General features: G+C 37.1%; 50 protein-coding genes, 2 pseudogenes and 1 other annotated feature (1 of these 53 running past the window's edge). Of the genes and pseudogenes, 2 read left to right on the forward strand and 50 right to left on the reverse strand.

Annotation, left to right across the window (positions count from 1 at the left end; genetic code table 11):
* Positions 1-78 precede the first annotated feature (78 nt).
* Both G5W_RS0111140 and G5W_RS0111145 read right to left on the reverse strand, forming a co-directional pair.
* Complete coding sequence (locus G5W_RS0111140) at positions 79-1737, reverse strand: DAK2 domain-containing protein (protein WP_010096712.1); 1659 nt, start codon at positions 1735-1737, stop codon at positions 79-81.
* Positions 1738-1771: 34 nt separating this feature from the next.
* Positions 1772-2134 carry an Asp23/Gls24 family envelope stress response protein gene (locus G5W_RS0111145; RefSeq protein ID WP_010096713.1) on the reverse strand — a complete coding sequence of 121 codons (363 nt, stop codon included), beginning with the start codon at positions 2132-2134 and terminating at the stop codon, positions 1772-1774.
* Positions 2135-2421: 287 nt separating this feature from the next.
* On the opposite strand from G5W_RS0111145, the gene rpmB reads away from it, so the two are divergent.
* A complete protein-coding gene (gene rpmB / locus G5W_RS0111150) occupies positions 2422-2610 on the forward strand; it encodes a 50S ribosomal protein L28 (protein WP_010096715.1) in 189 nt (62 codons plus the stop codon).
* Positions 2611-2793: 183 nt separating this feature from the next.
* Here rpmB and spoVM read toward each other — a convergent pair whose 3' ends face one another.
* The 15 genes from spoVM to G5W_RS0111225 form a co-directional block, all read right to left on the reverse strand.
* A complete protein-coding gene (spoVM, locus tag G5W_RS20975) occupies positions 2794-2913 on the reverse strand; it encodes a stage V sporulation protein SpoVM (protein ID WP_337445665.1) in 120 nt (39 codons plus the stop codon).
* A 10-nt stretch (positions 2914-2923) separates the two neighbouring features.
* Positions 2924-3568 (reverse strand): thiamine diphosphokinase, encoded by a 645-nt coding sequence (locus tag G5W_RS0111160; RefSeq protein WP_010096718.1) that lies wholly within the window; start codon positions 3566-3568, stop codon positions 2924-2926.
* Positions 3569-3575: 7 nt separating this feature from the next.
* Positions 3576-4232, reverse strand: a complete 657-nt coding sequence (gene rpe / locus G5W_RS0111165) for a ribulose-phosphate 3-epimerase (RefSeq protein ID WP_010096719.1) — start codon at positions 4230-4232, stop codon at positions 3576-3578.
* 1 nt (position 4233) lies between these two features.
* Positions 4234-5115 carry a ribosome small subunit-dependent GTPase A gene (rsgA, locus tag G5W_RS0111170; protein ID WP_010096720.1) on the reverse strand — a complete coding sequence of 294 codons (882 nt, stop codon included), beginning with the start codon at positions 5113-5115 and terminating at the stop codon, positions 4234-4236.
* Positions 5116-7158 (reverse strand): Stk1 family PASTA domain-containing Ser/Thr kinase, encoded by a 2043-nt coding sequence (pknB, locus tag G5W_RS0111175; protein ID WP_010096721.1) that lies wholly within the window; start codon positions 7156-7158, stop codon positions 5116-5118. It lies immediately after the preceding gene.
* Entirely contained in the window at positions 7152-7913 is a 762-nt protein-coding gene (locus G5W_RS0111180) for a Stp1/IreP family PP2C-type Ser/Thr phosphatase (protein ID WP_010096722.1), read from the reverse strand. Before G5W_RS0111180 ends, pknB begins: the two co-directional genes overlap by 7 nt.
* A gap of 175 nt (positions 7914-8088) precedes the next feature.
* Positions 8089-9435, reverse strand: coding sequence for a 16S rRNA (cytosine(967)-C(5))-methyltransferase RsmB (rsmB, locus tag G5W_RS0111185; protein ID WP_010096723.1), 1347 nt, complete (start codon positions 9433-9435; stop codon positions 8089-8091).
* Positions 9436-9437: 2 nt separating this feature from the next.
* A complete protein-coding gene (fmt, locus tag G5W_RS0111190) occupies positions 9438-10379 on the reverse strand; it encodes a methionyl-tRNA formyltransferase (protein WP_010096725.1) in 942 nt (313 codons plus the stop codon).
* 15 nt (positions 10380-10394) lie between these two features.
* Positions 10395-12803, reverse strand: a complete 2409-nt coding sequence (gene priA, locus G5W_RS0111195) for a primosomal protein N' (RefSeq protein ID WP_010096727.1) — start codon at positions 12801-12803, stop codon at positions 10395-10397.
* The gene (gene coaBC, locus G5W_RS0111200; RefSeq protein WP_029191098.1) at positions 12800-14008 is read right to left on the reverse strand and encodes a bifunctional phosphopantothenoylcysteine decarboxylase/phosphopantothenate--cysteine ligase CoaBC; all 1209 of its coding nucleotides are present in this window, start codon (positions 14006-14008) and stop codon (positions 12800-12802) included. The genes priA and coaBC overlap by 4 nt, the downstream gene beginning before the upstream one ends.
* Positions 14009-14214: 206 nt before the next feature.
* Positions 14215-14415: a DNA-directed RNA polymerase subunit omega gene (gene rpoZ, locus G5W_RS0111205; RefSeq protein WP_010096731.1), complete on the reverse strand. Its 201-nt coding sequence runs from the start codon at positions 14413-14415 to the stop codon at positions 14215-14217.
* Positions 14412-15032, reverse strand: a complete 621-nt coding sequence (gene gmk / locus G5W_RS0111210) for a guanylate kinase (RefSeq protein WP_010096733.1) — start codon at positions 15030-15032, stop codon at positions 14412-14414. Before gmk ends, rpoZ begins: the two co-directional genes overlap by 4 nt.
* Positions 15033-15059: 27 nt before the next feature.
* Positions 15060-15320 (reverse strand): extracellular matrix/biofilm regulator RemA, encoded by a 261-nt coding sequence (gene remA, locus G5W_RS0111215; protein ID WP_010096736.1) that lies wholly within the window; start codon positions 15318-15320, stop codon positions 15060-15062.
* Between the two features lie 75 nt (positions 15321-15395).
* Entirely contained in the window at positions 15396-16277 is an 882-nt protein-coding gene (locus G5W_RS0111220; RefSeq protein ID WP_010096738.1) for a YicC/YloC family endoribonuclease, read from the reverse strand.
* A gap of 224 nt (positions 16278-16501) precedes the next feature.
* On the reverse strand, positions 16502-19159 hold the full coding sequence (locus tag G5W_RS0111225; protein ID WP_010096739.1) for a calcium-translocating P-type ATPase, SERCA-type: 2658 nt from the start codon (positions 19157-19159) through the stop codon (positions 16502-16504).
* Between the two features lie 113 nt (positions 19160-19272).
* Between G5W_RS0111225 and G5W_RS0111230 the strand changes: the two genes are divergently transcribed.
* The gene (locus G5W_RS0111230) at positions 19273-20976 is read left to right on the forward strand and encodes an Rqc2 family fibronectin-binding protein (protein WP_010096740.1); all 1704 of its coding nucleotides are present in this window, start codon (positions 19273-19275) and stop codon (positions 20974-20976) included.
* Positions 20977-21030: 54 nt separating this feature from the next.
* Here the strand turns inward: G5W_RS0111230 and G5W_RS0111235 are convergent, their stop codons facing one another.
* The 33 genes and pseudogenes from G5W_RS0111235 to G5W_RS0111395 all read right to left on the reverse strand — a co-directional run.
* Positions 21031-21891, reverse strand: a complete 861-nt coding sequence (locus G5W_RS0111235) for a LysR family transcriptional regulator (protein ID WP_010096741.1) — start codon at positions 21889-21891, stop codon at positions 21031-21033.
* Positions 21892-21971: 80 nt separating this feature from the next.
* Entirely contained in the window at positions 21972-22586 is a 615-nt protein-coding gene (gene pyrE, locus G5W_RS0111240; protein WP_010096742.1) for an orotate phosphoribosyltransferase, read from the reverse strand.
* Positions 22583-23290, reverse strand: coding sequence for an orotidine-5'-phosphate decarboxylase (gene pyrF / locus G5W_RS0111245; protein ID WP_010096743.1), 708 nt, complete (start codon positions 23288-23290; stop codon positions 22583-22585). The genes pyrE and pyrF overlap by 4 nt, the downstream gene beginning before the upstream one ends.
* Positions 23287-24198 (reverse strand): dihydroorotate dehydrogenase, encoded by a 912-nt coding sequence (locus G5W_RS0111250; protein ID WP_029191100.1) that lies wholly within the window; start codon positions 24196-24198, stop codon positions 23287-23289. Before G5W_RS0111250 ends, pyrF begins: the two co-directional genes overlap by 4 nt.
* On the reverse strand, positions 24198-24953 hold the full coding sequence (locus tag G5W_RS0111255) for a dihydroorotate dehydrogenase electron transfer subunit (RefSeq protein WP_010096747.1): 756 nt from the start codon (positions 24951-24953) through the stop codon (positions 24198-24200). The genes G5W_RS0111250 and G5W_RS0111255 overlap by 1 nt, the downstream gene beginning before the upstream one ends.
* Positions 24950-28150 carry a carbamoyl-phosphate synthase large subunit gene (gene carB / locus G5W_RS0111260; protein ID WP_010096749.1) on the reverse strand — a complete coding sequence of 1067 codons (3201 nt, stop codon included), beginning with the start codon at positions 28148-28150 and terminating at the stop codon, positions 24950-24952. The genes G5W_RS0111255 and carB overlap by 4 nt, the downstream gene beginning before the upstream one ends.
* A complete protein-coding gene (carA, locus tag G5W_RS0111265; RefSeq protein ID WP_010096750.1) occupies positions 28143-29243 on the reverse strand; it encodes a glutamine-hydrolyzing carbamoyl-phosphate synthase small subunit in 1101 nt (366 codons plus the stop codon). The genes carB and carA overlap by 8 nt, the downstream gene beginning before the upstream one ends.
* Before the next feature lies 1 nt (position 29244).
* Positions 29245-30524, reverse strand: a pseudogene (locus G5W_RS22185) (dihydroorotase).
* A complete protein-coding gene (locus G5W_RS0111275) occupies positions 30496-31401 on the reverse strand; it encodes an aspartate carbamoyltransferase catalytic subunit (protein WP_010096753.1) in 906 nt (301 codons plus the stop codon). The pseudogene G5W_RS22185 and the gene G5W_RS0111275 overlap by 29 nt, the downstream one beginning before the upstream one ends.
* A 152-nt stretch (positions 31402-31553) precedes the next feature.
* On the reverse strand, positions 31554-32096 hold the full coding sequence (gene pyrR, locus G5W_RS0111280; RefSeq protein WP_010096754.1) for a bifunctional pyr operon transcriptional regulator/uracil phosphoribosyltransferase PyrR: 543 nt from the start codon (positions 32094-32096) through the stop codon (positions 31554-31556).
* Between the two features lie 226 nt (positions 32097-32322).
* Positions 32323-33222: an RluA family pseudouridine synthase gene (locus G5W_RS0111285; RefSeq protein WP_010096756.1), complete on the reverse strand. Its 900-nt coding sequence runs from the start codon at positions 33220-33222 to the stop codon at positions 32323-32325.
* A complete protein-coding gene (gene lspA, locus G5W_RS0111290; RefSeq protein ID WP_010096757.1) occupies positions 33219-33689 on the reverse strand; it encodes a signal peptidase II in 471 nt (156 codons plus the stop codon). Before lspA ends, G5W_RS0111285 begins: the two co-directional genes overlap by 4 nt.
* 159 nt (positions 33690-33848) lie before the next feature.
* Positions 33849-36605 (reverse strand): isoleucine--tRNA ligase, encoded by a 2757-nt coding sequence (gene ileS, locus G5W_RS0111295; protein ID WP_010096758.1) that lies wholly within the window; start codon positions 36603-36605, stop codon positions 33849-33851.
* 151 nt (positions 36606-36756) lie between these two features.
* Positions 36757-36984: a binding site (T-box leader), on the reverse strand.
* A gap of 59 nt (positions 36985-37043) precedes the next feature.
* The gene (locus G5W_RS0111300; protein WP_010096759.1) at positions 37044-37547 is read right to left on the reverse strand and encodes a DivIVA domain-containing protein; all 504 of its coding nucleotides are present in this window, start codon (positions 37545-37547) and stop codon (positions 37044-37046) included.
* Positions 37548-37862: 315 nt separating this feature from the next.
* Positions 37863-38612 carry a YlmH/Sll1252 family protein gene (locus tag G5W_RS22190; RefSeq protein ID WP_010096760.1) on the reverse strand — a complete coding sequence of 250 codons (750 nt, stop codon included), beginning with the start codon at positions 38610-38612 and terminating at the stop codon, positions 37863-37865.
* Between the two features lie 16 nt (positions 38613-38628).
* Positions 38629-38910: a YggT family protein gene (locus tag G5W_RS0111310; protein ID WP_010096761.1), complete on the reverse strand. Its 282-nt coding sequence runs from the start codon at positions 38908-38910 to the stop codon at positions 38629-38631.
* 5 nt (positions 38911-38915) lie between these two features.
* Positions 38916-39338 carry a cell division protein SepF gene (locus tag G5W_RS0111315; RefSeq protein WP_010096763.1) on the reverse strand — a complete coding sequence of 141 codons (423 nt, stop codon included), beginning with the start codon at positions 39336-39338 and terminating at the stop codon, positions 38916-38918.
* Between the two features lie 10 nt (positions 39339-39348).
* On the reverse strand, positions 39349-40020 hold the full coding sequence (locus tag G5W_RS0111320) for a YggS family pyridoxal phosphate-dependent enzyme (RefSeq protein ID WP_010096765.1): 672 nt from the start codon (positions 40018-40020) through the stop codon (positions 39349-39351).
* A gap of 25 nt (positions 40021-40045) precedes the next feature.
* Positions 40046-40849, reverse strand: a complete 804-nt coding sequence (pgeF, locus tag G5W_RS0111325) for a peptidoglycan editing factor PgeF (RefSeq protein ID WP_237706216.1) — start codon at positions 40847-40849, stop codon at positions 40046-40048.
* Between the two features lie 37 nt (positions 40850-40886).
* Complete coding sequence (locus tag G5W_RS0111330; protein WP_010096768.1) at positions 40887-41144, reverse strand: YlmC/YmxH family sporulation protein; 258 nt, start codon at positions 41142-41144, stop codon at positions 40887-40889.
* Positions 41145-41259: 115 nt separating this feature from the next.
* The gene (gene sigG / locus G5W_RS0111335; RefSeq protein WP_010096770.1) at positions 41260-42039 is read right to left on the reverse strand and encodes an RNA polymerase sporulation sigma factor SigG; all 780 of its coding nucleotides are present in this window, start codon (positions 42037-42039) and stop codon (positions 41260-41262) included.
* 122 nt (positions 42040-42161) lie between these two features.
* A pseudogene (sigE, locus tag G5W_RS22195) lies at positions 42162-42880 on the reverse strand (RNA polymerase sporulation sigma factor SigE).
* A gap of 19 nt (positions 42881-42899) precedes the next feature.
* Entirely contained in the window at positions 42900-43820 is a 921-nt protein-coding gene (gene spoIIGA / locus G5W_RS0111345) for a sigma-E processing peptidase SpoIIGA (RefSeq protein ID WP_010096772.1), read from the reverse strand.
* Positions 43821-44194: 374 nt separating this feature from the next.
* The gene (gene ftsZ, locus G5W_RS0111350; RefSeq protein ID WP_010096774.1) at positions 44195-45328 is read right to left on the reverse strand and encodes a cell division protein FtsZ; all 1134 of its coding nucleotides are present in this window, start codon (positions 45326-45328) and stop codon (positions 44195-44197) included.
* Positions 45329-45395: 67 nt separating this feature from the next.
* Positions 45396-46679 (reverse strand): cell division protein FtsA, encoded by a 1284-nt coding sequence (gene ftsA / locus G5W_RS0111355; protein WP_010096776.1) that lies wholly within the window; start codon positions 46677-46679, stop codon positions 45396-45398.
* Positions 46680-46900: 221 nt separating this feature from the next.
* On the reverse strand, positions 46901-47692 hold the full coding sequence (locus G5W_RS0111360) for a cell division protein FtsQ/DivIB (RefSeq protein WP_010096778.1): 792 nt from the start codon (positions 47690-47692) through the stop codon (positions 46901-46903).
* A gap of 151 nt (positions 47693-47843) precedes the next feature.
* Positions 47844-48956: a stage V sporulation protein E gene (gene spoVE, locus G5W_RS0111365; protein WP_029191101.1), complete on the reverse strand. Its 1113-nt coding sequence runs from the start codon at positions 48954-48956 to the stop codon at positions 47844-47846.
* Positions 48957-49027: 71 nt separating this feature from the next.
* A complete protein-coding gene (murD, locus tag G5W_RS0111370; protein WP_010096782.1) occupies positions 49028-50377 on the reverse strand; it encodes a UDP-N-acetylmuramoyl-L-alanine--D-glutamate ligase in 1350 nt (449 codons plus the stop codon).
* A complete protein-coding gene (mraY, locus tag G5W_RS0111375) occupies positions 50374-51360 on the reverse strand; it encodes a phospho-N-acetylmuramoyl-pentapeptide-transferase (protein WP_010096784.1) in 987 nt (328 codons plus the stop codon). The genes murD and mraY overlap by 4 nt, the downstream gene beginning before the upstream one ends.
* A gap of 48 nt (positions 51361-51408) precedes the next feature.
* A complete protein-coding gene (locus G5W_RS0111380; RefSeq protein ID WP_010096785.1) occupies positions 51409-52767 on the reverse strand; it encodes a UDP-N-acetylmuramoyl-tripeptide--D-alanyl-D-alanine ligase in 1359 nt (452 codons plus the stop codon).
* An 86-nt stretch (positions 52768-52853) separates the two neighbouring features.
* On the reverse strand, positions 52854-54323 hold the full coding sequence (locus G5W_RS0111385) for a UDP-N-acetylmuramoyl-L-alanyl-D-glutamate--2,6-diaminopimelate ligase (protein ID WP_010096786.1): 1470 nt from the start codon (positions 54321-54323) through the stop codon (positions 52854-52856).
* Between the two features lie 169 nt (positions 54324-54492).
* Positions 54493-56445: a stage V sporulation protein D gene (locus tag G5W_RS0111390; protein ID WP_010096787.1), complete on the reverse strand. Its 1953-nt coding sequence runs from the start codon at positions 56443-56445 to the stop codon at positions 54493-54495.
* A gap of 87 nt (positions 56446-56532) precedes the next feature.
* Positions 56533-57671, reverse strand: partial view of a penicillin-binding protein gene (locus tag G5W_RS0111395; RefSeq protein WP_010096788.1) — the 3' portion only. 1111 nt of this gene lie beyond the right edge of the window; only the last 1139 of its 2250 coding nucleotides appear in the window; its start codon lies off the right edge, out of view; the stop codon is at positions 56533-56535.

Consider the following 57671-nt stretch of genomic DNA (forward strand, 5'->3'; position numbering starts at 1 on the left):
GAGTAAACAATGGTCCAAGCTTCCCTTTGGAAGCGATACTTGGGCCATCTTCATAAGGAATGCTACGGTATGTCCAGATTACTCTACCGAGAAGATATAAGAATAAATCGGTTGATTACCATTATGAACTTCCACTTCTACATCCTCATAGTTTTCTTCAATAAAATTGACCAACTCTTTAACTTCCTCTTCTGACACATCTTCACCAGATAGAATCGTTAAAATCTCATCATCTTCAGTAATTAGCTCTTGGAATAATTGTTTTACAGCTTCAAAGCGTTCTTTATGAGTTGTAACAATCTTTCCATCTGCAATACCCATAAAATTACCATTTTCAATTGAGATACCGTCGATTTGTGTATCTCTTACTGCATAGGTGATTTGTCCTGTCTTGACATGAGAACTTGCTTCTAACATGTTATTTTTATTAACTTCTAAATCCTCATCAGGATGGAATGCTAACAATGCACTAATACCCTGCGGAATTGTTTTTGTAGTCACTACAGCAACATTATCTTCAGCAAGCTCTGCAGCCTGTTCCGCAGCCATAACAATATTCTTATTATTCGGCAGAACAATTACATTCTTAGCATTAGCTTGCTTAATAGCGTCTGTAATATCTTGCGTACTTGGATTCATAGTCTGTCCACCTTCTATAACGACAGTAGCCCCCAAGCTTTCAAAGAGATTCTTTAGACCAGAGCCCATTGCAACAGTAACGATACCAAAATCAGCTTTTTCTTTTGCTACCTTTTGATCTTTTTTATCTCCAACGATTGCAGTATGCTGCTCTCTCATGTTTTCAATCTTCATATTGATTAAACTACCATGACGTTGCCCAATTGTTAACACATTTCCCGGATATTCTGTGTGAACATGAACCTTTACAACCTCTTCATCTGATACAACTAGTAGTGAGTCACCGTGCTGACTTAATTCATTACGGAATGCTGTCTCATCAAATGGATTATCATGTAATTTTTCCTCTTCAAACTTAACCATGAACTCCGTACAATAACCAAACTCAATATCGGAAGTATCCATGAAGTCCTGTGCTTTATGATGTTCAGCGTTTACCATATCTTCCATTTCAACGGTGTCAACACCCTCAGGCAATTCTTCACCTTTTAATGCGGCTAGGAACCCTTCGTAAACCGTTACAAGCCCTTGACCACCAGAATCCACTACACCAACTTCTTTTAATACTGGCAAAAGATCCGGAGTACGTTTTAAAGAAGCTTTAGCTTCCTGTAGTACTTTCTCCATCATGATAATAATATCATCTTCTTCTCCCGCAATCTCTACAGCTTTCTTTGCTGCATCTTTTGCAACAGTTAAGATTGTACCTTCTACAGGCTTCATAACAGCTTTATAAGCTGTTTGAACTCCAGCGTCAAAAGCAATAGCTAAATCATCTGTAGTCAGTGATGATTTATTTTCCATCCCTTTCGCGAACCCTCTAAAGATTTGTGATAGAATTACACCCGAGTTCCCTCTCGCTCCCATTAATAAACCTTTTGAGAACGCTTGAGCAACCACAGAAATATTTTCAGATTTGGTTTTTTTCACTTCATTTGCGCCAGAAGTCATCGATAAGTTCATATTTGTTCCAGTATCACCATCTGGCACTGGAAAAACGTTAAGCGCATCAATTTTTTTGGCATTATTAGTTAAATGGTGAGCTCCTGTCAATACCATTTGCGAAAAAGTAATGCCGTCTAGCTTTTGTACTGCCACAATAGTTCCTCCCTCTAAATCAGGTGAGCAAAAATTAATCTTTTGCTACACGTACTCCTTGTATGAAGATATTTACGGAATCAATGTCGAGTCCTAATGTTTTACTTAAAGTATATTTGACTTGTGATTGCACATTATGAGCCACCTCTGAGATCTTCGTGCCGTAGCTAACAATAATATACATATCAATATGTAGGGAATTATCTTCTTGTCTAACGATGATTCCACGAGAATAATTTTCTTTTCGAAGTATCTCTGCTATACCGTCTTTGATTTGACTTTTTGAAGCCATTCCAACAATACCATAGCACTCAACAGCAGCACCACCAGCGATTGTTGCAATTACTTCATTCGTAATGGTTACATGACCATCTTTAGTATTCAATTCAATGGACATAATAATCCTCCTTCTGAGCTTCTTTAATCTTAAGGATATTTTACTACAGAATATACGCTTTTGCACTTCAAGGTTCTCTACGTAATAATAATAAATAAGTCCAGTTCTCAAGTGTACAATCCAATTATGTAGCGAGCTTAGATAAGCTTTTCGCCTCTTATAACAATGAACGATTCCCATCAATCTGTCAAGTGATAATTCTTTGCATAACCATTGCATTCTTTTCTCACTTATGGTAAATTGTATAAGTATTAAATTGACTTTTGTTAAGAGTAGGAGGGATTACCATGGCAAGAAAATGTGTTGTTACTGGTCGTAAAACTAGTAGTGGAAACCAACGCTCACACGCTATGAATTCCAATAGACGTAAATGGAAAGCTAATGTGCAAAAAGTTCGTATTATGGTTGACGGAAAACCACAACGTGTTTATGTTTCTGCACGCGCACTTAAATCAGGTAAAGTGGAACGCGTATAATTTATATACCTATTCATTTTACACCGATACATTAGTTATTAGCCAAAAGCACCCAAAGTAAACTGGGTGCTTTTTACATTTTATCATAATGGTGTATTTTACGTTTCATGATCTGGTGTGGAAGATAACTAATCCACAAAAAAAGAGAGCTTCTGCCAATCATTGACAAAAGCATGCGAAGCACTATTTCTCCTTTTTAAAAATCCCAATCATTACCCTTACAAATCCACCAAGTACTCTAGGGAGCTTAATCGTATAAAATTTCATAAGTTCGCCCTCCTCCAATTTACAAACACGATACATGAATCGTTTTTTATCCACGACTCCTTACAACTAATACTATGCCTTTCATAAAAGAAAAAGTACCAGAATTTGCGATAAGCTTGTTTGAAATTGATAAGGTTGAGCCCATTATTATTGTTGCTTCTGTTAGGGGATAGTAAAATCCTTTTAAAGTTAACCCCTTAACCTCTGTTGTTAGTGGTACAAACGAAATAGTTGGATAGGTAGCATCCCTTTCAACCATATGTGTACCTGGATGAAACTGCTCGATTCGATTATACTGGTCAACTATAATACCATGAATATTTTCTTCCTTAAGTTGATTTAGTAGTTGAATGTTGATAAGGGTGTGATCCATACGCCCTCCGGTTACACCCATTAAATAGACAGTACTAGGCGACAACGATAGTGCCTTCTGTAAAGCCAATTCTAAATCTGTCTTGTCCTTTTCAACTGGATATAGCTCTATATGTTTTGCATAATTCTTGATGGTAAGTAATTCTGTTTCGTCAACAGAGTCAAAATCTCCAATAGCATGGGCTAGCTTCAGATGATTCTGTATTGCCACTAAAGCTCCTCTATCAGCCCCTATCCATATATCGATTTCTTCTCGATACTTGGATAAATCTGGAATCAATTCAGCGGGTCCACTACCAATGATTGCCACACTCAACATAAGTCTTTTATCCTTTTGCTGCGTGACGAATATCTTCTATTGCTTTTTTTCGGTTTGATTGATCATAAATTGCACTTCCTGCAACTAATACATCAACTCCTACTTCCACACATGTTCTTGCTGTTGTAACATTCACTCCACCATCTACTTCTATCTCAAAAGATAGACCATATTCCTCACGCCACTTAGCTATCTGTCTGATTTTATCCAATGTTAATGAAATGAAGGATTGACCACCAAAACCTGGGTTCACTGTCATAACTAGTACAAGGTCAACTTCCTGTAGTATTTCTCTTATCATTTCCGCAGGGGTAGCAGGATTAATAGCAACTCCCGCTTTGATACCATGTGATTTAATTAACTGAATGGTTCTATGTAAATGTACAGTTGCCTCTTGATGTACCGTAATAATGGAAGCACCAGCCTTCGCAAAAGAAGGAATATAGTGATCTGGATTTTCAATCATTAGATGGACATCTAGTGGCAATTTAGTTATTGGCTTTATCGCTTCAACTACCAGCGGTCCAATTGTTATATTCGGCACAAAATGACCATCCATAACATCCACATGGATATAGTCTGCTCCCCCAATTTCTACATCTTTAATTTCTTCACCTAATTTAGCAAAGTCTGCTGATAATATTGATGGTGCTATTTTTGTCATACTAATACCTCGGCTTTCGTGATTGTATTTCTTCTAAAAAACTAATGTAATGTTCATATCGGTACATGGGAATTTCTCCTTGTTCCACGGCGTCTTTTACAGCACATTTAGGTTCTTTGGCGTGAAGACACCCTCTAAACTTGCAATTCTCCAATCGTTCTCTCATTTCCGGAAAACAACTAGAAAGTTCATCTGCTTCAATTTCACTAAAGTCTAAAGCGCTAAATCCAGGGGTATCTGCTACTAATCCATTGTTTATTTCTATCAATTCAACATGTCTAGTAGTGTGCTTACCCCTTCCTAAACTCTTAGAAATATCTGCAGTTTTCAGTAATGATTCTGGACTCAAAGCATTAATTAAGGAAGATTTACCGACTCCAGACTGTCCAGCGATTACTGTCACTTGGTCCTTTAAGTAATCCTTTATACGAACCATTTCTTTTGGATCTTTAGCTGAAAACATCTCAACCTTATAACCTATTCCCTCGTAATCCGCTTGATATTCTTTTAAATCAACGATCTGTTCATCTGTTAGTAAATCCGTTTTCGTAATAAAGATGATTGGCGTAATTCCTTTCGCCTCGATTAAGACTAGGAATCGATCCAATAATGTCGTGCTAAAATCAGGCATCGTCGCAGAGCTTACAATAATTGCTTGCGTTATATTCGCAATAGGAGGACGAATTAATTCATTCGTCCTAACCTTTACCTCTGTTATATAACCTTCATTTTCTTCTCGATGATCAAAAGAAACATAATCTCCTACTAGCGGTGTAATGTTCTTTTTTCGGAATACTCCTCTACTTTTACATTGAAATACTCCTTCTGTAGCTTGGACATAGTAAAACCCACTCAAAGCCTTTATAATTCTGCCTTCTGGCATTTATTCACCTTCTTCATATGGTATTAATTCATCGTATATAATCTCGTTATCACGCATAACTCGATATCTTGCTTGTGTTCCAGGTGCTATTTTTAAATCAATTGTTCTTCTGACATCTTCGGTTATGGAGAACTGATCCTTAACAATCGATATATCCGGGTTATTCATATCTTGAACATAGATTCTTACCTCCTGCGGGATTGGGCTACCACTAGAGTCATCTCCATTATCATCACCTGGGGTATCCGAATCATCCAAAGCGTAATCAATAATCAACTGTACGGTATGTGTTCTAGGAGGAAGTTCCTTTGGCCCAATGGAAACGTAAACATCAATGGTGTCTCCTTCATTTACTTCCGTTTTCGCTTCGGGATTTTGTCTAATAATCCGACCCTCTGCAATCGTTTCAGAATTTTCTTTGTGAACCTTTATTCTTAATCCCTTCGATTCTAACAGTGCTTTAGCCTCGTTTTCTGTATACCCAACTAAACTATCTAGTTGAATCGGTTCGGTTCCTTGACTAACCTCAAAAATAACAGTAGTCTCATCAGGGATTACATCCTCACCAGGCTTTGGTTGTACTTGCGTAATTATTTCACCAGCTGGCCGATCCGAATATTTCTCATAAATTACAATATCTGTATAACCTTTCTCCCGAAGGAGCCTCTCAGCATCTGTAGCTTGTCTACCTGTATAGTCATCAAATTCATCCCGCTCTTTTCCAGTACTAACAAATACGGTGATAGTTTGTCCTTCTTTCACCGGTCTTCCAGGTCTAGGATCCGTTTTGACTACCTTACCCTCTTCTATTTCATCTGAAGGAACGTCTTCTCTTTCGACTTCTAGATTCAACGATTCAAGTTCCTCTACTGCATCTCTGTAATCATACTCAATAACATCTGGAATTGTTACCTCTTTTGATTTCAATAGTCCTGGTACTAGGAACAAAGCGATTACGATGGCTATTATCAAGACTACAATTGAGATGGTAATGATTAAGCCCTTCTTCTTCCGCTTTTTCTTTTTGTTTTTCTTTTTATTTTTCTTACCTGTTTTATCAGAATCTTGACCTTTGTCTACCACTTTCTTCGTTTCAGCATTTGCCTGATGAATAATAGTATCCTGATGGATGTTTTCAAGATTATTCTCTGTTATAATCGGGATTGCTTTCGTTTCTTCTCCTACCTCAGTAGGTGGTATATATTTCGGTTCATTAATATTCTCCGGAGTTAATGCAACTTCCAAACTCTCCTCCATATCATAGACTGTTTCATATCGATGAAAAGGATCTTTGGCAGTTGCTTTTAGGACAATATTCTCCACACTTTGCGGCACATCTGGACTATATCGCCTTACGGAAGGTGTATCACTTTGAAGATGCTTTAAAGCGATTGATACCGGGGACTGCCCGGAAAAAGGTAATCTCCCTGTCAACATCTCGAAAAACACAATTCCAAGTGAATATATATCAGACTTCTTAGTAGCTAACCCACCTCTTGCTTGTTCCGGTGATAAATAGTGGACAGATCCTAAAATAGAATTAGTCTGTGTTAAGGAGGTCGCACTCAATGCAACAGCAATACCGAAGTCCGTAACCTTGATATGGCCATATGTATCAATAAGAATATTTTGTGGTTTTATGTCACGGTGTACAATCCCATTTTCATGAGCATGAGAGATAGCAGCAGTAATCTGTTTCATAATCTCAATGGCTTCCGGTACATCGATTGGACCGTATCGCTGGATAAATTCCTTTAAGGTCATCCCATCTACGTACTCCATTACCATATAAAGTATTTGTTCTTCTTCACCAACATCGTAAATGGTAACTACGTTCGGATGCGAAAGACTGGTTGCCGACTGAGCTTCTCGGTCAAATCTTGCTATAAACTCTTCATCATTTGCATATTCTAATCGTAACACCTTAATGGCAACTCTACGATCTAAAATGATGTCCTGTGCAAGATAGACATCAGCCATTCCGCCTCCACCAATTTTTTCTTTAATCCGATAACGTTCGCTTAGTAAATGGCCATTTAACACGATGGCTCACCTTCTTCCACTGAAGTTTCATGCTGTAATATAATGAGCGAAACATTATCCTCCCCACCGCGTTCATTAGCTAAATCTACCAATAGTTTCCCTACGCCTTCGATATCGTTTGTTGACTTCAAATACTCGGCAAGCTCATGATCTCTTACTTTATCTGTTAACCCATCGGAACAAAGTAATAACTTATCCCCATCTTCCCAGTTTATTGTTTGTATATCTGGTTCAACGGTTTCACTTGTACCTAATGCTCTTAGTACAACATTCTTTCTAGGGTGCTGTAATGCATCTTCTTTCGAAATCTGACCAGATTGTACAAGAGCGTTCACTAAGGAATGGTCCTCTGTTATCTGCTTAAAGCTGAAATCATTATACAGGTAACATCGACTGTCCCCAATATGTGCAACAGAGATAAATTCTTCCGTACAAACGGCTACTACGATGGTTGTACCCATACCTTGACATTCTTCTTTTTCAAGTGAATGCTGATAAATGGATGTATTCATCTCTAGTAAGGCGTTTTTCAGCCATTCCTCTGTTTCCTCTGGGGAAAGTAATTTCTCAATCTTACGCCATTTTTCTTCTATGATTGATGTTGCCATTTCACTAGCTACATCGCCTGCTTGATGGCCACCCATTCCATCTGCGATAATAGCCAAATATTGGCCGTTTCCATTTGAAAATATACCACCAGAGTCTTCATTATGACTTCTTACTTGACCACGGTCAGTCAAAAAGTGTCCTTCCATTCTTCCACCCCTTATCTTAAGCAACAAATTACAATAGAAAAAACAGGCACTTTCTCTATTGAATTATGTGTATAGGTACGTTCTTGACGACTTTTTACTATAGTATTACACAATATCCCAAAGAAGAATATCCTTTTCTGGTAATTTTTCTCTATTTACCTACAGTTTTTTATGATCATCTACGAATCAACCTAGTAAGGAAAAATCCATCTGTTTCAAAACTTTGTGGGAAAAGTTGTAATCCATATTCTGAAACTCCTATGGAATTTTTTAATTCATTTGGTAACTCTTCGAAAAATTGTTTATCAATTTGATAGTCTTCATGTTCTGCTAAAAACGCCTTTACCACTGCTTCATTTTCAATAGGGTCAACCGTACAAGTACTATATAATAGTTTACCTTCTATTTTTAATAGTGGTGCAACAGTAGTCAAAATATCCTTTTGGATTTCGGATAGTCTTTCAATATCTCTTTCCTGTTTATTATATTTTATATCTGGTTTTCCACGCATAACGCCAAGACCTGAGCATGGTGCATCAACTAGGATTCGATCGAAAGTTTCATTTTGATAGTGTTCACCTAAGTTACGAGCGTCCGCTGCCTCCGCCTCTATGATGGATAAATCTAAAGCATTAGCTTTTTCATTTATTAACTTTATTTTCTTTTTGTGTAAATCATGGGCACGAATGACGCCTTTATTCCCCATTTTTTCAGCAATGTGAGTTGCTTTTCCTCCTGGAGCACTGCACGCATCTAAGACAACATCTCCAGCATTAGCATCTAACAACTCTCCTACAAGCATTGAACTCTGATCTTGAATAGTTACAAGTCCATCCTCAAATAGAGAAGACTTGAGAATATTTCCATTGTTAATAATAATGCCCTGTTCGGAGAAGATGGAAGCAGATACCTCATATCCTTCATTGTTTAAACGTTCCATTGCATCTTTTCTTGAGATTTTCAATGGTTGAATACGAACAGACATAGCCTTTGTCGTTAAATTTGCTTCACACATTTCTTTGGTTGTTTCATATCCATAATGGTCGATCCAACGTTTAACTAGCCATTCTGGATGACTTGTTTCCACCGAGAGACGCTGGACGGGGTCCTGAATTTTTTGAATATCAGGTAAACCATTACGTTGTATCGTTCGAAGCATTCCATTAACAAGAGAAGCCACACCTTTATGTCCTCTCTGTTTAGCTATTTCAACGGCTTCGTGAAAGATAGCATGATCTGGTACTTTATCAAGGTAGTTCATTTGATAAATGGACATTCTCAGAAGCATACGTACCCATGGTTCGATTTTTTTCTTACTGTTTAAGTAGTAATCAATAAAGTAGTCCAATGTAATTTTGCGTTGAATCGTACCATAGACAATCTCTGTCAGTAACCCCTCATCCTTTGGTGAAATTTTATTAGACTTAATCTCATGGTTGATTAGTAAATGACTATAGCCGCTGTCTTGCTCGATACGAAGTAATAAATCTATTATGGTGTTTCTAAGAAGATATTTACCCATGCCTATTCTCCCATTATAGTTCCGACTTGAATGCGATCACTGGAACCTTGCAAGTATTCCCGTACAGTCATTCTTTTCTTGCCAGCGGGTTGAATTTCCGTCAATCTTAGACCCAACTTATCCCCGCAAACGACGATTACTGCTTCATCTTGTTCTTTTTCCACAACTTCACCTGGCTTTCCGTCAAACTGTTTGTTCGTAAGCTCTGCCCACCAAACTTTCATATTATTTCCTTGATAAGTAGTAAAGGCAACTGGCCAAGGATGTAGACCACGAATTTGATTATAGATTTGTTTGCTAGGACGATTCCAATCAATTAATTCTTGTTCGCGTTTGATATTTGCCGCAAATGTAGCCTTAGAATCATCTTGTTTTATTGGTGTTATTTCTCCAGCAAAAAGGCGCGGTAATGTCTCCATTAACAATTCACTGCCAATTTGTGATAACTTATCATGCATGCTGCCGACATGATCGTCGATTTCAATGGGAATACTCTTTTGCGTAAGAATATCTCCGGCATCTAATTTCTCTGCCATATACATGATGGTAATACCTGTTTCTTCTTTCCCTTGTATGATTGCATAATGAATTGGCGCACCTCCGCGCAATTCTGGCAATAAGGATGCATGAACATTAATACATCCATATTTAGGGCCATCCAGTAAATCCTTTGGTAAGATTTGTCCGTATGCTGCTGTCACAATGATGTCTGGATTATAATCAAGTATTTCTTGAAAGTTATTTCGAATCTTTTCAGGTTGATAAACTGGTATCCCATGAGATTCGGCAGCAACTTTTACTGGTGGTGGGGTAATTACTTTTTTCCTTCCTTTTGGTCGGTCTGGTTGTGTGACGACTAATACAACCTCATATTCCGATTCAACTAATTTATGTAAGATAGGAACTGAAAAGTCAGGAGTTCCCATAAATACGATTCGTTTCATTTGATTACCTTCTTTCTACATAAAATGATACGGTTGCATATCTATTGTGATTAATAAGTCCTCTTTCCGTATTTCTTCATGGAACTGATCGATTATTTTGCGAAGATTACTTCTTAGATTCGGTTCATTTTTGTATTTTATCATGCATTGATAACGATATCTATCTTTCATCCTAGCTATTGGTGAAGGTGTTGGTCCAAGGACAATCGTCTCTTCTCCTACTACCTTTAATAATAGTTGAACGATACGTTGAGTAATCTGTACTACTCGCACATGGTTAGGGTGTGAAACCGTTACTAATGCTAAATAAACATATGGTGGATATCGAAATGATCTCCTTATTTGCATTTCCCGTAAGAAGAACTGATTAAAGTCATAGTCACTTGCTAATTGAATACTATAGTGTTCTGGTGTATAGGTCTGAACGATTACTTTGCCAGGTAGCTCATGTCTACCAGCACGTCCACTTACCTGTGTCAATAATTGAAAAGTGCGTTCGCTTGAACGAAAATCTGGTAAATGAAGCATCGAATCAGCAGTTAAAACACCAACTAAGGTAACATTTGCGAAGTCTAATCCTTTCGCAATCATCTGTGTTCCTAATAAAATATCTGCTTCTTTATTCGCGAACTGTTTTAGCAGTCTTTCATGAGAACCTTTCTTTCTGGTAGTATCGACATCCATTCTAATTACCCTAGCGTGTGGCATTAATTCATGTAACGATTCTTCTACTCTCTGTGTTCCAGTCCCAAAGTATCGTATAGAGTCACTTTGGCATTCTGTACATACTAATGGCATTGGTTCTTCATAGGAACAATAGTGACATTTTAAACGATTACTTCTCTTATGGAAGGTTAATGCGATATCACAGTGTGGGCATTCTTTTACATGACCACAATCCCGGCACATAACGAACGTGGAATACCCTCTTCTATTTAATAACAGTACAACTTGCTCTCCTCGAGAAATAACTTCCTCCATACTCTCTTTTAATGCCTTCGAGAACATGGAACGATTACCACTATGTAACTCTTCCCGCATATCGATAATCTCAACTTCAGGCATATCCTTTTCGTTTGTCCGCTGATCAAGGGTAGATAATTGATACACTCCCTTTTGCGCACGGGCATACGATTCTAATGTAGGTGTTGCACTCCCTAAAACAACTGGACAATTATGGGACTGTCCCCGCTTAATAGCCACATCTCTTGCATGATATCGTGGTTGATCTTCCTGCTTATACGTCGTTTCATGTTCCTCATCAATGATAATAATACCTAGATTTTCAAACGGAGCGAAAATTGCTGACCTAGCTCCAACCACAACTCTTACCTCTTTGGCTTGAATTTTACGCCATTCATCGTATTTCTCACCACTTGAAAGCCCACTGTGCATAACCGCCACCTCACTACCAAACCTACCCTTAAAACGATTTACCATTTGAGGTGTAAGAGAAATCTCTGGAACTAAAACAATTGCTTCTTTCCCTTGCTTAAGTACTTCTTGAATTGCCTGTAAGTATATTTCTGTTTTGCCACTACCCGTAACGCCATGCACTAAAAACACATCATGCTCTATCTTTCGAATAGATTCTCGTATTGGTTGGAGTGCCTTTTCTTGCTGCTCTGTTAGGTTTAAAGGATAAGTGCGCTTAAAGGAACTATCGTCATACGGATTACGATAAATTTCTTTTTTAAATTCTCTTAGTAATTGCTTTTCCAATAATGCCTTGACTATAGGGCGATTCGTGTTGGTAATTTGAAATAGTTTAGCTTGTTCAATAGGATCTGGATTTTGAATAAAAAATGAGATTAATTGTCTTTGTTTCTTAGCACTAGGAGATAAATCCATCAAAGCTTCTTCTAACAAAAAACTTTCTTTTACAGGCTCAATAACGGTAACCTGTTTCTTCGTAATTTTTGATTTCACCAAATAATTAATGGAAATTAATGTTTCTTGTACGGCATGTTGTAGCTTTGAGTACGGGATATTCGACTGTACAAATTCCTCATATGCGATAACATCCCTCCCTGCAAATAGGTATTCAAACTCATCTGCGAGGGGTTCATGTGTATTTCGTACCAATTCTTTTTTGTATTGTGCTTTCAATACTTGAGGCAGCATTGCCTGATACGCGGTAATGTACATGGTTAACGTATCTTCTGCTACCCATTTCCCTAATTCTAATAGTTCTTTTGTTAACACAGGCTGGATATCTAGTACATCGATAATATCTCTTAGTTTGTCAAATTCTGAAGTATTCTTAATCTCTACAACAAATCCAGTTATTTTCCTTGGTCCGAATGGTACAATAACTCGCATTCCTTCTGATATTATATCGTGAAATCTTTCGGGAATCCGATAATCAAATGTCTGATTAATCGATTTTGCTTGAACATCGACTATTACCTTCGCAATACTCACGCTTCTTCATCCTTCATGTCTCTTAAAATCAACTTAAATATTTCTTTAGCAACTTCTCTCTTAGAAGCTAATGGGATCTTGTTTTCTTCATGGTTCCTATTCAAATAAGATACTATATTTGTATCAGTACCAAATCCTGCTCCTGCCTCAGAAACATTATTAATCACTATTGCATCCAAGTTTTTACGCTTGAGCTTGTCCATACCATATTCAATAGCATTCTGTGTTTCTGCTGCAAAACCAACTAAAAATTGGTGCGTTTTTTGTTCGCCAAGCGATTGTAGGATGTCTTTCGTCCTTATTAACTCCAATTGCATTGGTCCATCTAGTTTTTTCAATTTGTTTTCGAATATCTCTTTCGGTCGATAGTCTGCTACCGCTGCTGCTTTAATAACAATATCATGTCTTGGAAATTCACTTGTCATTGCTTGATACATCTCTTCAGCAGTTGTTATATCAATCCGTCTAATTAAATTGTTTGCTACATCCAGATTTACCGGACCGGTTACTAATGTAACATTCGCTCCTAACTCTGCCGCAATCTCAGCTAGTGCGAATCCCATTTTACCTGTTGAACGATTAGAAAAAAATCGAACAGGATCAAGAATCTCTCTGGTTGGACCAGCAGATATTAATACATTCTTCCCTAATAGAGGCTTATCGGTCTGCTGATGTGCCTTTAGCACTTCAATAATAGTCTCCGGTTCTTCTAATCTTCCTTTGCCAATCCAGCCACATGCTAAATATCCTGCACCTGGTTCAATAAAGTGATAACCATAATCCGCTAATATCTGCATATTTTTAATAACTGCCGGATGCTCATACATATTAACATTCATGGCTGGAGCTATATAAACGTCTGCCTTCGTTGCTAGCAACACTGTAGTAATGATGTTGTCCGCTATCCCATTAGCAATTTTGCCAATTATATTCGCTGTAGCTGGTGCAAGTAAAAAGATATCGGCCCAATCCGCTAAATCAATATGGGCAATTTTCTCAGGATCTTTTTCATCAAATGTATCCATATATACAGGATTTCGTGATAACGCTTGAAATGTTAATGGCGAAACAAATTTAGTGGCACTTTCAGTCATTAAAACTTTCACAATAGCACCTTGTTGGGTTAATTTACTTACTAGTGCGCATGCTTTATAAGCAGCAATACCACCTGACACTCCAAGCAAAATATTTTTATTTTGCATCAATAGAACACCTTTCCACTCAAAATAATCTTCTAGTCTAGTTATACCTTGAACTCCCCTTACTTATCAACCTTGATATGCGATGGAAGAGGCAGTTTCACTTTCGGATTATCATCAGATTGTATAAAGTTAATATCCATTTTGGGCATTTTGACACCGAGAATAAAAATAAATCCCTTACATCATAACATGCAAGGGATTAATCCTTATTATTTTTTAACTTCTAATTTCAGCTCATCTGCAGCTATTTCTTCTAAAGCCATACCAACAAACTTATGTGATTTTGGGTTTTCAATTTTTAAATTGTTAGTCTCACGTAATTGTCTAGCTCTTTTTGCTGATAATGTTACTAAAGAATATTTTGATTTAATCTTTTCTTGTAATGCGTCAATTGATGGTTCTAACATCATGATAACTCATCCTCCAATAATTTCTTATATTGTGCTGCAATACGTTCTCTCTTACAATGTTCACTTTGAATAATGGATTGAATTTTTGCAACTGCTTTATCCACATCGTCATTTACAACAACATAGTCATATGCGTCCATCATCTCAATTTCTTTACGAGCCTCTTTTAATCGGTTAAGTATGACATCTTCATTTTCGGTCCCTCGATTAACAATTCGGTTTTTTAATTCCTCTAAGCTAGGCGGGAAAAGAAAAATAAAAACTCCTTCAGGAAAGTTTTCCTTAACCTGTAACGCACCTTGTACTTCTATTTCTAAAAAAACATCGTGTCCAGCATCTAATGTTTCCAGTACGTAGTCCTTTGGTGTACCATAATAATTATTAACAAATTTAGCATATTCTAACAGCTTGCCTTCTTCGATTAATTTCTCAAATTCTTCATTAGAACGATAGAAATAATCAACACCTTCGACTTCACCAGGTCGTTTATCCCGGGTAGTCATCGAAATCGAGTAACGCAATTCTGTTTTTCGTTCAAAAAGTTCTTTCCTAACCGTACCTTTCCCAACTCCAGACGGTCCAGATAGAATAAATAAGATCCCTTTTTCTTCTATCAAATTATTTCCTCCTAAAGATTATGCGGTTTATTCATCTGTCATTTCTTCATGGCTTAACACGCGTTGTCCAACTGTTTCTGGTTGGACTGCAGAAAGTACAACATGGTCACTATCCGTTATAATTACCGCTCTTGTCCTTCTTCCATATGTAGCATCTACTAATTTATTGTTATCTCTTGCAACAGAGATAATTCTTTTAATTGGTGCTGATTCAGGTGATACAATCGAAATTACTCGATTAGCTGAAACCACATTACCAAATCCTATATTTATTAACTGTAGACCCAACGTTACTTCCCCCTTATCATTCTAAACTATTATAAAGGCTTTCCTCGGAAAATAAAAGTATCTGACTTTTGTTCTTCACTCTATATTTTGAACCTGTTCTTTTATTTTCTCCATTTCGCTCTTCAATGCAACCGTCAATTCCCCAATCTTGGTGTCCGTAGATTTAGATCCAATCGTGTTCACTTCTCGGTTCATCTCTTGAATAATAAAGTCTAGTTTCCTACCTATTGGTTCATTACTATTACACAAATCGGTGATTTGTTCGATATGGCTATGTAATCTAGTTATTTCTTCTGTGATATCCCCTTTTTCAGCTAGAATGGCAATCTCTTGATAAATACGACCTTCTTCTAGGTTAATCGAACCGTCTACGAAATTAGAAATACGTTCCTGAATACGAAGGCGATATTCTTGAATCACAACTTCTCTTCTTCCTTCTAACAAGGATATCATGTTACGAATTGCTGATACTCGTTCCAGTATATCTTTTAATAGATATTTACCTTCATCTATACGCATTAACAACACTTGCTCACATGCCTCGTCCAGACATTGCAATAGCCTCTCCTGAAGACCACTAGGTTTCTCTTCATTCTCTTGTACCGTTATGATATCTGGTAAGCTAGTCAACAACGATACTGGAATATCTTCACTTAGTTTATATCGGTCTTGTGCAGTTTTGATTTGCTGAACCAGCTGGTCTAAAAGCTCCCAATCGGTCACTATGGTTTTGTTTACAAAGTTAGTACCTTCTATTTCTATATGTAATTCTATTCTTCCTCTTTGAAAGAAGGATTTAACACGCTTTTTAATCTTATCCTCCAAGTATAGGAAGGTTTTGGGATACTTCGGAATAATATCTAAAAATCGATGGTTTATAGACCGAATTTCTATAGTAATCGAAGTATTTTCAAATTGAAATGTACTGGTTCCATATCCAGTCATACTTTTTACCAAATCCATCACCTACTTTTTGATTATCGTCATTATACCATATGTTGTAAGCTTTTATCGATAACCTTTTATGTCATGGTAACAAACCCAATTCTCCTAGGGAACTAATATAAACAATGATAATTAATCATATACCATATAAAAACCCAAACTATTTTAGTTTCGATGAAATAGTTTGGGTTTCTCAATATAATAAATCGTTGACGTTCTAGCTATTGTGCGAAACGTTATTTTTTGGTAAAACCAAATAGTACAGTTGGTAACGAAGCTAAACCAATAACTAGCATCCAGTCACGTAAGCCTAAAGACATCGTATGGAAAACAGGTTGTAATGGTGCCCAATATACAACAACTAATAATAATAAAATGGAAGAAATCACTGCAAGAACAAGGTAAATATTCTCAAAAGGATTACGCTCAAATACGGACTTTTCACTACGACAATCAAAAACATGGATAAGTTGTGCCATTACTAAAGTAGTAAAAGCAATGGTTTGTCCATATAGAAGATTATCTGGATTGTTTTGATAGGTTACCATAAAAGCTATTAAGGTAACAATACCAATTAAAATTCCACGAGAAATAATTTTAAATCCTAGTCCACGTGCAAAGACCCCTTCTTTCGGATGACGTGGTACGCGCTTCATTACATCATCCTCAGGTTTATCCAAACCTAAAGCCATTGCCGGTAAACCGTCTGTTACTAAGTTGACCCATAAGATTTGGACAGGTACTAATGGGAGAGGCATCCCCAATAGGACCGCAAAGAGCATGACTAAAATTTCTCCTACATTCGAAGCTAATAAATAACGAATGAATTTGCGAATATTTTCATAGATATTTCGACCTTCTTGAATAGCTGCCTTTATTGTTGCAAAGTTATCATCCATTAAAACTAACGATGAAGCTTCCTTCGTCACATCTGTTCCGCTAATTCCCATACTTATTCCGATATCACTTGCTTTAATAGCTGGCGCATCATTCACGCCGTCACCAGTCATGGCAACAATATGTCCACGTTCTTGAAATGCTTTTACAATTTTAAGCTTATGCTCAGGGGTAACCCGTGCAAAAACATAAACATCTTCAATGACCTCCACTAGTTCACTTGTTGACATTTGATTTAACTGACTTCCTTCTAATACAAGTCCATTATCCGGTAATAACTCTAAGTCTCTAGCTATTGCTCTGGCTGTTTTTACATGATCTCCAGTAATCATGACCGTTTTAATGCCTGCTTCACGACATTCACGAATTGCGGCTCTTACTTCTTTACGTGGTGGATCGATCATTCCATATAGACCGAGGAAAGTTAAATCCTTCTCCAAAAATCCGGAGTCCAGTGATGTATTATCCGTTAATGGGCGCATACTAATTGCAATGGTACGTAATGCTTTATCAGCCATTCCGTTAATTGCTTGTTCGATTTGGTCCCTGTCACGTTGCTTTAATATTTTTCTACCTTCTGCATCCATGACATAATTACACCGAGGTAGTAATACATCTGGAGCACCCTTTGTAATTAAAAAACGCATTCCTTTATCATCTTCAACGACTACACTCATACGTTTTCGGTCAGAGTCAAATGGGATTTCTTTAACAATCGTGTAATTATCCCCACTTAAATGATTTAATCCGATTTTTCTTGCAGCGACAACTAGTGCCCCATCTGTCGGGTCGCCATCCACATAATATTTTCCTTTTTTCACCTGCAATTCTGCATGATTACAAAGTTGTCCATATAGGAGCATTTTTTCTAAGTTAGGATGGTCAGAGCTTAACTTCTTCTTACCAAGTAAAAAATTCCCTTCAACATCAAAACCATCCCCAGTAACGGAAATGGTATCTCCATTGAGGAATATTTCCTTTACTGTCATTTGATTTTCAGTCATTGTTCCTGTTTTATCAGAACAGATGACTGAAGCACACCCCAATGTTTCTACAGCAGATAACTTTCTTACAATTGCTTTTTTTCGAATCATGCGTTGTACTCCTAGTGAGAGTGCAACAGTTACGATAGCTGGTAGTCCCTCAGGAATAGCAGCTACAGCAAGTGAGACCCCTGCAAGGAACATATTATATACTGGGTGTCCTTGAAGAACTCCTAATCCAACCACTAATACAGTAAGCAATAGGGCAACTACAATTAAAATTTTTCCTAATTCAGCGAGTTTTCGTTCCAAAGGAGTAGGGATTTTTTTCGTATTAGTCATAAGTGAAGCAATTTGTCCCATTACTGTATTCATACCTGTTCCAACTACTATACCTATTCCGGATCCCCTCGTAACCAATGTTCCCATGAACCCCATATTCACCTGGTCTCCAGCATCTAGGTCATCTCGCATGATAGCTGTCGCGTGCTTCATAACTGGTAGAGATTCGCCCGTAAGAGCAGATTCTTCCGTTTCTAAGCTATTGGATTTGACGATTCGAATATCTGCCGGTATACGGTCACCACTATTCACTTTAACAATATCACCAATCACAAGCTCTCTCGATGTGACTTTTTCCCACTTCTGATCACGTAAGACTGTTGCAATTGGAGCGGACAATTCCTTCAGCTTTTCTAAGGACTTTTCTGCTTTTTGCTCTTGAAAATAACCAATAAATCCATTGACTAGTACAATGACCATTATTGCAATTGCATCTACATATTCCCCTAACATCCCCGCTATTAACGTCGCAGCAAGTAAAACTAGTACCATAAAGTCCTGGAACTGTTTTAGAAAAATAATCCATTTCGATTGTTGTTTTCCTGAATCCAGTACATTATAGCCATACTGCTTTTGTCTTTGATCCACTTGTTTTGGGGAGAGTCCCCTACTTGTAGTTACTTGAAGCTTCTGTTCTACTTGATCTACATCTAATTGATACCACTTTTTCACGTCGCATTCCTCCAGCTTTTAGAGAGCATTTACGATTCTCTATATACTCATAGTGATATCTATGCAGACTTGTCCTAAATAATGCTATAATTTAAGTGAAGAGGTGAGTTAATATGCCATTTGACGGAATTGTTACAAGAGCGATAACAAACGAGTTATCCGACAGTCTTGTTCCAGGCAAAATTACAAAGATTCAACAACCAACAAATACAGAAATCATCATGACTATCCGTAGCCAAGGAAAGAATCATGCATTATTATTATCTGTTCATCCATCTTATTCAAGAATTCATATAACGAAAGAATCCTTTCAAAACCCTGCTGATGCTCCGATGTTTTGTATGGTACTACGTAAACATTTAAGCGGTGCAATACTCGAATCAATTGAACAAGACGGTCTTGAGAGGATCATTACGTTTTCCATTAAAACTCGTAATGAAATTGGAGATATATCGTATAAGAAACTAATCCTTGAGCTAATGGGTAAACATAGTAATTTGATGTTAGTGGATTCTGAGAAAGGGCATATTATTGATAGCTTGAAACATATATCAATGGCCCAGAACAGACATCGGACGGTATTACCCGGTTCACCTTATGTATTACCACCCCAACAAGATAAAGTAAATCCACTTGAGATAGACGGTGAAACATTTATCCGAAAACTGGATTTTAACAGTGGAAAGCTTGATTCTCAAATAGTGAAATGGTTTACAGGGTTCTCTCCCTTTATCGCAAAAGAAATTATTTACCAAGCGAAACTGGGTTCTAATGAAGCCTACATGGCCGAGTTCTTAGAGATACAATCTAAGATTAACAACCATGAGTATTCTCCTACCATCTATCAAGGGGAAAAAGAAGATTTTCACGTCATCCCGATAACCTATTTTCTTGGTGAAAAAGTGCCATTTACAACAACCAATCAAATGATTGATACGTTTTATGCAGGAAAGGCTGAACGTGACAGAGTAAAACAACAAGCAAAAGACTTATACCGGTTCATTCAAAATGAACGTGATAAAAACAATCGAAAGCTTAAGAAACATGAGCGAACCTTAAAGAGAGCGGCGAACGCAGATAACTATCAGCGATTAGGTGAATTATTGACTGCTAATATGCACTTAGTGAAACCAGGTGACACCTCTATTCGGGTGATTGATTATTATGATCCGGAACAAAATGAAATTACGATTGAACTTCATCCATACAAAACACCAAGTGAAAACGCACAAAGTTATTTTAAGATGTATCAAAAACTAAAAACTTCAAAAATCAAAGTGGAAGAAGAAATAGAAAAAACACAAGCTGAAATCACTTATTTTGATCAAATATTACAACAAATAGATGTAGCTGGTGTAGAAGACATTGCAGAAATACGTGAGGAGTTACGAGAAGAAGGATATTTGAAGAAACAAAGTAATACAAAACGAAAAAACAAGCAAACTGCTCCAAAGCCAGAAGAATATGTAGCTACCGACGGAACCTGTATTTTAGTAGGTAAAAATAATAAGCAGAACGAATATTTGACCATGAAACTGGCGCACCGTGATGAAATTTGGTTACATACGAAGGATATTCCTGGTTCCCATGTTATCATTCGTGATAACAATCCCAGCGAGGAAACCATTGTGGAAGCTGCACAATTAGCAGCTTACTTTAGCAAGTCTCAAAATTCTTCATCTGTTCCGGTTGATTTTACAAAAGTCAGACATGTAAAGAAACCAAACGGTTCCAAACCTGGTTTTGTTATCTATGATAATCAACGTACTATATATGTTACACCGGATAAAGCAGTCGTGGAAAAGCTAAAAAAATAACATGAGAATCCATTCTCATGTTATTTTTTATCCATTTAGTTATACAGAAATGGTTTACAAGAAAGTTTGACTAGTAATCATCTTAATGAATTGATCTACTTGCGGTAATTCCCGGATACCTTCTTGATAGGAAAGCCATGTATAACGCGTTACCGGCTTTCCATCCAACTCAAGAGCAACATGTGGGAATTCATCCATCATGGAGTCTGATACACTCTTGGGAAGAACCGCCATACCAATCCCCTGTTTCATGAACTGTTTACATGTCTCGATTTGGTCCACAGTCATGGTTCGGAGAGGTTTTATTTGATGCTGATGATGATACAGCCAATTATCAACTAACTCATGCATGCTATCATCACTTTTAAATGAAATTAATGGCCTTTCCTTTAAAGCATCCTTCGGGAATGGTTCCGTATCAAATATATATAATGGGTCATCGAACAAACGAATACTAGTACTTTCTTTTAATTTTTCTCCACGAATAATACAAACATGATAATCTTTATGGTTTTTACGAATATCTTCACTAATTCCTGTTACAAGGTCAATGGTGACTTTTGGAAACATGTTCGTAAAATTTCCTAATATCTTTGGTAAAAATCGCTGGCTTATCAGTGAAGAGCACGCTATTGACAACGTACCTTGTACTTCCTTACTTGATGAAGATAGCCTATTTTTAAGAGTTAGTTCTGCTTCAACAACCTGTTTTGCATGTTCTAAAATAATTTCTCCACTTGGCGTTAAGACGAGACTTTTCGGTGTACGAATGAATATCATCTCACCAAAGTAATCCTCAATATATTTTAGCCTTTGGGTTACGGCAGGTTGAGAAATTAATATAGTCTTAGCCGTACCACGAATTGTACCGATCTCATTAAGCTTGAGAAGTAATTCATAATCCTCAATTTTCATGAAATTAACCTCGATTAGATAATTTTTATTATATAAATTCATTATATATTAAAATTATACTTATTGCATCGTATAATCTATTAAATTGTTTTACGCCATTCTAGTAGACTATCTTCTTCCTCACTTGTTAATTTCCCATCCATAACTAATGCCTGAATTAGTTCATCATAGTTTGTTAAACTCTCGAACCGAACATTATTTGCCTTAAAATTTGTTTCAGCTTTACCTAATCCATAGTTAAAAATCGACATAACTTGGAGTACTTCTGCACCAGCATTACGAATGGCCGTAACTACATTCAATGATGAACCGCCAGTAGAAATTAAGTCTTCAATGACGATAACTTTCTTCCCTTTTATGCTCCCTCCTTCAATTAAACTCCCTGTCCCATGATCTTTTGGCTTAGAACGAACATATACCATTGGGAGGTTTAATCGATCTGATACCCAAGCTGCATGTGGAATTCCCGCCGTTGCACAGCCGGCTATAATCTCAGGCTGAATCTCCATTTGCTTAATTATTTCTACAAATGAATTTGCCACTAATGATCTCACTTCCGGATAAGAAATTATAACCCGATTATCACAATAGATAGGGGACTTAATTCCAGAGGCCCATGTAAAATAGTTCTTAGGATTTATTTGTACAGCGTTTATCCGTAATAACTCTCTTGCTAGCTTTTGACTTAAATTCATCTCGATTCCTCCCATTCAGCAATAGCTTGTTCATAAGCTTCTCTAGGGTTGGTTGCATTTGTAATACTTCTACCCATTACTAAATAATCTGCACCATTGTTACGGGCGAACTTTGGTGTTGCTACACGCACTTGATCGTTCACATTACTATTATATAGACGGATACCTGGAGTAACTGTGATAAATCCACTACCACAAGTAGCTTTTATTTGACTCGCCTCCTGTACAGAACACACTACACCATCAGCATCATTCTGTTTAGCTACGTTCGCTAGTCGTACAACCGTGTCTGTTACATCTGTTTGTATCCCTAGCTCCTTGTTCAATGCTACTTCCCCCATAGAAGTTAACACGGTTACTGCTAGTAATTTTGTATCAAAACCTGAGCTGCCACTAACTAATCCTTCTCTTGCATATGCAATCATTTCACTACCACCAAGGGCATGAACATTCACCATATCCACCTCCAGATTTGCAAGTACTTTCATCGCCCTCATAACAGTGGTAGGAATATCATGTAACTTTAGATCTAGGAAAATTTTATGATTATTTTCCTTTAGTTTTTCAATAATTTGTGGTCCTTCACGGTAATATAGCTCCATCCCTACCTTTACGGGTATACCGTAAAAATCATGGGATTCTATGAATTCACTTGCTTCATTCCAAGTAGGAAAATCTAATGCTAGATAAATAGATTCGCTCATGCCATGATCCCCTTTCCTATCGCTTCCTGAACTGATGAAAACCCATACTTCTCTAATACTTTAGGCAATTCATCTATTATTTCTGAACAAACAAAGGGATTTTGGAAATTGGCTGTACCGACTGCGACTGCACTAGCCCCTGCTAATAAAAATTCCAAAACATCCTCTGCGTTCTGAATACCACCCATGCCTATAATGGGGATATTAACGTTCTGACTCACTTCATAAACCATCCGAATTGCAATAGGTTTTATTGCTGGACCAGATAGTCCACCTGTTTTATTGGCTATCAGTGGTTTTCTGCTAGGTAAATGTATTTGCATGCCCGTTATTGTGTTGATCATGGATAATCCATCTGCCCCTGCCGCTTCAACCGCCTTTGCTATCGAGATAATATCCGTCACATTCGGTGAAAGCTTAACATATACAGGTAATTGACTAACCTTTTTCACCGCCTCTGTTACGTGTGCTGCCATGTTTGGATCGGTACCGAACTGAATACCTCCCTCTTTTACATTAGGACATGATATATTTAATTCTAAAGCATGAACTTGGTCTGTCTCATTAAAGCTTTTAGCCACTTCTACATACTCTTCTAGGGTACTTCCTGCAATGTTAGCGATAATATTGGTATCAAATTGAGATAAAAATGGTACCTCGTGATTAATTATGTTCATTACGCCAGGATTTTGTAACCCGATTGCATTTAACATTCCGGATGCCGTTTCTGCAACTCTTGGTGTAGGATTACCAAATCGCTCCCTACTAGTGGCAGCCTTCAAAATGATGGCCCCAAGTTTGCTAAGGTTATAGAAATCGCTGTATTCATGACCAAATCCAAAACAACCAGAAGCTGGCATAATTGGATTTTTTAATGATAAGCCTGGGAGTTTAAGAGATAGATTGATCATAGTTTAACCTCCCTTGCAGGAAAGACTGGGCCGTCCTTACAAATTTTCTTATATCCATTACCATCTGTTGTAGGCAATACACAAGCAAAACAGGCACCAACTCCACACCCCATTCTCTCTTCCAATGAGATAAAGCCTTCCTTATCGGTAAGCTTGTCAGTTAATGCCTTAAGCATCGGCTTAGGGCCACAAGCATAATAGCAATCGAAGGCAGAAATCCGCTCTAGTACATCCGTCACAAGCCCTTTGAAGCCATATGAACCATCATTCGTCACTATAATCGTCTCCCCTAGTTCAGAAAATTGGTCTTCATAAAAGACATCATTCGCTTGTTGAAAACCAAGTATGGATATCACCTTTATTCCTTTACATCGGAAAGTTTTCCCCAAGTAATATAGGGGAGGCACTCCAATTCCACCACCGATTAACAAAACAGTGGATTCACTTCTACTTTCCAAGGGAAAACCATTCCCTAGTGGACCAAGTATATCTAACATCTCACCACTCTGATAACTTGATAGTTCATTTGTTCCCTGACCATTAACCTTAAACAAAATAGTAATCCTGCCTGTTTCTGAGCAATTATTCGCTATCGAAATAGGTCTCCTAAGTGTTAGATTCCCTACCTGGATATGCAAAAATTGTCCAGGTAGAGCAACCTTACTGATTTGTTCACTTTCAAGTACCATCTCAATTGTTTGATGGGCAATACTTCTCACAGATAAAATTTTCATTTTTTCTTTATTAATCATGATAAGATAGCCTCTTTTGTATGAATAGGATTTGCATTAAAGGTAGTTGAATCAATCACATTTAAAATGGCATTCGCTGTATCAATATTGGTTAGACATGGAATACCTCTTTCGACGGACACTCTTCTTATCATAAAGCCATCAGACCGTGGTTGCGTACCTGATGTTAGCGTGTTTATAACAAATTGTACGTCTCCATTTTCAATAATGGAGAGAACATTAGGCTCGTCTGCACCGACCTTACTAACCTCGAAAACTGGTAGGTTTGCTCCTCTTAAAAATGAGGCTGTACCCGCAGTCGCGTATAGTTGAAAGCCAAGTTGATGGAACCGTTCTGCTATTTTCAGCATCTCCAACTTATCTTTATCTGCTACTGTTATTAAGACTGCACCTTCACTCGGAATTGAAATTCCTGCTGCGAGTAATCCTTTATAAAGGGCTTTTTCCATTGTTTTATCATATCCAATTGCTTCGCCAGTTGATTTCATTTCCGGACCTAGTATTGTATCCACACTACGCAGTTTTTCAAATGAAAACACTGGTATTTTTACGGATACCAGCTTTTGTTCAGGAAGGATACCAGACTGATAGCCTAAACTAGTAAGCTTTTCTCCTAAAATAGCCCTTGTCGCTAAATTAGCCATTGTCACACCCGTAATCTTACTTAAGAATGGGATTGTTCTACTTGCTCTCGGATTTACTTCTAGAACGTACACATCCTCATCACGGATTATAAATTGTATATTAATTAAACCTTTGATTTTTAATGCCTTCGTAATTTTAAGGGTTGCTTCAAAACATGTTTGCTTTACTTTCTTAGAGATGCGTTGTGGAGGATATACAGCAATAGAGTCTCCAGAATGTACACCAGATCGTTCTATATGTTCCATAATACCTGGTACTATTGTTGTTTCTCCATCGCTAATCGCATCCACTTCGACCTCAATCCCCGTAATATATTTATCAATTAGGATAGGATGTCGATCTGTTATGTGACCTGTTTTTTGTAAATATAATTCCAATTCTTGTTTACTATAGACAATCTCCATTCTACTTCCACCGATTACATAAGACGGACGAACTAACACTGGATAACCTATTGTCTCTGCTACGTCTATTGCTTGCTCTATTCGCTTAACAGTCTTTCCTTCAGGACGGAGTAACTGAAGTTCATCTAGTAACACTTCAAACTTATCTCTATTTTCAGCAGTATCAATCGCTTCAAGGTCTGTTCCCAGTATCGTAACGCCTCTATTATGAAGTCCTTCCGCTAAATTAATAGCTGTTTGACCTCCGAATTGTACGATAACGCCTACAGGTTGTTCTAAATTTACTACATGCATGACATCTTCTACTGTTAGTGGTTCGAAATATAATTTATCGGAAATACTGAAATCAGTTGATACTGTCTCTGGGTTATTGTTCATAATAATTGCTTCATAACCCATTTCTTTGATAGCTAATACAGAATGAACCGTTGCATAATCAAACTCAATTCCCTGCCCTATTCGGATAGGTCCTGACCCAAGAACTAAAACTTTACGTCTAGCCGATGTTAGAGACTCGTTTTCCTCCTCATAGGTACTATAAAAATATGGTGTTTTGGATTCAAATTCACCTGCACAAGTGTCTACCATTTTATATACTGGCAAAATCTTTTCATTCAATCGATAATGATAAACCTCTTCTTCTGTAACCTCCCATAATTTTGCAATTTGATTATCGGAAAATCCATTTTGTTTTGCTTTTTGTAGTACTTCTTTTGAGAATTTGTTCGTGCTTAGTGTTTCTTCAAATTGAACTAAATCCTCTATTTTTCGTAAAAAGAAAGGATCAATTTTCGTGAGTTCATAGATCTCCTGTCTTGTTATCCCACGGCGGAAAGCTTCTGCTAGAATAAAAATACGCTCGTCATCTGGTGTTTTTAAACGATGTTTCATTTCATCCGTGTCGGTAAATGATAAACCTGCTAACCCTAGTTCCTCTGTTCCAATATCCATAGAACGTATCCCCTTTAGAAGGGATTCTTCAAAGCTTCTTCCAATTGCCATTATTTCTCCAGTTGCCTTCATTTGTGTCCCTAATTTCCTGTCTCCTGAAACAAACTTATCAAATGGAAATCTTGGTAACTTTGTAACAACATAATCAAGTGCTGGCTCGAATAATGCTGAGGTTGTTCCTGTTATTGGGTTTATAATTTCATCCAATGTTAATCCTACAGCAATTTTAGCTGCCATTTTAGCTATTGGATAACCAGTTGCCTTTGAAGCTAAAGCTGATGATCGACTTACACGCGGGTTAACTTCAATCACATAATACTCAAAGCTATGTGGATCCAGTGCCAATTGGACATTACATCCACCTTCTATTTCTAATGCTCGGATAATCTTCAAGGAAGCATTACGAAGCAATTGGTACTCCCGGTCACTTAATGTTTGTGATGGAGCCACTACTATGGAGTCGCCAGTATGCACACCTACCGGATCAATATTTTCCATATTACATACGACAATTGCTTGGTCATTTTTATCGCGCATTACTTCATACTCTATTTCTTTATAACCCGCAATATTTCTTTCAATTAAACACTGATTTTCTGGAGACAAGGCTAATCCATTTCGGGTAATTTCTCTTAATTCCGCTTCGTTATAGCACATACCACCACCAGTTCCACCAAGTGTATATGCAGGGCGTACAATTAGTGGATAACCGATTTCATTCGCAAAATCAACTGCTTGTTCAACCGCATTTACAATGCAACTTTCCGGTACTGGTTCATTTAGCTGCTTCATTAAATCGCGGAATTTTTCCCTATCCTCTGCTTTTTGGATGGCTTCAAGTGAAGTACCTAAAAGTTTAATATGGTACTGTTCAAGAATGCCTGTTTTATCTAGTGCAATTGCTAAGTTCAAGCCTGTCTGACCACCTAGAGTTGGTAATAAAGCGTCCGGCTGTTCTTTTCTAATGATTTTAGATAAAAATTCTACTGTTAAAGGTTCCATGTACACTTTATCTGCAACCGTCTGATCTGTCATAATAGTAGCTGGATTGGAATTTGCAAGAATTACGGTGTAGCCTTCTTCTCGAAGCGCTTGACAGGCTTGAGTACCTGAATAATCAAATTCTGCTGCTTGGCCAATAACAATTGGTCCTGATCCAATTACTAAAATCTTCTGAATGTCTGTGTTCTTAGGCATATACATGTACCTCCTGTTTGGCAATATGTTGATCGATAACTTGTAAGAACTCGTCAAATAAATAATTGGAATCCTCTGGTCCTGGTGAGCTTTCTGGGTGATATTGAACAGAGAAGGTAGGGAGAACCCTATGTCTAATACCTTCAACAGAGTTATCGTTTAATGATATTTGTGTTAGCTCTAACTCCGTATTTCCTAATGATGACTTTTTCACTGCATATCCGTGATTTTGTGATGTAAGAAAAGCTTTTCCAGTTACTAAATCTTTAACCGCATGATTGCCACCACGATGACCAAACTTCATCTTTTCGGTTTCTGCACCACATGCTAGGGCTATCAATTGATGTCCAAGACAAATGCCAAATACCGGTACGTGATGAATAACCTTGCCAATCATTTGTATTGCTTCTGGTACATCTTGTGGATCACCTGGTCCATTGGTAAGCATGATTCCATCTGGCTTTAAACGAAGAATGTTTTCAGCCGAGTAATCATAGGGTACAACTGTTACATGACAATTTCGTTTTGTAAGTTCGCGTAATATACCATGTTTCATTCCGTAATCTACTAGCACAATGCGATGGCCTCGACCAGGTACAATGTATGGCTTTGTTGTAGAAGTCCTCCTTACTTGATCTCGAAGCTCTGGCAATAACCTAAGTCTGTTTAGCACCTCATCATTTGGGATATCTATATTTGTAATAATGCCCCTTAATGTTCCAGCGCTTCGAATAGATTTTGTTAATTTTCTCGTATCAATTCCATATAATCCTGGTATATCATGTGCCTTTAGAAAGCTATCCAGAGTTTCTTCACTTCTAAAATTAGATGGATGTTCACTATATTCTTTTACAATTAACCCATTAATAAAGGGAGCGATCGTTTCAAAATCATCTCGGTTAATCCCATAGTTGCCTACAAGTGGGTATGTTAACATGACGATCTGGCCATAGTAGGAGGGGTCTGAAATGATTTCCTGATAGCCTGTCATACTTGTATTAAATACCACTTCTCCACTTATTTCTCGACTACTTCCAAATCCAACTCCATAGTAGACTGTCCCATCTTCTAACACTAATTTTCTATTGAACATATTATTTTGCCTCCTCATAGACGATCTTCCCATTACTGATTGTAAGAACTGGAATTCCTGTAACTTTCCATTGATGAAATGGCGTGTTCGTTCCCTTTGAATAAAAAGTATGCTTATCGATATACATTTCACTTTCTAAATCTATTAATGTTAAATCAGCTACTCCTTCTTCTACTAATCTTCCATAAGGAAGGTTAAATACATTAGCAGGTTTTATGGTTAACCAATCTATTAGTTGTTTTAAAGTTATTTTTCCTTTTTAACTAGGTTGCTATAAAGTAATGGAAACGCGGTTTCAAGTCCTACTATTCCAAATGGAGCGTTAATCATACCTTTCGCTTTTTCGTCCACACTATGTGGTGCATGATCTGTTGCAATAAAATCAATTGTTCCGTCCAACAGACCTTCGATTAACGCTTCCTGATCCTCTCTACTTCTTAGGGGTGGGTTCATCTTATAATTCGTATCATGTTCTTGTATCGAATCCTCATTTAACAGCAAATGATGTGGTGTCACCTCTGCCGTAACATGAATTCCTGCACGTTTAGCATCTCGAATAACTCTGACAGATTCCTTTGTACTAACATGGCAAACATGATAATGACAATTAGCAGCTTCGGCTAATAGGACGTCACGCGCAATTTGTACCGATTCACTTAACGATGGAATCCCTGGAAGCGTTAATCGTTTACTTACCTCCCCATCATGAACAACCCCGCCGTAAACAATTGAATTGTCTTCACAATGAGCAACTATTGCTTTTCCGCTTTTCGCAGCTTCTTTCATAGCGCGAAGCATTAAATCTGCTGTTTGTATGCCGACACCGTCATCCGTAAAAGCGAATATTCCTAGGTTCGAAAGGTGATCAATATCGGTAAGTTCCTCTCCTTTTAAGCCTTTTGTAATAGCTGCATATGGTAGTACCCTTACTTCTGCATCTAGGTTGATTCTCTCGTGCAGACTATTAATCACCTCTTCATTATCTGGAACTGGATTGGTATTTGGCATAGCACAAACTGTTGTGAAACCACCTCTTGCTGCCGCTTTTGTACCAGTCCTTATGGTTTCCTTATGTTCACCACCTGGTTCTCGCAAATGAATGTGAACATCAATAAATCCAGGTGTTAGAAGCTTACCTTTACAATCTATTAATTTATCGACGCTTTCTTGCTCTATATTATTCCCTATAGACAGAATCTTCCCATCACGGATATAAATTTCACATATTTCTAATTCACCAATATCATTCAATTTAGTAGCATTCTTTAACAAGATATTCATCTAAAATCCCCCATTCTTGTAAAACATATTCTAGAATTGCCATCCTTATATAAACACCATTTGACATTTGTTTAAAAATTCTAGAACGAGAACATTCAACTAATGCACTATCAATCTCAACACCTCTATTAACAGGAGCAGGGTGAAGAATAATTGCGTGATTCATCATTTGTTGTTCGCGTTCAAGTGTTAATCCGAATTGACTTAAATAGTTATTCGTACCCATTTTGTGATCATGTCTTTCATGCTGCACCCTTAACATCATGACAACATCACAACATCTTATTGCCTCATCTAATGTGATGTAAGGGAAATTCATCGTTGTATCTTCAAAGCCTGGTGCAGCACATAGATATACATTTGCTCCCAGTCTATGCAAAATCTGTGCATTAGAATTTGCTACACGACTATGTTTAATGTCCCCGACTATTACAATATTCAAATTTTCAAACTTACCAAATTCCTGATAAATCGTTAAAAGATCCAACATACCTTGTGTAGGGTGTTCTTTCGTACCTGCTCCTGCATTAATAATTGGAATATTAATCTGATCCAATTCTCTAAACCAATCATCCGATTCATGACGGATAACGGCAACATTTGCCCCAATTGCCTCAAATGTTTTAACTGTATCGTAAAGAGATTCACCTTTCTTCAAACTTGAAGCTTCTACTTGAAAATCTAATACCTCTAGCCCCATCTTTTTTTCCGCTACTGTGAAACTCATTTTTGTTCTTGTACTAGGCTCAAAGAACAAATTAGCAGCAAAAATTTGATTAGGGAGATTATAATCGATACTCCTAAAGGTTTCTGCTTTATCGAGTAAATGATAGACCTCTTCATTCGTTAACTGATTGATTGAAATGAAATGCTTCATGATAAGCCACCCTCTCACTCTAGATGTTATTTTTTCCAAAAAAAACCTCTTTGCATGGTCGCAAAGAGGTACACGAGCAGGATTTCTACACACGTGTTCAAACTAAGCAACCTTGTAAACCTCTCTGGATTTATTTAAAGGTCCTTTGATATTTATTTTTCATAAATAGCTACTGAATCTGACTGGTCGATTTCATGAAGCTGTACAACAATTATTTCACGGTCAGAAGTTGGAATATTCTTCCCAACGTAATCTGCACGGATTGGTAATTCTCGATGTCCACGGTCAACTAGCACCGCCAGTTGAATTTGCGATGGTCTACCAATATCCATTACAGCATCCATCGCTGCTCGTACCGTTCTTCCAGTATAAAGTACATCGTCAATTAGGATTACTTTTTTAGTATTGACATCAACCGGGATATCCGCATGTCGGATTTCAGGTTCATTAGATTGCACTGCCTTTTCCAGATCATCACGATATAAAGTAATATCTAGTTCACCAATCGGAAGGGCTAAACCTTCAATCTTTTGAATTTTTTCTTGGATACGTTTCGCAAGAGGTACACCTCTCGTTTTAATTCCTACAATTACTAGGTCTTCTCCACCTTTATTCTTTTCCAGAATCTCATGTGCGACACGAGTCAAAGCACGGTTTATAGCTTGCTCATCCAAGATTTCTGTTTTTTTATTCATCATTCCACCCCTATATCATTCTCTAACATAGTAATTTGAATCGAATACACCATTTACGTCGGATAATATTCACTAAACGAAAAGCCCCTTTTTTTCCACAGGAAAAAAGGGGCTGGAATAATCTTTCCAACGTGATAACCGATCCCTTTTTAGCCTCTCTGGACTGGATTAAAGGTTCTATTCAATGGCTTCATTATTTCAAACATAGAGAGTCCTGTCAATAGTTTTATTCTAATGTTGCTAATAATTTACCGAAGTACTCTGGTGGTTTTACCTCGAATTGTAGCCATTCACCAGTGGTTGGATGGGTAAAACCTAATACTTTTGCATGAAGTGCTTGTCCATTTGTATTCAACGTTTTACGGGGGCCATATTTTGGATCGCCAACAAGTGGAAATCCAATATAGCGCATATGAACACGAATTTGGTGTGTACGGCCTGTTTCTAATTTGCATTCAATATGGGTAAATTCTTTGAAACGTTGTAATACGAGAAAATGTGTTACAGCATGTCTACCATTATCGACAATCCCCATCCTTTGACGATCTTTAGGATCTCTCCCTATTGGCGCGTCTACCATACCGGTATCATGATTGATGACACCATGAACAACCGCTTCATATCTTCTTTCAACATCCTTCTTCGATAATTGTTCCGCTAAACTGGCATGTGCCTTATCATTCTTAGCCACCACTAATAATCCACTTGTATCCTTATCAATTCGATGAACAATCCCTGGTCGCTCCACGCCATTGATTCCTGATAAGTCCTTACAATGGTACAATAATGCGTTAACCAGTGTACCTGATTGATGGCCGGCTGAAGGGTGTACTACCATCCCCTTCGGCTTATTAATCACAATAACATCTTGATCTTCATAGACAATATCCAATGGAATATTTTCTGGTTGAATTTCTAATTCTTTCACTTCTGGTAATTGCCAAGTAATCACATCACCCTGTTGACATTTATAATTCGCTTTAGCAATTACGCCATTTACTTTCACCAGTCCACTTGTAATCCATCCTTGTACTTGCGACCGAGACTGTTCAGGATTAACTTCTGCTAGTAGTTTATCTAGCCTCATCTTATTCTGTGTATCTGTTACAACATGTTGTGATGTCATTTTGCTTTTCCTTTCTGTTTCTTCTCATCTAAAATGGTTGCTATGATGACAATAATTACCCCAATAGTTAATGAGGAATCTGCAATGTTAAAGATTGGGAAGTCATATCCGAAGATAATAAAGTCCAGAAAATCCACTACTTCTTGATGAAATAGCCGATCGATAAAATTACCAATGGCACCACCCAAGAGTAATCCTAGTCCGCTAGCAAATAGCGCATTTTCTTTTCCAAATTTATGTAGATAATACATGATTCCAATAATAACAATTACAGTGATGACATAAAAGAACCCCATTTTACCCTCTAGTATGCCCCAAGCAGCACCTGTATTACGATGTGAGGTTAGGTAAAAGAAATCATGAATAATTGGTATTTGCTCGTATAACTCCATGTTTTTCACTACAAGAAATTTCGTAAATTGATCTAACGCAATAACAATTATAGCTAATACATAATATCGATACATTCTCGAGTCCTCCGATTGTACTACTTTCTAATCTCCTACATATGAAAATCCTTAGTTTATCTTATACTTTATTAGGCAAAAATTCAACGATTTACAGGGAAGAATAAATAAGGAGCACAAATGATTTGTGCTCCTTCTAAAGAATTAAATTATGACCTATTATGCATGGTAATGTTTTTCCACTACATCTGCACAACGTGAACACAGTGTTGGATGATTGTGATTCTCTCCAACCGTGTCTGATGCTACCCAACAACGTTCACATTTTTCACCAGGATGTTTTTCTACTAAAACATCTACATAGCGATATTTTGTTAATGATTCAGATTGATCTGTGATAACCGCTTCTGATACGATTAATAATTGATGAACATTTTCGATTGAATTTAGTACTGTTTTTGTTTCCTCATCTTTTGGAACAACAGTAATTTTGGCCTCTAATGATTTACCTATTACTTTTTCGTTACGAGCATCTTCCAATGCTTTTAGTACGTCATCTCTTACAGCCATAAAATGATTCCACTTATCTTCAAGCCCATCAAATCCTTCAATCTTTCTAGGCTCTGGGATATCTGTAAGTTGTGGACTCTCTATTTTCACACCAGGGATGTATTCCCATACTTCATCTGCAGTATGTGGAATGATCGGTGTAAGCAATTGTACTAGCGTTGTCAAGATTTCATAGTATCCTGTTTGAATACTACGACGTCGATGATGATCAGCCGCTTCAATATAGAGGATGTCTTTTGCAAAATCAAGATAGAATGAGCTCAAATCATCTGCACAGAAATTATGGATGCGATGGAAAATAGGTGAAAACTCATACTTCTCATAGCTTTCTCGAACATCTTGAACAAGGATCTGTAAACGATGTAACATATAACGATCTACTTCTTCTAAATCTCTCTCCGCAACACGATCTGTTTCAGGATTAAAATCTGCTAGATTTGCTAATAAGAATCGGAATGTATTTCGAATTTTACGGTATGCCTCAGATGTTTGTTTCAGGATATCATCTGAAATACGTACATCTGCTTGATAATCGACAGATGCAACCCATAAACGTAAAATATCTGCACCTAATTGCTTTTGAACTTTTGACGGTACCATAACATTACCAAGGGATTTACTCATCTTTCGGCCATTCCCATCTAAAACAAAGCCATGGCTAATAATTGTTTTATATGGTGCTTTTCCAGATACTGCTACAGCTGTTGATAAGGAAGAGTTAAACCAACCGCGATACTGGTCACTTCCTTCTAAATAAATATCTGCTGGTCTTATGTGATCCTCTCTATTTAACAATACACCCGCATGAGAAGACCCAGAGTCAAACCAAACATCCATAATGTCAGTTTCCTTAGAAAAATTCCCATTAGGACTATGTTCAGATACGAAACCTTCAGGTAATAAGTCCTTTGCTTCACGCTCAAACCATACATTAGATCCAAATTCAGCAAATAGATCTGCAACATGATTGATTGTTTCATCCGTTATAATTGGTGTACCATCTTCCCCGTAAAATACCGGGATAGGAACTCCCCATGCGCGTTGACGAGAAATACACCAATCTTCACGGTCGCGTACCATATTGTAAAGTCTTGTTTCTCCCCAAGCTGGGTACCATTTTACTTCCTTAATCTCATTTAGTATATCTTCACGGAAGTCTTTTATCGATGCAAACCATTGTGCCGTTGCACGGAAAATAGTCGGTTTTTTTGTCCGCCAGTCATGTGGATAGGAGTGCGTAATTATATTCAGTTTTAATAAAGCACCTGTTTCTTGAAGTTTTTCGGTAATTACTTTATTTGCATCATCATAAAACAATCCTTCGAAACCTGGCGCTTCACTTGTAAATACACCTTTTTCATCTACAGGACATAAGACATCAAGATTATACTTTGCTGAAACATAAAAGTCATCTTCCCCATGACCAGGTGCAGTATGCACAAGCCCAGTACCAGCGTCTGTTGTAACATGGTCACCAAGCATTACGAGTGACTCACGATCATAGAATGGATGTTTAGCTGTTACACGGTCTAATTCTTTTCCTTTAAAGGTTTTGATGACCTGTGGGGTATCCCACTCTAGTTCTTGAGTTATGCTTTCCAATAGATCTTCTGCTACCACAAAGTTATCCTGGTTAACGTTTACGACTACATAGTTATAATCTGGATGTACACTAATACCTAAGTTAGCAGGTAAAGTCCAAGGTGTTGTTGTCCAGATGATGATCTTATCTCCTGTATCAAGCACACCTTTTCCATCCGCAACTTCAAATGCAACAAAAATAGATGCAGAACGTTTATCATAATACTCGATTTCTGCCTCTGCTAGCGCAGATTCTGATGAAGGTGACCAGTATACTGGCTTTAAGCCTTTATAGATGTAACCTTGTTTCGCCATTTCACCAAATACTCTAATCTGTGCTGCTTCATAATCCTTTGTCAATGTAATATAAGGATTATTCCAGTCAGCACGGACACCAAGCTGTTTAAACTGCTTTCGCTGTCCATCAACCTGTGTCAGAGCATATTCTTCACATAGTTTTCTAAACTCAGCAACAGACATTTTCTTACGGTCTACTTTTTTATTTTTGGTTAAAGCTGATTCGATTGGTAGTCCATGTGTATCCCAACCAGGAATATATGGGGCATGAAAACCTGTCATAGACTTATATCGTGTAATAAAATCTTTTAGAACTTTATTGAGTGCATGACCAATATGAATATCACCATTAGCATATGGAGGTCCATCATGTAGAATAAATAATGGTCTACCCTTTGTTCTTTCTAGAGTTTTTTCGTATAAGTTTGCTTGTTCCCACTGTTCCTGACGAACTGGTTCTTTGTTTGGTAGATTTCCACGCATTGGAAAATCCGTTTTTGGCATTAGTAGTGTCTCTTTGTAATCCATCATTATTTCCTCCTTACAACTCTTACAATTCCAAATGAATCAAATAATATTAGAAAAACATGTATTTACTTATCTTCTCCTCAATTGAACTGTTTTCCTACGATTATAGGGCGAAAAATATCCTTTAAATAAAAAAAGCCTCTCAAATCCCAAAAGGGACGAGAAGACTCGCGGTACCACCCTTATAAATTTAAAATGTCCAAGAACATTTTAAATTCACTCGATATTCGTAACGTGAATAAGACGTCCAACTTTACTTTATTTTCAAATTGGATACTCAAGAGTGATATTCTAAAAACGTGCAGTACTAGGCTCTCACCATCTCCTAGCTCGCTTTACTAGCAACTTGTTTTTATACTGTCTCTGTCATAGTATTTAATAAATATTATTTCCTATTTGTCTATGCATTATATGTAAAATATCGCAAAACGTCAAGGTTTAAGATTCTTGATTCGCTAATTCTAGATCCTGACCCATTTCCACATCGAATAAATCTTCCCAATCGTCAGATCCAATCATGTCCAATTGTGCTTCTACTAACATTCTTAATCGTGTACGGAATACTTTAGCTTGCTTTTTTAACTCTTCCACCTCTAAAGCGATTTTACGTGACTTACTCAATGCTTCATTAATAATTCTATCAGCGTTTTTCTCCGCTTCTTTAATAATTAATTTTGATTCTTTAGAAGCATTACCTTTTAATTCCTCAGCAGTTTCTTGTGCAATTAGAATTGATTTATTTAAAGTCTCTTCAATATTGGTAAAATGACTTAGTCTCTCATTCATTTGCTCGATCTTTTCTTTAAGCTCTTTCTTTTCACGGATGACCAACTCATAATCTTTAATCACTTGATCTAAAAATTCATTTACCTCGTCTTCATCATATCCACGAAAACTACGAGTAAATTCTTTATTATGAATATCCAACGGCGTTAATGGCATTTCGTTAACCTCCTTCAGTAATTGAAAATTATTAGCAGAGAGGAAAATTTTAACTATCTACTAAACATAATACGATAAGTCCATTATTAGTATACCAGTAAATTTCGACAAAAAATATGATTTTCCTGCAAATTTAGATAAAATTATAAGACTATGATTGCGAAAATTCATGTTAGACGTGATTCTAATAGTTTATGCGAAAGTTGGGTATACTGAGTTATCTGACAAAAAACGATAAAAAGAACGACTCATTGATAAACATTATATATCAAAAAGGCATTCTTTTCTATACCTCTAATAGGGCAGTTGTTATTTTTAATTTTTCTTTTTAGTTTGACCGTTAACCTCTACAAGTTTGCTACGTCCCTTACCCCTTAACGAGATTAAATCACCCTCACGGAGAATAAACTTTCCATCTTCTACCAAGCGATAATTCACCTTGACCATTCCTTTTTGAATGAGATCCTGCGCCTGTTTACGTGATAGGTTATAAATCTCCTTTAGAATGGTATCTAGTCGAAGTGATGACACGATTTTTTCAGATTCATTCCAAACGGATTTCTGCTCGATTAACTTATCAAAAGATACCTCTTCGAATGTAATCGTAGCTCGTTTTATCCCTGTTAGATTCATCTGAACATATGAAGCAATGTCTTTATCAAGAAGAATTTGTATCTTTCCATCACCAGCATAAAGATCACCAAGTTTCTTACGGGATATTCCTAAGGATAAAAATGCCCCCAATACATCTCGATGGGCAATGGTAATAAATTTTTCGTGATAGGAAGCTTGGATTAATGAAATATTAAACGTATTATTCGTGATTTCTTCATAATAAGGAGCAATAATAGCTCGTTTACGTTCAGAATGACTTCCACCACCAAATAACTTGAGCTGTAGCTCATCCCTCGCTGAGCCGATTAACATTTCAATAATCTGTTGTTCTCGAGGATCAAGAAAATCTGTTAATTTAGGTTCAAAATATCGCTCCACTTGTTCTTTCCACGATAGTACTTGGTCGATGAAGCTATGCTCCTCGGATCGAAAATGTTGATATATATCCATCATAAAAACGTCCTAATTACATAAAGCCAATAATTATAAAATATAGTTCTCTTAAACCAATTCCAGCCACATTTAGAACAATGATGGCTACAATAGGTGAAAAGTCAATCATTGCGACAGGCTTTATAATTTTTCGAAAAGGTTCTAAATACGGTTCATATAGCTTTGTTAAGAAAGATCCAAAAGATGACTCTCTTGCCCCTGGGAACCATGACATAAAGATATAAATTATTAATCCGTAACTATATATTTGCAATGCATAAGCAAGAATTTGAAATATATTACCTAACAATACCAATTAAATTACCATCCTTTATCTAGATCTTCTTCTAACGTTTCCGTGATTGATCCAGAGACATCAATATTATCTGGTGCACAAAGAAATGTTTCCGATCCTAATCGTTGGATAACACCATTGACAGCGTAAACTGCTCCACTTAAGAAATCAACGATCCGTTTAGCCTCATAACGCTCGACTCGTTGTAAATTAATGACTACTGCACGTTTACTAACAATATGATCTGCAATTTGTTGTGCCTCATCAAATGTTCTGGGTTCACAAAGGATTACTTTAGAAGAGGCTGTTTTTACACTCTTTAGATTAATTACATTGTTATTGGGTTGTGTGAATTTACTAGGAGCTTCAACGACAGCTTCTTCCACATACTCATATTCGTAATCATCATCCATTGCAAAGAAGGTTTTAAACTTGTTTTTGATACTCATGCCTTTCACCTCACTTATTCGATCCAACTAATTTGGAGCCAATTCTTATATGAGTTGCCCCTTCTTCGATTGCAATCTCATAATCATTACTCATACCCATCGACAAATATTCACAAGATGAATAGCCTTTATTCTTTATGACATCTCTTAATTCACGAAGTTCTCGAAAAACTTTATGTAATACTGCTCTATCATCTGTATGTGGAGCCATTGTCATTAGTCCAACAACTCTTACTTTAGTAAATGTAGAAATTTCTTCTAAAAAAGGCACTATTTCATCAGGTTGCATGCCATGCTTTGACTCTTCACCACTTACATTCACCTGTATGAAACAGTTAATCGTAGAGGAAGATCTTTTTTCAATTTCTTTTGCTAATGACAGTCTATCCAAAGAATGAAGATAATCTACCTTGTCGATAATATCTTTTACCTTTCTCGTCTGTAGGCTACCAATAAAATGCCAAACGGCACGATCACCAATATGATTGTATTTTTCCATAAAACCCTCTTGACGATTTTCACCAAGGTTGACTACACCCGCATTAATTGCTTCTTCTGTCCGTTCCAACGAAACATATTTTGTCACACCAATGATTGTAATCTCTTCAGGATTTCGTTTTGCAATACGACATGCTTGTTCAATAGAAGCTTGAATGGTATTTAAATTTTCTGCTACATCCATTACTGCAAATTCTCCTCCTTGACGCTTACCTGCTATACCCAATAAACCCTAACATACGACCTGTTTTTCCATTGTCACGTCGATGTGAAAAAAAGAGTTCTTTATCTCTAAATGTGCAATAATTTGTTATATCTATATTACTACGAAATACCCCAGATTGTACAAGGATTTCGACATTTAATTGCTTTAAATCCAATAAATAATGCTTATTTCCCAATGGTGTTAATACTTGCGTTCGATATTCTTCTTGTATTTGATCTTTCACATATTCATCCACTTCATAATTATCTTTCGAGATGCACGGTCCTATCGCGACGAAAAGGTCGTCCAATTTCGAACCTAGCTCCTTAAAATTACGCACCATTTCTTCAGCTATTTTCCCTACAGTTCCCTTCCAACCTGCATGTGCTATACCAATATACCCTGTTACAGGGTCAAAAAAGTAAAGTGGAACACAGTCTGCAAAGAATGCTGTACAAAGTATTCCTTTGCTATTCGTAATGAGCCCGTCTATTTCTTTTAGAGCCGAATCGACACTTGTGGATCCTTTTCCAGCATCCTTAAAATCGACAATTTGCACACTGTTCTTATGTACTTGTTCACCAGCAATCCATTTTTCTAATGGTATAGTTAAATGACTTGAAAGGACATTACGGTTAGTCAACACATCCTGGGGATTATCGGATACATGTAAGCCCAAATTATTAGTAGAGAAATCACCTCTACTTACTCCACCGTTTTTAGTAGTGAAACCTACTCTTAGCGAAGGTTCTATTTCCATCCATTTATCGATAAATAGTAACTTAACATCATCATTATGTCGGAACACTTCTTTCAATTCAATTCCCCCTGATTCCTTGAATAAATCATTCAAGGTATAGTTTTGGCCCTTCTACATCTCTTACTAAAATGACATCCGTACCTATTGTTACGATGTGCTCCCAATATATCATTAATTCCTCTGGTTTTCCAAAGAATCCACCCTTTTTTTCACGTAAATAGATGACTAAGGCAATGATTCTACCACGGTCTGGATCAATTTCTAAATCGGAAATATGTCCAAGACGTCTTCCATCATTGATAACAATAACCTCTTTTACTTGAAGTTCGGATAATTTTATCATTACGGCTCACCTACCCTTATTAGGAATGTATATGCATGAATGGATACGTTCATTCTTTGCTTCATAAAATAGAAAAAGGAATAGACACGAATGTCCATTCCTTTAAAATCGATTATCACTCAAACATTTGTTTATTCATTTGACTAATGGCAGCTTTTTCTAGCCGAGAGACTTGAGCTTGCGAGATACCAATCTCATCAGCAACCTCCATCTGTGTTTTCCCTTGGAAAAAACGTTTGTTCAGAATCATTTTCTCCCTTTCATTTAACTGATACATCCCCTCTTTTAGGGAAAGCTTGTCAACCCATGTATCATCTCTATCTTTATCATCACTTATTTGATCGACTACAAATATAGGGTCTCCGCCATCATTATAAATAGGCTCAAATAAGGAAACCGGATCTTGTATCGCATCCATTGCAAATACAACATCTGAATGAGGAACACCCATTTCTTCCGCTATCTCTGCAGGAGTCGGTTCCTTTGACGTTTTATTGATTAGTTTTTCTCGAACTTGTAATGCCTTGTACGCAATATCCCGCAATGACCTCGATACCCGAATTGGATTGTTATCCCGTAAATATCTTCGGATTTCACCAATAATCATTGGGACAGCGTACGTAGAGAATCGAACATTATGACTCAAATCAAAATTATCAATAGATTTCATCAGTCCAATACAACCAACTTGAAATAAGTCGTCTACATACTCGCCCCGATTATTGAATCGCTGGATTACACTAAGTACCAAACGAAGATTTCCATTTACCAGTTGCTCGCGAGCCGTTATATCTCCTTCTTGCATTTGAATAAACAATTTCCGCATTTCTTCGTTTGTTAATACAGGAAGTTTTGATGTATCTACACCACATATTACTACCTTATGTCTAGTCATTCTGTACCCTCCCAGTTGGAGATGCTGTTCAAGGACAGTATCTCCCCGAGAGGAAAAATTTATGCAAATAGAAAAGTACAGTTGGTGCTAGAAATTACACATAAAACCTTTATTATCAAAGGCTAAACCATTTTATTAAATTCTTTTTTCAAACGTCTAATAATTTTCTTCTCTAAACGTGAAATATAGGATTGAGAGATACCAAGCATATCTGCTACGTCTTTTTGTGTTTTTTCTTCTTCTCCCACTAACCCGAAACGCAATTCCATAATTTGTTTTTCTCTCGCATTTAATTGTGATAATGCATTTTGAAGTAGGTGTTTATCAACCTTGGTCTCTAAATTTTTAGTAATTACATCATCGTCTGTACCTAAGACATCCGATAATAATAATTCATTACCATCCCAATCAATATTTAATGGTTCGTCAAACGAAATCTCAGATTTTAGTTTATTATTTCTTCTTAGATACATAAGTATCTCATTCTCTATACATCTAGAAGCATATGTAGCCAGTTTAATCTTTTTTCTGGATTAAATGTATTTACCGCTTTTATAAGCCCAATTGTACCAATACTTATTAAGTCTTCAATATTAATTCCAGTGTTTTCAAATTTTCTAGCAATATAAACAACTAGACGAAGATTTCTCTCTATTAAAACTGATCGAGCAGTTGTATCCCCTTTGGAGAGCAATATTAGAAGTTCGCTTTCTTCGTCCTTTGAAAGTGGTGGCGGTAACGCTTCACTACCACCAATATAATATATCTCTTTGGACTTAAAGCCTAATTTACTTAATAACTTATACCACCGTATTCGTAAATGATTTAAAATTTTCGCCATGTCATATCGCTCCTTTTCGTTATGCTGAATGAATCGTAGCTAACTGGATAATTTGTGGATGTAAAAGGCAATGATATCGTCTATCAGCCGTTAACTCTGAGAACTGAATTCCGATTAATAGTTTAGTAGCAACTATATGTTGTGCACCATAGGAAATGGAAATCTTATCTGGCTTAATAGTAAATAAAAAATTACTTTTCCCTTCAACACCATGAAATGGGACAACTTGAATGTAATTCTGCCATTCTAACGGAATGCTATCGATATCAAATTCCTCATATGCTCTTTTTAAACGGTTCCACTCTTCATGATCAAACCATTGCTTTAAAAATGGTTCATCACAAATAATTACTGGTTTTCTGGTTAGTGGGTCAATTAATTGGTTACCACTATCAATAAAACCAGTGGTGGAAAAATTCTTATTATGAAAATGAATGGTTACTTCATAGAGTTGGTTATATCGTATTTTCTCGATCGCGTGCTTGTCCATACGGCTCTTTGTAAACCAATACACAAACGGGAATCCTATCACAACAAAAATCCAACTTATAGGATCGCCATATCCACTACTATAGGACAAAACCCCTGCAGCTGACAGTGCAACTGGGTTTTGGAGCAAATAATGTACAGCAAACAACCCTCCTCCGATTGAAAATGATACAAAGTAAAACACTAAGAGTTGCTTTACCAAACGATTTACCGATATATAACGGAATGTAACAATGATAATTAGAATAGAATATAATATCTTCCCTAAAACTGTTGAGATATAGGTGTTCGGAAAATAGAGTGTAATGGGCACTATTAGCGATGCAACAATAGCTCCCAATACCAATCTTCTTTTGGGTGTATACTCCCGACAGAGTGCTTGTGTTAATAGGAGAAGCATTAAATCCAAAAGAAAGTTCAAAATCCATACCATATCAAGGTAAATAGTCATAACTATTTTCCACCTCTGGGGAATGAATGAATAAAATTCATCGTACGAATTCACTCCTTCTCGTTGGAATTATCTAGTAATCATTTAACCTAGTGAACTTGTTTAATTGAAGTATAAAGTGAAGTATAAACTACTTGGTAAGCGAAGTCTGTCACTTCTTGTATGCAAAAATATGCTATTTTCAACTAGTTATGTCGAGTACTCATAGGCACTACTAATTCAAAATAGACGCTGGCAAACTAAACTATTTTCTAAAAGGTTTTAGGGAAGATTTGATGAGAGGACTTTACGTTTTATCATTTTTACTAGCTTCAACTAAGTATCTAATCACAAAAAAACGTATAGTCTAGATGACTATACGTTTATAGAACGAATTATCGGTTTCTATTTCTGTTACGCAGGAATGTTGGAATATCTAAAATATCCTCTTCTTGACGTGGTCGATTGGATTGTTGTGTTGGCTCTTTTGTTGCTGCTTCCTCTGTCACTCTCGTAGAACCGTGTTGGTTGTGGTTAACCATTGGACGTTGTCTTGATGGCTGCTCTACTTTCTTACTCTCATCAAAACCAGTCGCAATAACTGTAACGATGATTTCGTCTTTTAAGTCTTCATTTATAACAGAACCAAAGATTACGTTTACTTCTTCATCAGCAGCATTCGTTACAAGGTCTGCAGCTTCCTGTACTTCATAAAGACTCAAGTTAGTACCACCAGTAATGTTCATTAGAATGCCATGTGCGCCATCAATTGAAGTTTCTAATAGTGGTGAAGAGATAGCCTTCTTAGCTGCTTCCGTAGCACGATTTTCACCTGTTGCAATCCCTATTCCCATCAATGCAGAACCTTTATTGAACATTATTGTTTTAACGTCTGCAAAGTCCACATTAATTAAACCTGGCTTCGCAATTAGATCAGATATGCCTTGGACCCCTTGACGTAAAACGTTATCGGCTTCTCTAAATGCTTCCAACATAGGTGTGTTCTTATCAACAATCTCAAGCAAGCGATCATTCGGAATCACAATTAGTGTATCCACACTATTCTTTAATGCTTCGATTCCAGACACAGCTTGATTAGATCTTCTTTTACCTTCGAAGGAGAATGGACGGGTTACAACCCCTACCGTTAAAGCGCCAAGATCCTTCGCGATTTGAGCAATTACTGGAGCAGCACCCGTACCGGTACCTCCCCCCATACCAGCAGTAACAAAAATCATATCTGCACCTTGAAGTACCTCTTCAAGCTGTTCTTTGCTTTCTTCCGCAGCTTTTTTACCTACTTCTGGATTAGCTCCTGCACCAAGACCTCTTGTTAGCTTACCACCAATTTGTAGTTTGGTTTCTGCTTTAGAAAGATTTAATGCCTGTGCATCCGTGTTTACTGCAATAAATTCTACACCTTCTACACCATGGTCAATCATACGGTTTACTGCGTTATTACCGCCACCACCGACACCGATGACCTTTATCGTTGCTAATTGATCAATACTTGTATCAAATTCTAACATTATTTCGTTCCTCCTAATATGCAAATTACAAGATTTCTAGAAGCTAATTTTCCTGTGGGAACGCTGATTAATCGAAGAAATACTTAAATAAATTAGCAATTCCAGACTCTTTTTTATTATTTTCATTAACAGTGTTTGTTTTTGTCGGTTGTTTTTTAACTTTTTTTGCCTTCGGTTCTTCATAACCATGCGTAATTGCCGGGAATAATTCTTTTCCTTGAATTTTTGCATTATGGTAGGCAAATTGCAAAATTCCAACACCTGCAGTGAATTGTGCTTCTCGAACACCAATATAGTCAGGTATTGCAATTCGAACATTTGACCTAAACACATCACTAGCTAATTCTAGAGCGCCTGGCATTTTCATTGTTCCACCTGTTAGTACATAACCACCCGGTAATTGTTGATAGCCCATTCTGCGGATTTCTCTTTCAGCAAATGCATAAATTTCTTCTAATCTTGCTTCAATCATATCTGCAATTTGAAGCTGGTTAAAGGTTTGTTTCGCATTACTACCAATAATGGAAGCCTCAAAGACTTCATCTTCTTGCGCATCATCATAAAAAGCATGTCCATGATTCAGCTTTATATCTTCCGCTTCCTCTGTCGTAGTACGCAAGCCAATAGATAAATCCTTCGTAATGTTATCGCCACCAAGTGCAACAACACTAGTTGAAATGATGTGGTCGTTTTCAAAAATGGAAACAGTCGAGCAACCTCCACCAACATCAATTAACGCTACTCCAAGATTTTTTTCATCTTTTGATAGAGCCACAGTTCCTGCTGCAAGTGGTTGAAGAACGATATCCGCTACTTTTAAATTAGCACGTTCTACACATTTTAAGATGTTATGTAGTACTGTTTTAGAGCAGGTAATAATTGTACCTTCCATTTCTAAGCGGACACCAATCATCCCTCTTGGGTCGGTAATTTCATCAAGACCATCCACAATAAATTGTTTCGGTATTACATCGATGATTTCTCTTTCAGGAGGTATCGATATCACTTGTGCGCCATCAATTACGCGTTTTACGTCCTCATTTGTTATTTCTCGATTTTCGCTTTGTACTGCTACTACGCCATGACATGGTTGTAATTGTATATGGTTACCACTGATTCCTACCACTACACTATCAATCTGCATTCCTACCATTCGTTCTGCTTGTTCTACGGCATTTCTAATGGAGTGAACAGTCTGATCAATGTCTACGATAGCACCTTTTTTCATACCATTTGATTTCGCAGTGCCTACACCTATAATGTTCAAAGAATCATTTAAAACTTCACCAATAATTACTTTTATTTTCGTTGTACCTATATCAAGACTGACAAGTATGTCATTGTTGTTCAACAAAGGCACCTCCTAATTTCCAGAAGCATCAAAAATAACCTTTTCTTGATGCGGTGTACTATACTATTTTTAGTTAAACAATACTATAATCACTTATTTTAAAGGATTTTCCTTAAAAAAGAAATAAATAATAGTTATTTCTATAAAACTATTTATTTATTGATAAAATAAGTTTGAATTTACTAGAATAGTTCCGTAAATTCAAACATTTTATGACTGTCTTACTCTACAGCGTTTGTAATAATTTCTTCCTCCGACATTTCTTGTTGTTTAAACGGTTCAAAAAATGCCCCTACCCCAATGTGTATGATACCCTCACTACCTGATTCTAATTGGGCCGCAATAGAAGGGTAAACCGTCATTTTTTCTGAAAAATCTCGAATAGAGGACTTCACCATAAAGCCGTCCGCCATATAAAGTATTATTTCATTTTTACTTCTATCGCTCGGTGCCCAGTGAATCTCAGAAATAAGATTTAGAATATTGGTAGGAAGCTTACTTAACTCTTCGGACATTTCAATCAGTCTATCTTTTTCTGAGAAGTTTAATAATAGTGGAGCATCCCCAGGATATATATCCTTTTTACTACCAGAAAGCAGCTCTCCATTACCTAGAATCGGATAGTAGACATTATCCTTTTTTATGTATCCAATACGTTCATGTTCTATCAAATGAATCTCAACAGTCCTAGGAAACTTAGTTTCAATTGTTACACTATCAATCAACGGATTTTCTTCTAGAACTTGGACAATTACTTCTTTATCAATCGTCCACATATTCGTTTCGCGACCGATACCACTTTGTTTGATTACCTCTTGATCCTCATAATAGGAATTACCAGTAACAACAATAGATTTAACATGGCTAAGAGGTGATTGAAGATACACAATGATAGATATTAGGAAGAAAAAAATAGATAAGTAAAATACGAGGCGTCGATTCGCCTTCTTTTTACGTGCTTGTTTCAACTTAGGAATTCGATCCTCTATGGAAACAATTTTTTCTTTGCTCATCCCTATTCTTTCCTTTTTGAATTTTTAACACATGAAAACGGCATACCAGATGCCGTTTTAACTGAGTTATTTTGATTATAACATAAGACACTAGAAAACATATAGTACACATTCAATAGTTTTATGATAAAATTTTACCAAATTTAACGAATTATAACTTAGCACTTCTACTAATATTTAATAAGATCCCTACCGAACACAACGTAAGTGTTAGAGAGGATCCCCCATAACTAAGAAAGGGGAGTGTAATTCCTGTTACTGGTATTAGCCCAATAACAACACTAATATTAATCATTACTTGAACCGTAAGCATAGATACAATACCCAAGGCCAAAAACCTTCCGAATGCATCCGGTGCTTCTATCGCAACTCTTACACCACGCCAGAAGAGTAACACAAACAATATCAACAAAATCGAACCACCTATAAAACCTAGTTCCTCCCCTAGAATAGCGAAGATAAAATCGGTCTGCGGTTCCGGCAAATAAAAATACTTTTGCAAGCTATTCCCTAGTCCCACTCCCATTAGACCTCCTGGCCCAATTGCATATAATGACTGAATGATTTGAAATCCGTCACCTAAAGGGTCCTCCCATGGATTAAGAAAAGCAGTTATTCTACTGATACGATAAGGAGCCGAGATAATCAGTAATGCAAATCCGATTAGTCCTAGTACTCCTAATCCAACAAAATGTGATATTCTAGCTCCAGAAACAAAAATCATGATCATGCAGGTTAGAACAAGTACCATTCCTGTACCAAGGTCAGGTTGCAACATAATTAATCCAAAGGCTGTAAATACTAGGATTAGAGCAGGAAAGAAGCCTTTTTTAAAAGAAGTAATATACTTTTGGTTAGTCGATAAGAAAACAGATAAAAAAATAATTAAACCGAGCTTCATAAATTCTGATGGTTGGATACTAAAAGCCCCTACTCCAATCCAACTCTGTGCTCCACCTCGGGTTAATCCTACTCCTGGTATAAGCACTAACAAAAGAAGGGCAAAGCAAATGAGCAAAATAACCTTCGCATATTTAGCCCAGTTACTATATGGAATATACATAAAGAAAATCATACCCGCTACTCCAACACCAGCGAAAAGCAACTGCCTCTTTAGAAAATACAATGAATCAGCATATTTATATTCAGCCCAAATATAAGAAGAACTGTATACCATCATTACTCCGATCCCTAATAACAATAAAATCAGTGTGAGGAGAAAATAATCGGGCTTGTCCTTGATGGATATTCGCTTACTAAACAAAAAAACACCCCTTACTCTAGCATCGAATTAGGGGCGTTACACTATTAAAAATCAAGACACGGTACAAGCCCCTACTTAATTGTATGCACGGCTTGCATAAACATGTCTCCTCTTTCTTCAAATGTTCGATATTGATCCCAGCTAGCACATGCAGGAGATAATAGGATAACATCTCCTTTTTCCGATATAGCATATGCCTTCTGAGCTGCGTCCTGCACATCGGAGGCAGATACGATAGTATGTATTCCTGCCTTTAGTGCGGTATTTCTAATTTTTTCAGCAGTTTGACCAAAAACTACTACTGCTTTAACATTTGTAAAATAAGGTATTAATTCATCAAATTCATTTCCTCTATCCAGCCCACCTGCCAATAGTATGGTAGGTTTGCTAAATGAAGATAGTGCTTTTTGTGTTGCTAGTATATTTGTAGCTTTGGAATCATTATAAATGAACCGTTCATGGATTTGCGTAACGAATTGCAATCGATGGGTAACTCCCGCAAAACTTGTTAACACTTCTTGGATACCTTCATTAGTAGCACCACTTAGTTTTGCCGCACTGATTGCTGCCAGTATGTTCTCTAAATTATGCGTTCCGACCAGTACAATGTCTTCAATTGCAATAATTTTCTCTTCTTTAAAGTAGACATGGACATGATCCGTCCATGCTCCATTTTCTTGTTTGTTTTTAACAGAAAACGGTACCTTTACTGATTTCGCCTCAGCTGTTAACGTTACAACATTCGGATCATCAGCATTATACACTAGATAATCATCCTGCAATTGATTTTGAAATATAGCACCCTTTGCCGACATGTAATTAGAAAATGTTTTATGGTAATCCAAATGGGCTTCAAACAGATTAAGAAGTACTGCTACTTTAGGTCTAAATGATTGAATACCCATAAGTTGAAACGACGAAAGTTCCAGCACCATTTTCGCATCAGTAGGTAACTCTCTAGCTACCTCAGTTGCAACGATACCAATATTACCTGCTAATTTTACTTTTTCTCCACTATGTCTTAGCATTTCATAAACTAAAGTTGTGGTCGTTGTCTTCCCATTCGAACCAGTTATCCCTACTATCGTTCCTTCCGCCAAATTACCCGCAAGCTCAATTTCAGTAATAATTGGGATATCTCGGTCCATCGCTTCCTTTAACAAGACATTTTCATATGAAATACCAGGATTTTTTACAATCAATTCAATACCATCCAGAACCGATAACGGATGCCCACCCGTAATCACCTCAGCACCGAGTGACTGTAATGAGATAACTGACTCATCCTGTTCTGAAGCTTTTAAATCATTTATCCGAACCTTAATTCCACTTTCTAACAGCACTTTTGCAGCTGCAGTGCCACTTTTAGCAAGTCCTAAAACTAGTACATGGGAATAAGGAAAATCAATCAATTTTTTCAACCTAACCACACCTCGATGTAAATACCCAGAGCAGCAAAAACAAGTCCCATAGTCCAGAACGTTGTTACTACACGCCATTCTGACCAGCCTACTAACTCATAATGATGATGTAATGGACTCATTTTAAACACCCTTTTCCCGGTAGTTTTAAATGAAATGACCTGAATTATTACCGATAAAGTTTCCATAACAAATACTCCACCGATAATGACTAGTAATATCTCTAATTTTGCTAGAATCGCAACTGCAGCAATTGCTCCGCCTAGTGCAAGTGAACCAGTGTCCCCCATAAATACCTTTGCAGGATGAGCATTAAAGACCAAAAATCCTAATAGTGCACCAACAACAGCAAGTGAGAAAATAGATATATCAATTTGGGGATCACCGTACCAAGCTAATATTCCAAATGCGCCAAATGCAATCGCAGCCGTGCCTGCCAATAAGCCATCCAAGCCATCCGTTAAATTCACAGCGTTAGATGCACCAACGAGCATAAATACAATTAATAAAGCATATCCAATTCCAAGATCCCATTGAATATCAGTTCCTGGTATTTGAATATATGTTGGAAACCCTTGTTTCTTTAAAATGAAATAGAAAATAATAGCGATTACTAATTGACCTAACATTTTTTGTTTAGAGGTCAAACCTAAATTTCGTTTCAAAGCAACTTTAATATAATCATCCAAAAATCCTAATAAACCATAGCCAAGTAATACAAATAGTAATAGTCCTAATTCATAACCAACTTCTCCATCACCGTAACGTAAAGCCATAATGATAGATGTGATCGTAATACTTAATACAATCATGATACCCCCCATAGTAGGAGTACCCTTTTTCTTCATATGAGACTTCGGTCCCTCTTCCCTTATGCTTTGTCCGAACTTTAAACGTCTTAAAAACGGAATAAAAATCGGGGACAAAAGGACGGTAATCAGAAAAGCGATTGCTATTGTTATGATTAATACTAAAATATTCAACGTAATTTCCTCCTTAAATGCCAACCGTCCAACCCTAATAACTTTATACTACTTAATTTCATTGATAACAGATTCCAGTTTCATACCACGAGAAGCTTTAAAGAGTATGAGTGTTTCTTTATTCAAATGATTTTGTAGCGTTTCAAGTAATTGAGCTTTCTCTGTAAAATGTTTAACTACTACTGTAGGATATTTGTTCTTCATTGCATTTGAAATAACAATTGAGTCTTCCCCTACAGTGTATAGGTGTGTGATGGAATCATTCATGACTTCTGCTACGACTTCATGTAACTCTCTGGACTTTTCCCCTAGTTCATAAATATCCCCCAGAACCGCTACTTTGTTCACAAATCCACTCATTTGTTGTACAACCTGTATGGCAGCCATCATGGAAGTCGGTGATGCATTGTAGGCATCATTAATAATGGAGACATCATTTTTACCAGTGAGTGTTTCAAAACGCATTCCGGTTAACTTCAAGTGTTCGAGTGCATGCTTGATACTTTCTGAATCAATACCCAATAATCGACCTAATACAATCCCATAAGCTGCATTCTTGGCATTATGCGATCCTAATACCGGAATCGTATAGGTAGAATGGTCAGACCCCTTAAAAACAGTTGCATTTTGCTTGAGTTCTATTTCAGATACAATAAAGTCATTGTCCTCTCCAAATCCAACCCTAACTACGTTTTCTTGCTGATGAACATGCGATAATAAGATTTCATCTCCATCAATAATTAGTTTACCATTTTGATCCATTCCACTTGTAATTTCTAGTTTTGCCTTTGCAATACCTTCACGTGAACCTAAATATTCAATATGGGATTCCCCTATATTCGTGATAATAGCATAATCTGGCTTTGCAATATTTGATAATAATTCAATCTCACCAAAGCTACTCATGCCCATTTCCAAGACCAAGACTTCTGTATCTTTGCTCATGGATAGGATTGTGAATGGTAAGCCAAATTCATTATTTAGATTTCCATCTGTATAGTGCGTTTTATATTTCTCTTTAGCGATCGTTGCTACAATATCTTTGGTTGTTGTTTTACCGTTCGAACCTGTTACACCAATAACAATTGGTTTAATTTCATCTCGATAACAACCTGCAAGATGTTGGAGTGCTTTAGTCGTATCCTTTACAGAGAATACGATAAAGTCTTTTGGCAACGCCTCCGGTAGCACTTTGTTATCTTGCCAAAGTGTAGCGATTGCACCATTTTCATAAGCCTGCATTAAAAAGTCATGTCCATCAAAGTTTTCCCCTACTATAGGGATAAATAATGAATCCTCTGTCTTTAATCTACTATCTGTCATGTATGTTTTGATCTGTATAGCATTTTCCACATTCCCTGTTACACGAGGAAAAATAGTTGATAGCCATTCTACTGTAAATAACATCTTAATTCTCCTTAACTTGAAGTAAAACCTCGTTATGTGTATATCATCTTGTCAAATTATTCTTTTTAATGATAAACAATTTCGCGTTATAAAAGGAATAAAGCTTCGAGAGCCACTTCCCGATCATCAAAATGGTACTTTCTATGACCGATTTGTTGATAGGTTTCGTGTCCTTTACCCGCAATTAGAATAATATCATCTTCTGATGCTTGTTGAATAGCATGATGGATAGCTGCTTTTCGATCAATGATCACTTCAAACATTTCATCTTCTTGAGATAATCCATCAATCATATCTTCTAAAATGATTTTAGGGTCCTCTGTTCGAGGATTATCGGAAGTGAAGATCGCAACATCTGAATACTGTACAGCAATTTTAGCCATTAATGGTCTCTTAGTACGATCCCTATCACCCCCACACCCAACCACAACATATACCTTTCCTTTTGCAAAATCACGAATAGTCGTAAGAACATTTTCCAAAGAATCAGGTGTATGGGCATAGTCAACAATGACCGAAAAAGGATGATGGTGTTGGACTAATTCGAATCGACCGTTTATGCCAGAAATGGACTCCAACGCTTCTTTAATAACGGACAAAGGAATACCATACGATATAGCCGCAGCAGCTGCTGCTAACATATTAGAAACATTAAATTTACCAATTAATTTACTATTAATAGCAGTATTTCCATTAGGTGTACATAATAGAAAGTAAGTTCCCGTTGGTGTCAGTCTTATAGACTTCGCTCTAACCATCGAATCTTTATGCATCCCATAAGTTACAACATTTTGGGCAGTCGAACGCATGAGCTTCTGACTAACCGGATCATCTTGATTGATAATGGCAAATTTCCTATTATCCTTATGATACTGATTACCTAATTGTGCAAATAACAAACTTTTTGCACGCAAATAATCATCCATGGAATCATGGTAATCCAAATGATCCTGTGTTAGATTGGTAAAAATCGCTATATCGAAATCACAGCCATACACTCTTCCCTGGTCAAGTGCATGAGAGGACACTTCCATGATGACTTGCTCTACCCTGGAATCTATCATTTTCCGGAAAGTCTGCTGCAAAAATAACGCATCTGGAGTTGTATTATCGATTGGAAATACTTTATTTCCAATCTTCATCTGGATGGTTCCAATTACTCCAGTGGTCCTTCCAAAATGAAGAAATATATTCTCTAGCAAATATGTAACAGTAGTCTTTCCATTGGTACCAGTAACACCAATTAATGGTATATCATTTGAAGGATAATTGTAGAAACTTGCAGCAGCCATGGCTAAAAATCGAACCGAATCCGGAACCACTATTACTGGCACTTGTGCTTCCATCTCTTTTTCAGCTACTACTAATACCGCTCCATTATGGACTGCCTCATCTACATAATCATGCCCATCGACTGTGAATCCGTTAATACAAACAAAGATATCTCCTTTTTCAATCTCCCTAGAATCCATTTTTATCGCATTAATTTCTAGATCGTAAAGTTTAGAGAACTGATTAGTAAATGGATGAAAAGAAAAGATTTCTTTGAATTTCATATAGACATCTTCCTCTCTCCAACATACTATTCTCTCTTTCATGCACATTTAAGAGGGTAGACTACCCTCTTAAATGTCATCATATCCAATTTATTATATCAAAAAGAAAGGGTATTCTGAACGATTTTATTTAACAAATTATGATTTAGATATTTAGTAATAGAAAAGTTTACTCTTCATTATTTTTAGATGATTTCTTTTCTTTTGAAAGAAATATTCTGATTGTCGATCCAGGCTCAACTTTCGTACCTGCAACCGGGTCTTGATCAATAATTATTTCTCCATCACCACTTGATTCGACCGTTAAATCTGTCATCATCTGCATAAGCTCGTTCTTTTCAACTCCTACTAAATCAGGTACTTCAATCAACGGCTGTTCCGGCCATAAATACTCTTTCTCTAGACCATCTTCTCTAGTCTTAACCCCCATTACAGGTAGACTGTCCCGGATAATACTACCAACAATCGGTGCGGCAACTGTTCCCCCAAACTGTCTGACACCCTTTGGATTATCTACTGCTACGTAAACGACAATTTCTGGATCATCTGCAGGTGCAAACCCAATAAATGATACAATATGGTTATTCTCCAAGTATCCGCCATTAGGTCCTACTTTCTGAGCAGTACCTGTTTTCCCACCAACACGATACCCCTCCACATATGCAGGCCTACCGGTACCTTTTGCCACAACGCTTTCTAAAGCATTACGTATTTCTTTAGAAGTTTTTTCAGATATCACTCTATTTTTCACTTTAGGCTCTGTCTTAGAGACCATCTTCTGTGTTTGAGGATCAACCCACTCTTTCGCTATATATGGTTCGTATAGATACCCTCCGTTAATGGCTGCTGAAACAGCCATCACTTGTTGTATTGGCGTAACAGAAACCCCTTGTCCAAAAGCAGTGGTAGCCAATTCGACTGGCCCTACATTTTCTGGTTTAAATAAAATACCTGATCCTTCTCCTTGAAGGTCAATACCGGTCTCTTTTCCGAAGCCAAATTCCTTAATATAGCTAAATAGTTTTTCTTTCCCTAATTCTTCCCCAAGGTGGACAAAACCAGGGTTACAAGAATTCTGGACCACTTCTAAGAATGTTTGAGAGCCATGCCCTCCGGGCTTCCAGCAACGAAGTCTCGCTCCTCCCACTTCAACATGTCCATGATCATGAAATTCATCTTCATGTAAATCTACAACATCTTCCTCCAGTGCAGCTGCTAGTGTAATAATCTTAAAAGTTGAACCGGGTTCATATGTACTCCATATTGGAAGATTTCGGTTATAGATCGCCGGATCAACCTCTTGATAATTCTCAGGGTTGAAATTAGGACGTGAGGTCATCGCAAGAATACCGCCTGTATCTGGGTCTACCGCAATAGCCATTGCTCCATCCGGATTATACTTTGCCTGTGCTAAGTCCAATTCCCTTTCCATTATCGTTTGTATTCTTGAATCAATTGTTGTTACTAAGTCATAGCCATCCTTTGGAGCTGTATAAACATCTGCTAGTTGATTAAGTCTTTTTCCCTTGGCATCCGAATAAAAGGAGAGACTTCCTTTTTCACCATTTAACAGATCATCATAATATAGCTCTAACCCCATCAAACCTTGGTTATCAATCCCAGCAAACCCTAATACATGGGAGAGATCGTCCCCAAATGGATAATGTCTTATGGAATCCTTTGCTAAATACACCCCTTCTAGATTCAATGTTCGAATTGCTTTCTCTTGGTCTGCAGATATCTTTCTACCCTCTGGGTGTAGATTTACAGACATCGCTGACTTCGTTACATATTCATATGCTTTCTCTGTAGACATGTCCAATATTTCAGCAAGTTTTTTTGCTGTTTCCTCCGGATTGTCAATTTGTCTTGGTACAACGACTACGGAGGGGGCTGTTACATTTTCTGCAAGAATTTCCCCGTTCACATCTAGAATGTGACCTCGCTCTGGTTGAAACGAAATATTTCTACTCCAGGACTCGTCCGCTTTTTCCATTAATTGATCCCCTAATACAAATTGAACATATCCTAAACGAAGGTCGATAATACCAAAAATAATTAAACCAATAAGAAAAACAGCGACTAATCGTTTTCTAACTGTTACAGTTGATACTCGTTTCATCATCCATCTCCTTCACATAGATAGGCTTGTATCAACTATATGTTAAAAAAAAATGATTAGAACACTGTTTTTCATAAAAAAAGCTAACTATTCAAACTGGTCAACGGAATCCTCTTCGTCCTCCGACTGAGTCGTGTCAGCAGTTGATTCTAGCATTTCTACTGGTGTTTTTAACTCTACACCTAAGTAATCACCTGCATCAATCTCTCTTCCTTCTTCAATACTCTGTGTAATGACAAAGCCATTACCGATAGCTTCTATATCTAGACCAACCATATCACTCAGTTTCCATACATCTCGTAAGGACCAACCAATAATATTTGGCATAGTTGGACTGTCTGTTATAACAATCACCCTTTCGTTCGGTAATACCTTCGTACCTTCTTCGACACTTACTTTCACAACTTTAGAACCACTACCTACAATACTGTATTGTAAGCCCGCTTTTGTTAGCTGTTCTTTCACTACGGAGGTGGATTTCCCTACTAGATTAGGAATCTCATACGCTTCAATACTTGCAATATCTCCATGGTCAGGTTCTATATTTAAATAATGAAGAGCATTCTCCATTACATTATTAAATATAAACGATACAGGTGCTGAACCTGGTTCGATACCAGTCTCAAATTCTAGGGTTGGCTGTTTTACAGAAACATACATCATTAACTCTGGATCATCAGCAGGTGCCATTCCCAAGAAAGAAAACACATAGTTTTCATGACCGTATAAATAGCCACCACCATTTGGATTTGGGATTTGTGCTGTACCAGATTTGCCTCCTACAGTATAATCCTCTAGTTTATACCGACTTCCAGTTGCATGCTCCGACTCTACTGCAGAAACCAGTAACTCTCTGACCTTTTCTGCAGTAGATGCAGAAATTGGTTCTCCTACTACCTCTGGTTCAGTCTTTTTAACTACTTTTTTAGTATCTGGATCAACTATTCTATCAATAATATATGGTTTTACCATCTTGCCATCATTTGCAATTGCAGTTGCTGCTTTCATAATCTGAATAGGAGTTGCAGTACTCCCTTGCCCAAATGAAGTGGTTATCTTCTCGATTGGCCAATTGTACAAAATAGAACCGGTTACTTCTCCTGGCAAATCAATGCCTGAGGCCTTATCAAAATCAAATGCATGGAGAAACTCTAAGAAAGTTTCAGGGCCCATCTTCTCCCACACTAGTTTCGCGGCAGCTACGTTAGATGACCTAGCAAACCCTT

The organism is Ornithinibacillus scapharcae TW25, assembly GCF_000190475.1.
Classification (GTDB): Bacteria; Bacillota; Bacilli; order Bacillales; family Amphibacillaceae; genus Ornithinibacillus; species Ornithinibacillus scapharcae.

Bases quoted from the DNA above. Each gene is read 5' to 3' on its own strand.
- G5W_RS0111145 (WP_010096713.1), bottom strand. From the start codon at position 2,134: ATGTCCATTGAATTGAATACTAAAGATGGTCATGTAACCATTACGAAT.
- rpmB (WP_010096715.1), top strand. From the start codon at position 2,422: ATGGCAAGAAAATGTGTTGTTACTGGTCGTAAAACTAGTAGTGGAAAC.
- spoVM (WP_337445665.1), bottom strand. From the start codon at position 2,913: ATGTATCGTGTTTGTAAATTGGAGGAGGGCGAACTTATGAAATTTTAT.
- G5W_RS0111160 (WP_010096718.1), bottom strand. From the start codon at position 3,568: ATGTTGAGTGTGGCAATCATTGGTAGTGGACCCGCTGAATTGATTCCA.
- rpe (WP_010096719.1), bottom strand. From the start codon at position 4,232: ATGACAAAAATAGCACCATCAATATTATCAGCAGACTTTGCTAAATTA.
- rsgA (WP_010096720.1), bottom strand. From the start codon at position 5,115: ATGCCAGAAGGCAGAATTATAAAGGCTTTGAGTGGGTTTTACTATGTC.
- G5W_RS0111180 (WP_010096722.1), bottom strand. From the start codon at position 7,913: ATGGAAGGACACTTTTTGACTGACCGTGGTCAAGTAAGAAGTCATAAT.
- rsmB (WP_010096723.1), bottom strand. From the start codon at position 9,435: ATGGGTAAATATCTTCTTAGAAACACCATAATAGATTTATTACTTCGT.
- fmt (WP_010096725.1), bottom strand. From the start codon at position 10,379: ATGAAACGAATCGTATTTATGGGAACTCCTGACTTTTCAGTTCCTATC.
- rpoZ (WP_010096731.1), bottom strand. From the start codon at position 14,415: ATGATGTTAGAACCATCAATTGACGCATTACAAGAAAAGATTAAATCA.
- G5W_RS0111230 (WP_010096740.1), top strand. From the start codon at position 19,273: ATGCCATTTGACGGAATTGTTACAAGAGCGATAACAAACGAGTTATCC.
- G5W_RS0111235 (WP_010096741.1), bottom strand. From the start codon at position 21,891: ATGAAAATTGAGGATTATGAATTACTTCTCAAGCTTAATGAGATCGGT.
- pyrE (WP_010096742.1), bottom strand. From the start codon at position 22,586: ATGAATTTAAGTCAAAAGCTAGCAAGAGAGTTATTACGGATAAACGCT.
- pyrF (WP_010096743.1), bottom strand. From the start codon at position 23,290: ATGAGCGAATCTATTTATCTAGCATTAGATTTTCCTACTTGGAATGAA.
- G5W_RS0111255 (WP_010096747.1), bottom strand. From the start codon at position 24,953: ATGATTAATAAAGAAAAAATGAAAATTTTATCTGTGAGAAGTATTGCC.
- carB (WP_010096749.1), bottom strand. From the start codon at position 28,150: ATGCCTAAGAACACAGACATTCAGAAGATTTTAGTAATTGGATCAGGA.
- carA (WP_010096750.1), bottom strand. From the start codon at position 29,243: ATGTTCAATAGAAAATTAGTGTTAGAAGATGGGACAGTCTACTATGGA.
- G5W_RS0111275 (WP_010096753.1), bottom strand. From the start codon at position 31,401: ATGAAGCATTTCATTTCAATCAATCAGTTAACGAATGAAGAGGTCTAT.
- pyrR (WP_010096754.1), bottom strand. From the start codon at position 32,096: ATGAATAAAAAAACAGAAATCTTGGATGAGCAAGCTATAAACCGTGCT.
- G5W_RS0111285 (WP_010096756.1), bottom strand. From the start codon at position 33,222: ATGACATCACAACATGTTGTAACAGATACACAGAATAAGATGAGGCTA.
- lspA (WP_010096757.1), bottom strand. From the start codon at position 33,689: ATGTATCGATATTATGTATTAGCTATAATTGTTATTGCGTTAGATCAA.
- ileS (WP_010096758.1), bottom strand. From the start codon at position 36,605: ATGGATTACAAAGAGACACTACTAATGCCAAAAACGGATTTTCCAATG.
- G5W_RS0111300 (WP_010096759.1), bottom strand. From the start codon at position 37,547: ATGCCATTAACGCCGTTGGATATTCATAATAAAGAATTTACTCGTAGT.
- G5W_RS22190 (WP_010096760.1), bottom strand. From the start codon at position 38,612: ATGGATATATATCAACATTTTCGATCCGAGGAGCATAGCTTCATCGAC.
- G5W_RS0111315 (WP_010096763.1), bottom strand. From the start codon at position 39,338: ATGAGTATCAAAAACAAGTTTAAAACCTTCTTTGCAATGGATGATGAT.
- G5W_RS0111320 (WP_010096765.1), bottom strand. From the start codon at position 40,020: ATGGATGTAGCAGAAAATTTAAATACCATTCAAGCTTCTATTGAACAA.
- G5W_RS0111330 (WP_010096768.1), bottom strand. From the start codon at position 41,144: ATGATAAAATTATCCGAACTTCAAGTAAAAGAGGTTATTGTTATCAAT.
- sigG (WP_010096770.1), bottom strand. From the start codon at position 42,039: ATGACTAGACATAAGGTAGTAATATGTGGTGTAGATACATCAAAACTT.
- spoIIGA (WP_010096772.1), bottom strand. From the start codon at position 43,820: ATGACTATTTACCTTGATATGGTATGGATTTTGAACTTTCTTTTGGAT.
- ftsZ (WP_010096774.1), bottom strand. From the start codon at position 45,328: ATGTTAGAATTTGATACAAGTATTGATCAATTAGCAACGATAAAGGTC.
- G5W_RS0111360 (WP_010096778.1), bottom strand. From the start codon at position 47,692: ATGAGCAAAGAAAAAATTGTTTCCATAGAGGATCGAATTCCTAAGTTG.
- G5W_RS0111380 (WP_010096785.1), bottom strand. From the start codon at position 52,767: ATGTTATTTACAGTAGAATGGCTATCAACTATTTTTCCTCGTGTAACA.
- G5W_RS0111385 (WP_010096786.1), bottom strand. From the start codon at position 54,323: ATGAAATTCAAAGAAATCTTTTCTTTTCATCCATTTACTAATCAGTTC.
- G5W_RS0111390 (WP_010096787.1), bottom strand. From the start codon at position 56,445: ATGAAACGAGTATCAACTGTAACAGTTAGAAAACGATTAGTCGCTGTT.